The organism is Acinetobacter endophylla, from assembly GCF_053543775.1.
The window spans coordinates 1-57671 of record NZ_JBLVOM010000007.1; the positions used below are offsets into that span (position 1 = coordinate 1).

Annotated in this window: 47 protein-coding genes, 3 pseudogenes and 1 riboswitch (1 of these 51 running past the window's edge); of the genes and pseudogenes, 32 read left to right on the forward strand and 18 right to left on the reverse strand. The window is 45.8% G+C overall.

Annotated elements, in window-relative coordinates:
* Positions 1 to 97: 97 nt before the first annotated feature.
* The gene (locus ACNPNW_RS01055) at positions 98 to 1249 is read left to right on the forward strand and encodes an IS4-like element ISAbe18 family transposase (RefSeq protein WP_004646736.1); all 1152 of its coding nucleotides are present in this window, start codon (positions 98 to 100) and stop codon (positions 1247 to 1249) included.
* 459 nt (positions 1250 to 1708) lie between these two features.
* Here the strand turns inward: ACNPNW_RS01055 and ACNPNW_RS01060 are convergent, their stop codons facing one another.
* Positions 1709 to 1918: a cold-shock protein gene (locus tag ACNPNW_RS01060; protein ID WP_004281299.1), complete on the reverse strand. Its 210-nt coding sequence runs from the start codon at positions 1916 to 1918 to the stop codon at positions 1709 to 1711.
* 540 nt (positions 1919 to 2458) lie between these two features.
* Here ACNPNW_RS01060 and ACNPNW_RS01065 point away from each other — a divergent pair.
* Positions 2459 to 2791: a hypothetical protein gene (locus tag ACNPNW_RS01065; protein ID WP_005105347.1), complete on the forward strand. Its 333-nt coding sequence runs from the start codon at positions 2459 to 2461 to the stop codon at positions 2789 to 2791.
* 171 nt (positions 2792 to 2962) lie between these two features.
* Here ACNPNW_RS01065 and ACNPNW_RS01070 read toward each other — a convergent pair.
* The 5 genes and pseudogenes from ACNPNW_RS01070 to ACNPNW_RS01090 all read right to left on the reverse strand — a co-directional run bounded on the left by ACNPNW_RS01070 (position 2963) and on the right by ACNPNW_RS01090 (position 6450).
* A pseudogene (locus ACNPNW_RS01070) lies at positions 2963 to 3909 on the reverse strand (copper resistance protein B).
* Positions 3896 to 5662 carry a copper resistance system multicopper oxidase gene (locus tag ACNPNW_RS01075; protein ID WP_044111335.1) on the reverse strand — a complete coding sequence of 589 codons (1767 nt, stop codon included), beginning with the start codon at positions 5660 to 5662 and terminating at the stop codon, positions 3896 to 3898. The pseudogene ACNPNW_RS01070 and the gene ACNPNW_RS01075 overlap by 14 nt, the downstream one beginning before the upstream one ends.
* A 41-nt stretch (positions 5663 to 5703) precedes the next feature.
* The gene (locus ACNPNW_RS01080) at positions 5704 to 5985 is read right to left on the reverse strand and encodes a hypothetical protein (protein WP_228284853.1); all 282 of its coding nucleotides are present in this window, start codon (positions 5983 to 5985) and stop codon (positions 5704 to 5706) included.
* Positions 5982 to 6125 carry a hypothetical protein gene (locus ACNPNW_RS01085; protein ID WP_448766401.1) on the reverse strand — a complete coding sequence of 48 codons (144 nt, stop codon included), beginning with the start codon at positions 6123 to 6125 and terminating at the stop codon, positions 5982 to 5984. The genes ACNPNW_RS01080 and ACNPNW_RS01085 overlap by 4 nt, the downstream gene beginning before the upstream one ends.
* Positions 6126 to 6249: 124 nt before the next feature.
* Positions 6250 to 6450: a DUF3565 domain-containing protein gene (locus tag ACNPNW_RS01090; protein ID WP_005245699.1), complete on the reverse strand. Its 201-nt coding sequence runs from the start codon at positions 6448 to 6450 to the stop codon at positions 6250 to 6252.
* Positions 6451 to 6593: 143 nt separating this feature from the next.
* Here ACNPNW_RS01090 and gshB point away from each other — a divergent pair, with 143 nt between their 5' ends.
* Positions 6594 to 7544 (forward strand): glutathione synthase, encoded by a 951-nt coding sequence (gene gshB, locus ACNPNW_RS01095; RefSeq protein WP_044111337.1) that lies wholly within the window; start codon positions 6594 to 6596, stop codon positions 7542 to 7544.
* A 51-nt stretch (positions 7545 to 7595) separates the two neighbouring features.
* Here the strand turns inward: gshB and ACNPNW_RS01100 are convergent, their stop codons facing one another.
* Positions 7596 to 8798 carry an MFS transporter gene (locus ACNPNW_RS01100; RefSeq protein ID WP_191112301.1) on the reverse strand — a complete coding sequence of 401 codons (1203 nt, stop codon included), beginning with the start codon at positions 8796 to 8798 and terminating at the stop codon, positions 7596 to 7598.
* A 423-nt stretch (positions 8799 to 9221) separates the two neighbouring features.
* On the opposite strand from ACNPNW_RS01100, the gene murG reads away from it, so the two are divergent.
* From murG to lpxC, 7 genes are all read left to right on the forward strand, one after another.
* A complete protein-coding gene (gene murG / locus ACNPNW_RS01105; RefSeq protein ID WP_448766402.1) occupies positions 9222 to 10319 on the forward strand; it encodes an undecaprenyldiphospho-muramoylpentapeptide beta-N-acetylglucosaminyltransferase in 1098 nt (365 codons plus the stop codon).
* 12 nt (positions 10320 to 10331) lie between these two features.
* Positions 10332 to 11780: a UDP-N-acetylmuramate--L-alanine ligase gene (gene murC, locus ACNPNW_RS01110; protein WP_005245710.1), complete on the forward strand. Its 1449-nt coding sequence runs from the start codon at positions 10332 to 10334 to the stop codon at positions 11778 to 11780.
* A gap of 57 nt (positions 11781 to 11837) precedes the next feature.
* A complete protein-coding gene (locus ACNPNW_RS01115; protein WP_448766403.1) occupies positions 11838 to 12767 on the forward strand; it encodes a D-alanine--D-alanine ligase in 930 nt (309 codons plus the stop codon).
* Positions 12768 to 12769: 2 nt separating this feature from the next.
* Entirely contained in the window at positions 12770 to 13624 is an 855-nt protein-coding gene (locus ACNPNW_RS01120) for a cell division protein FtsQ/DivIB (RefSeq protein ID WP_312585782.1), read from the forward strand.
* 70 nt (positions 13625 to 13694) lie between these two features.
* A complete protein-coding gene (gene ftsA / locus ACNPNW_RS01125; RefSeq protein ID WP_005245712.1) occupies positions 13695 to 14957 on the forward strand; it encodes a cell division protein FtsA in 1263 nt (420 codons plus the stop codon).
* A gap of 159 nt (positions 14958 to 15116) precedes the next feature.
* Complete coding sequence (gene ftsZ, locus ACNPNW_RS01130; RefSeq protein WP_448766404.1) at positions 15117 to 16310, forward strand: cell division protein FtsZ; 1194 nt, start codon at positions 15117 to 15119, stop codon at positions 16308 to 16310.
* Between the two features lie 126 nt (positions 16311 to 16436).
* The gene (lpxC, locus tag ACNPNW_RS01135) at positions 16437 to 17339 is read left to right on the forward strand and encodes a UDP-3-O-acyl-N-acetylglucosamine deacetylase (protein ID WP_004647241.1); all 903 of its coding nucleotides are present in this window, start codon (positions 16437 to 16439) and stop codon (positions 17337 to 17339) included.
* 99 nt (positions 17340 to 17438) lie between these two features.
* On the opposite strand, the gene ACNPNW_RS01140 is transcribed toward lpxC, so the two are convergent.
* Positions 17439 to 17879: a DciA family protein gene (locus ACNPNW_RS01140; protein WP_004647242.1), complete on the reverse strand. Its 441-nt coding sequence runs from the start codon at positions 17877 to 17879 to the stop codon at positions 17439 to 17441.
* A 107-nt stretch (positions 17880 to 17986) separates the two neighbouring features.
* On the opposite strand from ACNPNW_RS01140, the gene ACNPNW_RS01145 reads away from it, so the two are divergent.
* The 10 genes from ACNPNW_RS01145 to recJ all read left to right on the forward strand — a co-directional run bounded on the left by ACNPNW_RS01145 (position 17987) and on the right by recJ (position 31648).
* Positions 17987 to 18670 carry a M23 family metallopeptidase gene (locus ACNPNW_RS01145; protein ID WP_005245719.1) on the forward strand — a complete coding sequence of 228 codons (684 nt, stop codon included), beginning with the start codon at positions 17987 to 17989 and terminating at the stop codon, positions 18668 to 18670.
* A 328-nt stretch (positions 18671 to 18998) separates the two neighbouring features.
* A complete protein-coding gene (aceE, locus tag ACNPNW_RS01150) occupies positions 18999 to 21701 on the forward strand; it encodes a pyruvate dehydrogenase (acetyl-transferring), homodimeric type (protein ID WP_180087150.1) in 2703 nt (900 codons plus the stop codon).
* 2 nt (positions 21702 to 21703) lie between these two features.
* The gene (locus ACNPNW_RS01155) at positions 21704 to 23734 is read left to right on the forward strand and encodes a 2-oxo acid dehydrogenase subunit E2 (RefSeq protein WP_448766405.1); all 2031 of its coding nucleotides are present in this window, start codon (positions 21704 to 21706) and stop codon (positions 23732 to 23734) included.
* 158 nt (positions 23735 to 23892) lie between these two features.
* A riboswitch (yybP-ykoY riboswitch) is annotated at positions 23893 to 24034 on the forward strand.
* Between the two features lie 72 nt (positions 24035 to 24106).
* Positions 24107 to 24682, forward strand: coding sequence for a TMEM165/GDT1 family protein (locus ACNPNW_RS01160; RefSeq protein WP_004729168.1), 576 nt, complete (start codon positions 24107 to 24109; stop codon positions 24680 to 24682).
* Between the two features lie 184 nt (positions 24683 to 24866).
* Positions 24867 to 25664, forward strand: a complete 798-nt coding sequence (locus tag ACNPNW_RS01165; protein WP_448766406.1) for an oxygen-binding di-iron domain-containing protein — start codon at positions 24867 to 24869, stop codon at positions 25662 to 25664.
* A 97-nt stretch (positions 25665 to 25761) separates the two neighbouring features.
* Entirely contained in the window at positions 25762 to 26127 is a 366-nt protein-coding gene (locus tag ACNPNW_RS01170; RefSeq protein ID WP_448766407.1) for a YkgJ family cysteine cluster protein, read from the forward strand.
* Positions 26128 to 26352: 225 nt separating this feature from the next.
* Entirely contained in the window at positions 26353 to 27819 is a 1467-nt protein-coding gene (gene guaB / locus ACNPNW_RS01175; RefSeq protein ID WP_004281332.1) for an IMP dehydrogenase, read from the forward strand.
* A gap of 123 nt (positions 27820 to 27942) precedes the next feature.
* Entirely contained in the window at positions 27943 to 29274 is a 1332-nt protein-coding gene (gene glmM, locus ACNPNW_RS01180; protein WP_448766408.1) for a phosphoglucosamine mutase, read from the forward strand.
* Between the two features lie 14 nt (positions 29275 to 29288).
* On the forward strand, positions 29289 to 29945 hold the full coding sequence (gene pdxH, locus ACNPNW_RS01185) for a pyridoxamine 5'-phosphate oxidase (RefSeq protein ID WP_004281335.1): 657 nt from the start codon (positions 29289 to 29291) through the stop codon (positions 29943 to 29945).
* 2 nt (positions 29946 to 29947) lie between these two features.
* The gene (gene recJ / locus ACNPNW_RS01190; protein ID WP_448766409.1) at positions 29948 to 31648 is read left to right on the forward strand and encodes a single-stranded-DNA-specific exonuclease RecJ; all 1701 of its coding nucleotides are present in this window, start codon (positions 29948 to 29950) and stop codon (positions 31646 to 31648) included.
* 53 nt (positions 31649 to 31701) lie between these two features.
* Here the strand turns inward: recJ and ACNPNW_RS01195 are convergent, their stop codons facing one another.
* Together ACNPNW_RS01195 and ACNPNW_RS01200 are read right to left on the reverse strand one after the other, a co-directional pair.
* The gene (locus ACNPNW_RS01195; protein ID WP_448766410.1) at positions 31702 to 32439 is read right to left on the reverse strand and encodes a putative porin; all 738 of its coding nucleotides are present in this window, start codon (positions 32437 to 32439) and stop codon (positions 31702 to 31704) included.
* A 175-nt stretch (positions 32440 to 32614) separates the two neighbouring features.
* Entirely contained in the window at positions 32615 to 33394 is a 780-nt protein-coding gene (locus tag ACNPNW_RS01200) for a putative porin (protein ID WP_005245738.1), read from the reverse strand.
* A 500-nt stretch (positions 33395 to 33894) separates the two neighbouring features.
* Here ACNPNW_RS01200 and prfB point away from each other — a divergent pair.
* From prfB to ACNPNW_RS01225, 5 genes are all read left to right on the forward strand, one after another.
* Positions 33895 to 34990 (forward strand): peptide chain release factor 2 gene (gene prfB / locus ACNPNW_RS01205; protein WP_253144869.1). Its coding sequence is split into 2 segments (ribosomal slippage): positions 33895 to 33966 and positions 33968 to 34990, totalling 1095 coding nucleotides; the frame shifts between segments, so codons are not numbered across the junction.
* Between the two features lie 147 nt (positions 34991 to 35137).
* Complete coding sequence (locus ACNPNW_RS01210; RefSeq protein WP_004281346.1) at positions 35138 to 35437, forward strand: ArsR/SmtB family transcription factor; 300 nt, start codon at positions 35138 to 35140, stop codon at positions 35435 to 35437.
* A gap of 15 nt (positions 35438 to 35452) precedes the next feature.
* On the forward strand, positions 35453 to 36538 hold the full coding sequence (locus tag ACNPNW_RS01215) for an alkene reductase (RefSeq protein ID WP_148335088.1): 1086 nt from the start codon (positions 35453 to 35455) through the stop codon (positions 36536 to 36538).
* A gap of 82 nt (positions 36539 to 36620) precedes the next feature.
* Positions 36621 to 37901: a 3-deoxy-D-manno-octulosonic acid transferase gene (locus ACNPNW_RS01220; RefSeq protein WP_148335090.1), complete on the forward strand. Its 1281-nt coding sequence runs from the start codon at positions 36621 to 36623 to the stop codon at positions 37899 to 37901.
* Positions 37902 to 38232: 331 nt separating this feature from the next.
* A complete protein-coding gene (locus ACNPNW_RS01225; protein WP_148335092.1) occupies positions 38233 to 38946 on the forward strand; it encodes a 16S rRNA (uracil(1498)-N(3))-methyltransferase in 714 nt (237 codons plus the stop codon).
* Here the strand turns inward: ACNPNW_RS01225 and ACNPNW_RS01230 are convergent.
* The gene (locus ACNPNW_RS01230) at positions 38920 to 39900 is read right to left on the reverse strand and encodes a mechanosensitive ion channel family protein (RefSeq protein ID WP_448766411.1); all 981 of its coding nucleotides are present in this window, start codon (positions 39898 to 39900) and stop codon (positions 38920 to 38922) included. The genes ACNPNW_RS01225 and ACNPNW_RS01230 overlap by 27 nt on opposite strands.
* 106 nt (positions 39901 to 40006) lie before the next feature.
* Complete coding sequence (locus ACNPNW_RS01235) at positions 40007 to 40585, reverse strand: DUF805 domain-containing protein (RefSeq protein ID WP_448766412.1); 579 nt, start codon at positions 40583 to 40585, stop codon at positions 40007 to 40009.
* Between the two features lie 269 nt (positions 40586 to 40854).
* Here ACNPNW_RS01235 and acs point away from each other — a divergent pair, with 269 nt between their 5' ends.
* The gene (acs, locus tag ACNPNW_RS01240) at positions 40855 to 42801 is read left to right on the forward strand and encodes an acetate--CoA ligase (protein ID WP_448766413.1); all 1947 of its coding nucleotides are present in this window, start codon (positions 40855 to 40857) and stop codon (positions 42799 to 42801) included.
* A gap of 130 nt (positions 42802 to 42931) precedes the next feature.
* On the forward strand, positions 42932 to 44113 hold the full coding sequence (locus ACNPNW_RS01245) for an acyl-CoA dehydrogenase family protein (RefSeq protein WP_448766414.1): 1182 nt from the start codon (positions 42932 to 42934) through the stop codon (positions 44111 to 44113).
* A gap of 61 nt (positions 44114 to 44174) precedes the next feature.
* Here ACNPNW_RS01245 and ACNPNW_RS01250 read toward each other — a convergent pair whose 3' ends face one another.
* The 3 genes from ACNPNW_RS01250 to msuE all read right to left on the reverse strand — a co-directional run bounded on the left by ACNPNW_RS01250 (position 44175) and on the right by msuE (position 47605).
* Positions 44175 to 45584, reverse strand: coding sequence for a cryptochrome/photolyase family protein (locus tag ACNPNW_RS01250; RefSeq protein WP_448766415.1), 1410 nt, complete (start codon positions 45582 to 45584; stop codon positions 44175 to 44177).
* Positions 45585 to 45731: 147 nt separating this feature from the next.
* Positions 45732 to 46844 carry a dimethylsulfone monooxygenase SfnG gene (gene sfnG / locus ACNPNW_RS01255; protein WP_448766416.1) on the reverse strand — a complete coding sequence of 371 codons (1113 nt, stop codon included), beginning with the start codon at positions 46842 to 46844 and terminating at the stop codon, positions 45732 to 45734.
* A gap of 26 nt (positions 46845 to 46870) precedes the next feature.
* On the reverse strand, positions 46871 to 47605 hold the full coding sequence (gene msuE / locus ACNPNW_RS01260) for an FMN reductase (RefSeq protein ID WP_004281368.1): 735 nt from the start codon (positions 47603 to 47605) through the stop codon (positions 46871 to 46873).
* 377 nt (positions 47606 to 47982) lie between these two features.
* On the opposite strand from msuE, the gene emaR reads away from it, so the two are divergent.
* Positions 47983 to 48633, forward strand: coding sequence for a two-component system response regulator EmaR (gene emaR, locus ACNPNW_RS01265; protein ID WP_004281370.1), 651 nt, complete (start codon positions 47983 to 47985; stop codon positions 48631 to 48633).
* Between the two features lie 89 nt (positions 48634 to 48722).
* Here emaR and ACNPNW_RS01270 read toward each other — a convergent pair whose 3' ends face one another.
* Together ACNPNW_RS01270 and emaS are read right to left on the reverse strand one after the other, a co-directional pair.
* Positions 48723 to 49484 carry a hypothetical protein gene (locus ACNPNW_RS01270; protein WP_004281371.1) on the reverse strand — a complete coding sequence of 254 codons (762 nt, stop codon included), beginning with the start codon at positions 49482 to 49484 and terminating at the stop codon, positions 48723 to 48725.
* Between the two features lie 411 nt (positions 49485 to 49895).
* Positions 49896 to 53387: a two-component system sensor kinase EmaS gene (gene emaS, locus ACNPNW_RS01275; protein ID WP_448766417.1), complete on the reverse strand. Its 3492-nt coding sequence runs from the start codon at positions 53385 to 53387 to the stop codon at positions 49896 to 49898.
* A 183-nt stretch (positions 53388 to 53570) separates the two neighbouring features.
* Here emaS and ACNPNW_RS01280 point away from each other — a divergent pair, with 183 nt between their 5' ends.
* The 4 genes and pseudogenes from ACNPNW_RS01280 to ACNPNW_RS01295 all read left to right on the forward strand — a co-directional run.
* Positions 53571 to 53903: a DUF485 domain-containing protein gene (locus ACNPNW_RS01280; protein ID WP_313564261.1), complete on the forward strand. Its 333-nt coding sequence runs from the start codon at positions 53571 to 53573 to the stop codon at positions 53901 to 53903.
* Between the two features lies 1 nt (position 53904).
* On the forward strand, positions 53905 to 55611 hold the full coding sequence (locus tag ACNPNW_RS01285; protein ID WP_448766418.1) for a cation acetate symporter: 1707 nt from the start codon (positions 53905 to 53907) through the stop codon (positions 55609 to 55611).
* Positions 55612 to 55857: 246 nt separating this feature from the next.
* Positions 55858 to 56574: an ion channel gene (locus tag ACNPNW_RS01290; RefSeq protein ID WP_448766419.1), complete on the forward strand. Its 717-nt coding sequence runs from the start codon at positions 55858 to 55860 to the stop codon at positions 56572 to 56574.
* Between the two features lie 172 nt (positions 56575 to 56746).
* A pseudogene (locus tag ACNPNW_RS01295) lies at positions 56747 to 57544 on the forward strand (glycine betaine transporter); the annotation flags it as partial.
* Here ACNPNW_RS01295 and ACNPNW_RS01300 read toward each other — a convergent pair.
* Positions 57543 to 57671, reverse strand: a pseudogene (locus tag ACNPNW_RS01300) (IS5 family transposase) (its annotated part continues 516 nt past the right edge of the window); the annotation flags it as partial. The pseudogenes ACNPNW_RS01295 and ACNPNW_RS01300 overlap by 2 nt on opposite strands.

Here is a 57671-nt window from a genome sequence, read left to right on the forward strand (position 1 = left end):
CACTGCTGTCCCATAGTTTGCTTTAAATAAAAAAACCTGAGTCCTAACAGTTAAAATATGAGTGCAAACAAACACTTTAACGACCAGGATTCAGGTTTTGTCACATCAGAATACCGTATTTCATGAGCTAATTAAACCTGTTGTGCGACAGGATTTTGAACAACTTGCTAAAGTACACCATGTTGGACAGAAATTTAGAGCGGCTTCCCGGTGGGATCAGTTTATTGCCATATTGATGTCTCAATTCTCTTGTAGACAAAGTCTGAGAGATATTCAATCCAATTTGGAGTGCCAACAGGAAAAGCTAAGTCATCTCGGAGCAAAGTCTATTCCCCGAAGCACGCTGGCACGAATCAATGAGCAGCAGCCTGCTGCCTTGTATCAACAGCTATTTTACAAGTTGCTTAAATACTATGAACACTCAAAAGTAGCTCATAAATTTCGCTTTAAGAATCCCTTGTATTCCTTGGATGCCAGTCATATTGACCTGTCGCTTTCCTTATGTGAATGGGCCAAAGTTCACGACTCAAAAGCCAGCATGAAACTCAGCATAGGATTGAATCACAGCAATGATATTCCTGAGTTTGTTGCAGTTGAAAATGGCAAAGAAAATGACATGGTACAAGGCCGCAAATTCCAGTTTCCTGCTGGCAGCATTGTAGTTTTTGATAAAGGCTATGTCGATTACCAATGGTATGCAAATCTGACTGCTCAAAACATTGGATTTGTCACACGTTTTAGGCCTAAATCTGTGTATCAGGTGATCCAGCAACATCCAGTGCTTGAATCCAAAGGTATTCTAAAAGATGAAACCATTCAGCTGAATAGCGCACATGCCCTAAAAAGAAAAGCCCCAGTGTTAAGAAGAATTGAATATAGAGATCAGCAAAGTGGCAAGCACTTTAGCTTTCTCAGCAATAACTTTCATTTAGCCGCCTCCACCATTGCGGCGATTTATAAAGATCGTTGGAAAGTTGAGCTGTTCTTTAAGGCGATTAAGCAGAATCTCAAATTAAAAGCGTTTCTAGGCCGCAGCAGGAACGCAATTCAGACACAAATCTGGATTGCGATGATCGCCTATTTATTGGTGAGTTTCGCTCAACATTTAGGAAAAACAGGTTGGACAGTTCAACGTTTACTCAGAATAATTCAAGTGAATTTGTTTGAAAGAAGAACTTTAAAAGCTTTATTTTCACCCGATAAAATACCCATAAAACAAGAGGAAGCTCAAATGAGCTTCCTCTTGTGAAAAATTGTGGGACAGCAATGAGCTTAAGCTTCCTTTTTTTATAGATGCTCGATTTTCTAAGTATTTGAAATTTATTATCTCTGTCTATTCTTGTAAGCATTCGCTTACATCAATTCCAGCACTTTGCGGCTGTTTTGAATAGTGTAAATTTCCTATGATAGCTTTAACAGGAACAGGACGTTCCGCACAAGAATAACAATAGATAAATACAAGGAAAGTAAGGTAAGACAGGAGTTATACCAAGCGAACCCATACGGAAAACCCCTGGCAGATGCCAGGGTTTTTCATTTCTATTTCTTTATAGAGCAACGCTTACAACAGCAGTGATTCAGAAACATGATTCTTAAAAATTCACTGTTAATGAGCTAAACAGACAAGTAGAAAACCTTTCACCGAAATTATGAATCTTCAGTGCTAAAAAAAGCACCTAAAGGTGCTTTTTCTTATTGCTGGGCTAAATTATAGCGCAACGATATTGATCGCATTTGGACCTTTTTGACCATCAACCACGCTAAAAGAAACGCGTTGACCTTCAAACAAAGTTTTGAAACCAGAACTGCTGATTTCTTTAAAGTGTGCAAAAACGTCAGGACCTGATTCTTGTTGAATAAAACCAAAACCTTTAGTTTCGTTAAACCATTTTACTGTACCGGTAACTGTAGTAGACATAATATAACCTGTTAAATTTTAATAATTTTAGTCATGCAAATGACTATGGATAACTTGGAAAAACAACAAGAATTGAAATAAAGATCTGAAAAAACTGAGGATTATAAATAATACTGCGGCACTTAAAGAAGCTTAACTAAACAACGCTTTTTTCTAGTTAAACACAGCATAGCCTAAATCATAAAATATTCAAGTTTTTTATATTTATTATTTATTTTTCTTATAAAAGTGGCTCCATTCTCTTTTTTAAAAAAATTCAAGCTAGTCTAGTTCTATTGATTACATTTAAGCTTTAGCGAAGCAAAACAATAAATAAACGTTGTGTTTACGTTACTTTATGTTAATCAGAATCGTTCAGTACTCAGCAAGATTTTACTAAGTCAGTGTATTTTATAACTTTGGGTAAATTAATATTTGTAGCTTTAAGATAGTTATCGTCATTGCTCATGTATAAAAATCCACCTATATTAAAACTCAATTGGAAAAATTAACTATAAGAATTTCTTAATTTTAATTTAAAACCAAATACGAGTGAGTCTCATGGATTACTGGAACAGTGTGTTACTTATATCCATCATCACCATGGTTGGATTGGCCATGATCATCCTGTTCGTCGGATGTAAAATGTGGAAGAACTTGGTGGTCACTTTACTGATTGCCACCTTGATTGGTTTTCTGATTGTATGTGCAATCAATTTTGTTTTTGGCGATCGTCTTCAATTTCTATGGGGTGCCCCTGAGACTGGCGATAGCAATTTTATGCTGGAAATGGGGCTGATGAGCCTGTTAATTGGCGGCGTGAGTACCTTTATCATTATGTTAGGCACTTTGGTTGCTAAAAGTAACAGTAGAAATCAAGGCGATGAAGACTAATTTTTCGCAAAATGCCAAGTGTCTTAATGAGCGGGAAAGTGCAGAAAAACATCGCATATGCAGTGCGTAGGCTTAAAAAATCTTTGTCAGCCAAATGTATAGTGCCATAGCGCTACGGGGCATAAATGGAGCTTCATATCCCGTAGCTGCATAATTTTCTGTATCAAAAATTTAGAACATCATTCTTAGACCTGCACCATAGATCCAGCCTTTTTCAGAATCAGAGCTTTGCTGCCAGGCTGTCTGTTTGTTGCCTTTACTATATTCATAACCCACTTCCAGATAAGGCATGAGCTTTTTGCTCAGTTCATAGCGTGTTTCCAGGCCCAAGGTGGCATGACTAAGGCCGGTTTTTCTCGCATTCGCTGCCTGATCATTCAGGATGACATCCAGTTCGACAAAGGGCTGCATAATCAGTTTCTGAGTCAGTAACAGGTCACGCTCTGTTTCCAGTTTTAATCCGACAAAGTCATCTTCACCGACATAGACATGAGCATCCGTTTCGAAAAAGTAGGGGGCCAGGCCATGCAGGCCAAATACTGCATCGAAGCGCTCGTTCTGCTGGTTTGTAGAAGGCTCGGCTAAATTTTCCTGTCGATACGCACCCCGGTCTGCACATCCCAAAAATCGGAAATATTGCGGCTATACAACACTTTGGCATCATATTCGGCCTGATGGGATTCATGTTTGTCGGCTTCTAACTTGAGGAAGATTTTATTTTCATCCGTGCCGACTCTGGCCTGGTTCTTGGACTTGAATGCTCCATTTCTCTCTGAACTATGCTGCCATTTCTGGTCCAGAATAATCTGGCTATAAATCTGTGCACCATGTTCTTTACGATGATCATGTTCGCTGGCAGAACTGACTGAATTTTGTGGCGTGCTCAGCACCTGCTGTTGATGCAATAACTTTGGTGGCGGTTGATAGGATGAGGCATCTGCTGTTCCAGTATGCTGTGCGTGGTTATCAGCCATGTTTTGCATGGCATGATGTCCGCTATGATGCTGATGTTCAGCATGGCTTGTATGATCGCTAGAAGCTGCCGCAAAAATACTCAGACTGCTTAGGGTAAGCGCACTGCTGAGCACTGACTTTACAAAAAGATTAGTGATGTGCATGGCTTTCTCCTTGAGCAGCTGCTGGTTTTGAAGGCATTTTTTGTGAAGAAGGGTGAGATGTTTGATCTTCATCTACATGTGCCACAATCAGCTTGTTCATCATGCCGGCACTCATGTGATAGAGCAGATGGCAGTGAATCGCCCATTCTCCCAGTTCGTCTGCTGTGAGCAAGGTCGTGACCGTTTTCCCGGGCGGCACAATCACGGTGTGTTTATTTGGCATATTTGCAGCAGACTGACCATTTTCCAGCTGCATAAACATGCCATGCAAATGCATCGGATGGGCCATCATGCTGTCATTGATAAATTTCAGCTGGATCCGCTCGCCATATTTCACTTGAAGTGGCTCGGCATCACTGAATTTTTTACCATTCATGGTCCAGATGTAGCGCTCCATGGTTCCACCCAGACGAATCACCAGTTCACGTTCTGCTGCGCGGGTATCAGGTTGTGGTGTCAGGGCTTTGAGGTCTTGATATTGCAAGGCTTTGTGCCCTGCAGGCGTAGACATATTGGCCCAGCCCTCAACCGGCTGATGAGGCTGATTGGTTCCGGACATGGCATTATGACTTGCATGCATGTCGTGCTGGGCATGTTGATCATGTTCACTTGTGGCAGTCTGCATGGTCTGACTGCTGTGTGTGTCATGTGACATGTCATGTTGTTCGCCATGTCCCATATCTTCCATGGTCAATAAGGCACGAGGGCGCGGTGTTGGTAATTGAACCGGAGCCAGGGCTTTACTTGAATCAGTTGCCTGATGCAGACTGCCAATGGCAAAGCCTGAGCGGTCGATCGATTCCGCTTCAATCTGGTAATGCGCTGCAGTGGGTTCCACAATCACATCATAGGTTTCAGCGGTTCCGATACGGAATTCATCTACATTGACCGACTGCACCGGTTGTCCATCGGCACTGACCACGGTCATTTTCAGCTGGGGAATACGCACATCGAAAAACGACATGGCAGAAGCATTGATGAAACGCAGGCGGACTTTTTCATTGGGCTGGAACTGGCCACTCCAGTTTTGTTGCGGCGTTTTTCCATTGACCAGAAAGGTATAACCGGTAACATCAGATAGGTCGGTTTTCAGCATACGCATCTGGTTCCACATCTTGCGGTCTGACCAGGTGGCCTTCAGGCCATCACGTTTCACCTGCTGGAGTACATCGCCCAAGGTTTCACGCTGGTTCTGATAATATTCGGCCGATTTTTTTAAATTGTTCTGAATCTGCTGGCCGCTTTGTTCGTGAAAATCTGACAGCATCACCACATAATCCCGCTCGGTTTGTTCATGTGGAGGTAGTAATGTCTGTGCTTTGGGGCGAATCACCAATGCGCCATAGAGGCCGTCCTGTTCCTGACCTTTGGAATGTGCGTGATACCAGTAGGTGCCGTTTTGACGAACCTTGAAGCGATAAGTAAAAGACTGCTTCGGTTTGATCCCCTGAAAACCGTTAAATCCGGGCACACCATCCATCAGCCCAGGCAGGAGGAGGCCATGCCAGTGCAGCGAGGTATCCTGATTGTTCAGGTTGTTTTGTACATGAATGACTGCATCATCACCTTCTTCAAATTCCAGCAAGGGTGCAGGGAATTTTCCGTTTACAGTGATACGCTTGACCGTCTTTCCGGTGAGATTGATCGGGCTTTCATCAATGACCAGATGATATTCTTTTACGGCTGCAAACAAGGCAGACGACGAGATGAGACCGAAGCCCAGACACAGGCTTTGACTGATTTTAAGCAACATAACTTAATCCTTAATGAATAAAAAAATTTAAAAATTCAGGATCAAGCTTTGGGTGGGCGCAGGATTTCTTGCCAGTAACCGGCAAGGTGCTGGGCATGGTAAGCAGGGAGGAGGGTTTTTTCCGGATAACCGTGATCAGGCACGCTTAACTCGGGCGTTGTAATGGGCAGGCTGGTGACCAAGTTCTGGCAGGCCATAGTGCCACAATCCAGACAATCTGATGACTGCTGGGTGCTGTCACTGACACAGTCCGGCTGAATCAGTTCCTGATCTTGATGATGATCAGTCTTATGCAGCGAGTGAGAAGCAGAGGGTTTTGTCATTTCCAGACAATGAGGATTCGTTTTTCAGACGGCATAACCAGATGCATGGTGTTTGCAGATGCGACAGACACACTGCTCCAGCCTATGGCAAAAACCACAAGCATCACCAACCAGATCTGTTTGACGAGCCGTATGAGCAAAAGTACACCCTGAAAAAATGCGCTGCATGTTTGAGCAATAAAAGCATAAACGCAGTAACTCAAATTAGCAAATTCTGGACAAGATTATTTTTTAGGTCACCTACATACTACTTTTTTCATAGGTTCAGGTTGCAGTTTCGCACTTTTCGCATTTTTTACAGTCTAGCAGCATCCCGAGTTTTTCTTTACGTCCTTGCTCGGTCATCACCCATGGGCGATTTTGCCAGGGCGGGGTATGCCGCACATGCTGGCCATGTCCGCAGGCCAGTTCTGCAACCCAATGCTGTTCCTCATCCAGGTGAAAACCGATAATGGCCTGTTGCATGGCATACCTCCCTTGAGCTCAAATTGCCTGAGCATCTATCTAAAAACCTATACAAAATAAGTCATGCAAAATCACCATAAACAAAAGAATCCACACAAGCTATACTCCTTGCCAAGTCATTTTTTGAAAAAGAGCAGAGACACATGCGCGTACTTGTTGTGATGGATCCCATTGAAAATGTAAACCTGAAGAAAGACTCGACCATGGCCATGCTGTGGGCAGCAGCACGTCGCGGGCATGAACTCGGTTATGCATTGCAGGAAGATTTATATATCGATCAGGGCAAGGCCTTTGGTCTGATCGCGCCGTTACAGGTATTTGAAGACTACGACTATTATTATGAACTTGGCGAAAAACAAAAAGAGTCGATCGCTGCTTATGACGTTGTCTTGATGCGTAAAGATCCGCCTTTTGATATGAACTTCGTCTATACCACTTATATTCTGGAGCAGGCAGAGCGCGAAGGGGCATGGATCATCAACAAACCGCAAAGCCTGCGTGACTGTAATGAAAAACTGTTCGCGACCCAGTTCCCGCATCTGCAAGTTCCGACCTTGGTGACTTCGCAGCAAAGCCTGATCCGTGAATTTCTCAAAGAACAGGTCGATGTGATTGTAAAACCGCTAGATGGTATGGGCGGCACCGGGATTTTCCGCCTGTATCAGGATGGCATCAACATCGGTTCAACCATTGAAATGCTGACCAATAATGGTACCCAGCCGATTATGGCGCAGCGTTATATTCCGGAAATTGTCGAAGGCGATAAACGCATCCTGATGATTAATGGTGAGCCAGTGCCGTATTGTCTGGCCCGTATTCCACAAAATGGTGAAGTGCGCGGTAATCTGGCCGCGGGTGGCCTAGGTGAGGCACGCCCCCTGACTGAAAATGACAAAGCCATTGCAGCAAAAGTAGGGCCGTATCTCAGAGAAAAAGGTCTGGTCTTTGTAGGGCTGGATGTGATCGGAAATTATGTTACTGAAATTAATGTAACCAGTCCAACCTGTATCCGTGAAATTGACACCCAGTTTGGCACCTCGATTGCAGATGATCTGTTTGCCGTGCTGGAAGCGGGGCAGGCCAATCAGGTTTAAAAGCAAAATCAGGTGAAAAAAGAGTCTGCTTGCAGGCTCTTTTTTATTTTTTCATTGGGGATAGCGCTTAAATAAAAATGCCGTCATTACCATACCCAGCATCGAAAGGCAGACGGTGATAATGGCAAGATTGGCCCAGTATTGAGTGGCAGATATCAGCGCAGCGCTCAGGGTCGGTATAAAAAACTGTGCGCAGGCTGAGATTTGTAAAACCAGACCCACACTGGCCGCTGCTGCATAGGCGCGTGGTGCATAGTGCAGGGTAATCGCAAAAACAGTGGTTGGGATCATCCCGCCAATCAGTGAAAACAGCACGGCACTGACAACCTGCAATTCAAATGAGAGCCAGGAATTTGCGGCAAATACCAAGCAACTGCTACAGAGCATTGCCACAAATCCGGTACTCAATAAGGTGTACGGTCTATAACCCTGTTGCAGCAACATGCCTGCGCCAAAAGTGCCCCCCAGATTGGCCAGCACGACCATCGAGACCAGCATCCCTGCACGTTTTAAGTCCAGTCCCTGTTCAACATACAGTGTAGGCAGGAAGCCCGTGACAGTAATCCATTGACTGGTATAACAGGCGAAAATAATCGCCAGACAGATAATGGGAGGATGGGTCAGGGTAATTTTAACAATCTGCCAGAATGAGGTATTTTCCTTAGTTGCCTGGGAAAAGTCGGGCTGTGTTATCAGGACAGGTTCAATATTTAAATATTGTTTGATCATGCCAGCAATGATAAGGCACAGGCAGCCCAAAATGGCCCAGATCGTTTGCCAGTCCAGATATTCAAGCAGGATAGGAATCATCAATACGGCCAGACTGACACCCACACCCATATAGGAACTCCAGAGTCCCATCTTGAAATTCAGTGTTTCAGCGCGGCTGGTACGTTTTAAAATTGCAGGCGCGCACAAGGAGATGGTTAAAAATCCAATTCCTTCCATAAAACGCAATACATATAAAGTGGCAGGTTGCGTAATCCAAAGCCCAGCAAGACTGCTCAGCCCTAAAATGATTAAGGCCATGATCAGGCAGCGCTTTAATCCCATTTTTTCCGAGAAGGCGCCAATGCATAGCGCAAACAGCATTCCGGCGGCCTGCACCAACGCTAATGAAAAACCAGCCTGGGTAAAACTCAGGTTTAAATCCTGCTGCAACACAGGAATCACGGCCGAAAGTTTACCGACATGGATCGCAGCCAGATAACCGGCCAAGATAATCCATACATCACGAAATGATATTTTTGACATCTATCCGAACTGCGTCCATTTAAAGCATCTGCTTGTACATCAAGCATCATTCATATATGGATATGAATAACATGAAAGTTTTATAAATTTATAGGATTTAAGCCTAAGCTCATTAGTCGATGATAGGGCATGGATTGACCGGGAGTGGGCTGTAAATGGTTCTAAATAAAGCCCTGTCCTTGGCAAGATCATTGATAATATAATGAAAAGTGAGTTTAAAATTGGTATGATGCTTCACTTAAGTCTAAGGAAAAGTGCAGACCTTATAAATAAAACGAGTCTAAACTTGAAATTTGCGTGAAAAAAACAATTAAAGCCTTGTTGAAATAAAGTAAATAAACTTTCATGGCCTGAGGTTTGTGATTACAATTGATTACTTAAATCAGATTTCCTGCTCCATTTTTAGTATTGAAGAATTAAACCGTGACCGACGCTCAGCAAAAACAGCCTAAACATGTCATGATGATGGCCGCAGGTACAGGTGGACATGTGTTTCCAGCGTTAGCTGTTGCCAAAGATTTACAACAACAAGGTATACAGGTTTCCTGGCTGGCCACCCCTGCAGGCATGGAAAACCGCCTGTTAAAAAACCAGAATATTCCCATTTATCACATTGATATTCAGGGCGTGCGTGGCAATGGTTTCTTACGTAAAGCCTTGGCGCCTTTTAAAATCATGAAAGCCACCTTCAGTGCCATGAAATTCATGAAACAGCTTCAGGTCGATGCCGTGGCAGGCTTTGGCGGTTATGTGGCAGGCCCGGGTGGTTTGGCCGCACGTATCTTAGGCATTCCGGTGCTGATTCATGAACAGAATGCAGTTGCTGGTTTTACCAATACTCAATTGTCGCGTGTGGCAAAGACCGTGTGTCAGGCGTTCCCGAATACTTTTCCGGCCCAAGAAAAAGTTGTGACTACAGGTAATCCGGTACGACAAGAAATTAGCGAAATTTTAAATCCGTCCTGGCGTTATCAGGAGCGTGACAAGGCAGGACTGCCCTTACGTATTCTGATTGTTGGCGGATCTTTGGGGGCGCAAGCCTTAAATGAACGGGTTCCGGAAGCTTTAAAGCAACTCAATGTGCCATTAAGCGTCTATCATCAGTGTGGGCAAAACCATGCTGAGGCGACACGGGCACGTTATGAAAATGCACCAGCCAGTCTGCAAGTAGAAGTACAGCCTTTTATTGAAGATATGGCCAACGCCTATTCTGATGCCGATCTGGTGATTTGCCGTGCCGGAGCTTTGACTGTAACTGAAATTGCCACTGCCGGCGTAGCTGCGATTTTTGTGCCGCTTCCAAGTGCGGTGGATGATCACCAGACGGCCAATGCCGGTTTCCTGGCCAATATCAATGCGGCAAAGATTTGCCCGCAGGCCACGATGACCCCGGAAAGTTTAACAACATTATTAGAGCCGATGCTGAATCGCCAACTGTTAATGGAAATGGCCGTGAAAGCACGCCGACAGGCTCAACCCGATGCGACTCAACATGTGGTCCGTTTAATTCAAGAATTGTAATCCGAGTAAACTATGTCTCCAACAACCCCAGCTGAACAAGCGAAAAAGTTAATCAAAGTGCCGGAAATGCGTCGTATCAAACACATTCATTTTGTGGGGATCGGTGGTGCAGGCATGTGTGGTATTGCAGAAGTGCTGAAAAACCAGGGCTATAAAGTTTCCGGTTCAGATATCAAGGCATCCAATACCACCGCACAGCTGGAAGCGAATGGCATTAAAGTCTATATCGGACATACTGCAAATAATATTAAGGGCGCCAACGTGATCGTGGTCTCTACCGCGATTGATAAAGAAAATCCGGAAATTAAAACCGCGATTGAAAACCGTATTCCTGTGGTTCGCCGTGCGGAAATGCTGGGTGAACTGATGCGTTACCGTCATGGAATTGCCGTTGCCGGCACGCATGGCAAAACCACGACCACTAGTCTGATCACCTGTATGCTGGCTGAAGAAAACATGGATCCAACCTATGTGATCGGTGGTTTGCTGAACCGTACCGGTATGAACGCAGCCTTGGGCGCCAGCCGCTATATCGTGGCCGAAGCCGATGAGTCAGACGCTTCTTTCCTGCACCTGGAACCGATGGCTGCTGTGGTAACCAATATTGATGCCGATCATATGGATACCTATGGCGGTAGCTTCGATGTCCTGAAAGATACCTTTATCCAGTTCCTGCAAAAACTGCCATTTTACGGCTTGGCTGTAGTCTGTGGTGATGATGCCAATATCCGTGAAATTATGCCGCGGATTGCACGCCCGTTACTGACTTATGGTTTCAATGAAGACAATGACATCCGTGCAGTAGATGTTGATCAAGATGGCATGCAAACCCACTTTACCGTATTGCGTAAAGAGCGTGAGCCATTGCGTGTAACGGTCAATCAACCAGGTTTGCATAATGTGCTGAATGCCTTGGCTGCGATTGGTATAGCAACCGATGAAGGCGTGTCTGACGCTTCAATCTGCCGTGCACTGGAAGGTTTCAGTGGCGTAGGTCGCCGCTTCGAAGTTCAGGGTGAGTTTGCGATTGAGGGCGGTGACGTGAAACTGGTGGATGACTATGGTCATCATCCAAAAGAAGTCGAAGCCACGATTAAAGCTGCGCGTCAGAGTCATCCGGACCGTCGTCTGGTAATGATGTTCCAGCCACACCGTTATAGCCGTACCCGTGACTGTTTTGATGATTTTGTGGAAGTACTTTCTACTGTAGACCAGTTATTGTTGCTGGATGTTTATCCTGCCGGTGAAAAACCGATTGTCGGGGCTGACAGCCGTACTTTGGCTCGTAGCATTCGTCTACGTGGTGAAGTCGAGCCGATTCTGGTCGATGCAGCGGACGGCAACCTGAATCAGATCATGAGAAAAGTATTGCAAGCAAATGACTTGTTATTAACCCAGGGCGCAGGTAATGTTGGAGCAATCTCAGTCGAGCTTGCGCAAAATCACTTATATATAAAATAGTCATCTTGCGTGACTGAATTGAATTGACCAGATTGAAAAAAGTTTAAGGATATAAACGTGTCAAATGCTTCAAAATTCGGAAAAGTTGCCGTGTTGCTTGGTGGTAAATCTGCAGAGCGTGAGGTTTCTCTAGACAGTGGTACGGCGGTACTTGAGGCATTAGTGCGTTCAGGGGTCAATGCGGAAGCGTTTGACCCGCAGGAGCGTAGTGTCACAGAACTGGTAAATTATGATCGTGCTTTTATTGTATTGCATGGACGTGGCGGGGAAGACGGCCAAATTCAGGGCGCACTGGAATGGTTAAACGTGCCGTATACCGGTACCGGTGTACAAGGTTCTGCGATCGGCATGGACAAGGTCAAGACCAAGCAGGTCTGGCAGGGTTCGGAATTGCCGACAGCACCGTATCGCATTGTCACCAAAGATTCTGATGCGACCGAGATTGTTAATGCTTTAGGCTTGCCTTTGATTATCAAGCCGGTGCATGAAGGTTCCAGTATCGGTATGAGCAAGGTCGAAAAAATTGAAGATTTTGCCGAAGCAATTGCCAAGGCAACTGAACATGATGCCGTGGTGATGGCAGAAAAATGGATTACTGGCCGTGAATACACCATTGTGGTTTTAAATGGTCAGGCGCTACCCGTAATTCGTCTTGAACCGCCTCAAGATGTCGCCTTTTACGATTATGAAGCGAAATATCAGCGTAATGATGTGCAATATGGCATTCCATGTGGTTTAACTGAAGCTGAAGAGCAGCAGTTAAAAGCCTTGAGTTTACGCGCATTCCAGGCAGTCGGTGCCAGCGGTTGGGGCCGGATTGATGCCATGCAGGATGAACATGGCAACTTCTGGTTGCTTGAAGTCAATACCGTACCGGGCATGACCAGTCATTCTCTGGTGCCAAAAGCGGCAGCTGCAGTCGGATACAGTTTTGATGAGCTGTGTGTTGCGATTCTGGAACAGACTCTGACTGGTTCGGCACACTAAATATGGCTCAACTTCCTGTTTCCATGCGCCGTAAACGTGCTGCGATTACTTCAATTCACGATAAGCCGCCAACACGCAAAGAAAAGCTGACCAATTTTGGTGGCTGGTTATTGTTGTGTATTGCGCTGCTGGTGCTGGCCTTTGGAATATTGGGCTTATATAAAGTCATGACCAATAGTGACGTGGCAGAGCTGGGCGTGGTAGGTACGCGCTCGGCTGCTGAACAGCGTCAGGTCATGCAATATGTGTCACCGATTGTGACCGAAAACTATTTTACTTCGGATCTGGAAGCGATCCGTGATCGTACCCTGGAATTGTCCTGGGTGGATCGGGTCGTGGTGTCCCGAGCCTGGCCAAATGGCATTCGGGTGCGGGTGATGCCGCATCATGCAATTGCACGTTGGGGAACAGGGCGTTTATTGAGTGACAGTGGTGTTATTTTCACTGAAGTCACACCCAAGAATTATCAGGCATTACCGTTGCTACATGGGCCAGCGAGCCATGCAGAAACCATGATGCGTCGTTATAATGAAATTAATCAGTTATTTTTGCCACAAGGCATTCGTCTAAAAGAATTATATCTCACCGAGCGAATGACCTGGTTTATGCAGTTTGATTCGGGTTTAAGAATAATTGTGGATAAAGATCAGACCATGAGCAAATTACAGCGCCTGAGTCATCTGTCTCAGAGCGATTTAAAGCCAGTCTGGTCTAAAATTTCGGCCATCGATCTGCGTTATCGCAATGGATTGTCGATCCAGTGGAAAAATTCAATTCCGCCTAAAATTGTAAATGGACATTTTATTGTAACCATTGATGACACGGGCGTTGAGAATAATGTAACAGTAAAGCCATAATGACCGGCTTTAAAAAATAGAGGCATTTAAAGCCATAAATCTAACAAACACGTAATGGTAGTAGTGAATAATGAGTGAAGCTGTTCCCTCGGTTGTAGCGATTGACATTGGGACACACAAAGTTTCAGTTTTGATTGGCAAGGTACACGCGCCAGACAATATCCAAGTGATTGGTATGGCCACCGCTCGTAACCGAGGCATGAGTAAAGGGAAAATTGTCAGTCTCGATAAAGTTATTACTGCAATTAAAAATGCCGTTCAAGAAGCAGAAGATATGGCGGAATGTCGTGTACATTCTGCCTGGGTCTCTATTCCAAGTGCCGAATTAAAAAGCTTTTATGCTTCAGGTCGCACCTCGATCGACAATAGCGAACATGCGATTACCACCAGTGAAGTGGTGCGTGCACTGGAATTGGCCAAAGCCAGTCATTTGACTTCAGATCATTATCTGGTCAGTGCTGTGCCTCTAGGTTTTGAGCTGGATGATTCACCGGAATGGGTGCTAAACCCGATTCGTATGTCGGCACATAGCATGACCGGGCATTATCATCTGATGATGCTGCCGATCAGTACCATGCAGAATATTGATCGCGCCCTGAAAGGTGCCAATATTGGCGTGGAAAAAATGGTGGTGTCGAGTCTGGCGACTGCTGAAGCCAGCCTGCTTAAAGATGAAAAAGAATATGGCGTGTGCTTAGTAGATATCGGTGCTGGTACGACCAATGTTGCAGTGTATGTGGATGGCCGTCTAGCCTTAACCCATACCTTCCAGCGTGGCGGTGAACATGTGACCCGAGATATTGCAGCAGTATTGCAAACCACGACTGAAGAAGCTGAACGTCTGAAATTATTGTATGGCTGTGTCGACCTGAAAGTGGTCAAGCCGGATCATATGATTCAGTTCCAGGGGATTGATGGACCACAAACCATCAGCCGGATTGAACTGACCGAAATCATCATGGCGCGTTATGAAGAAATTCTGGGTCTGGTGCGTGATGAACTGGTAAAAAATGGTGCCCTCCAGGGCTTGTATCATGGTGTGGTATTGACCGGCGATGCTAGTCATATCGAAGGAATGGTGAGCTTTGTTCGCCGTACCATGGGGGTCTCGGCGCATTTAGGTAATCCGCCGACTCAGGTGTATGCAGACGAACAACATCAGGCTGCTTTACGCCGCTCGCAATATAGTACTGTGGCGGGCTTGCTGATGTTTAGTCAGAGTGATACCCAGGACACAATTGTGGAACAGGATGATGTAGAACGGTTGTCATTGGCTAAGCGGGTCAAAAGAGCCTTGTTTGGCTTTAATGACACCTTGAAATCAATCTTTTAAGTCGATTTTTATTGTGAATATTGTTGGGAAGATGTAGTTAATCGGGCTTGTACTTGACAAGTGAACGCATGAGCAGCATTCTTAAAAACAATTTTATTAAGATTAAGGCAGTATACGGGCTTAGTGACTGCCAATTATGAATTAGGAATTTTATAGGTCATGGCCTCATTTGAATTTTTCGAAGACGATCATAGCGATAGCAATGGTCAAGCCCGTTTCACTGTGTTTGGTGTAGGTGGTGCGGGTGGTAATGCTGTACAACATATGTTGCAGTCCGATATCCAGGGCGTAAAGTTTGTTTGTGCCAATACGGACAAGCAGGCATTGGATCGCATGGAAGCCGAATTTAAAATTCAGCTGGGCGAGCAAAGTACCCGTGGTCTGGGTGCAGGTGCAAATCCGCAAGTCGGCCAGACCGCAGCAGAAGAAAGCCGTGAACTGATCCGCCAGCAGCTTGAAGGGACCGATATGGTCTTTGTTACTGCAGGTATGGGTGGTGGTACCGGTACCGGTGCAGCGCCAGTCGTGGCTGAAATTGCGAAAGAAATGGGTATCTTGACCGTTGGTGTCGTGACCACGCCATTTAACTTTGAAGGCAAACGCCGTCTACAGTCTGCTGAAAAAGGCATCGAAGCTCTTGAGCAGCATGTAGACTCATTAATCATCATTCCAAACCAGCGTCTATTGAAAGTCTTCCGTGATATTTCAATGAAAGATGCATATAAAAAAGCAGATGATGTGTTACTGAATGCAGTACGCAGTATTTTTGATTTAGTCGTCCGTCCTGGTCATATCAACCTTGACTTTGCTGACTTGAAAACAGCCATGAGCACACGTGGTTATGCCATGATGGGTGTCGGTCTGGGTCGTGGTGAGAACCGTGCACGTCAGGCTGCTGAACAGGCAATCCGTAGTCCATTACTCGACAACGTGACTATCATGAATGCTAAAGGTATTCTGATCAACGTGACTGGTGGCGATGATGTGACTTTCGGCGAAATTGAAGAAATTACCGATGTCGTGAACCAGATTGTCGATTTAGATGAGGGTCAGGTGTTCTACGGTACCGTTTTTGATCCGGATGCGCGTGATGAAATCAGCGTGACTGTGATTGCAACAGGTTTAACCCGTCATGCAGCGGATTCAGTTGAACCGACCAAACGTACTAATGTACAGGCAACTCGTCCAGCAGCAGTTGCACAGGCTGTGGTGGAAGATGATGATGTACCGGCAATTCAGCGTCAGCAGCATGAAACAGGGGCAGCAGCGAATCCAGTGGCGGCTTCGGTTTCTAGCTCGCGCCCAACGCCAATGAGCATTCAGGATTATCTTAAGAATCAACAGCGTAAATAACATGTAACATCATGTGTTTAGATGGATTAGACAGGAAAGGTGGCTTTTAAGCCACCTTTTTGTTTTTTATCAATGGCCAAATATGCTAACGTATAGCGGTTTTATAGATGAACAGATGATAAAAGCATGTTGAAACAACGTACCCTGAAACGTGTCGTGAAAGCGAGCGGAATCGGTCTTCACAGTGGGCAAAAAGTCATGATTAACTTTGTGCCGCACCATGCCGATGGGGGAATTGTGTTTCGTCGTATAGACCTGAACCCACCAGTGGACATTCCAGCTGATGCCATGCTGATTCAGGAAGCCTTTATGTGCTCGAACCTCGTTCAGGAAAATGCCAAAGTAGGCACCATTGAACATGTCATGAGTGCGATCGCTGGTCTGGGCATTGATAACCTGATTATTGAAGTATCGGCTTCTGAAGTCCCGATTATGGACGGCAGTGCAGGTCCGTTTATTTACCTGTTGATGCAGGGCGGTTTGCAAGAGCTGGATGCTGCTAAAAAATTCGTCAAGATTATTAAACCGGTTGAAGCACTGATTGATGACAAACGTGCCATTTTTAGCCCACATGAGGGCTTTCAGCTGAACTTCACCATTGATTTTGATCATCCTGCCTTTAAAAAAGAACATCAGTCTGCCAGTATCGATTTTTCTACTGAAACCTTCGTTTATGAAGTCAGTGAAGCGCGTACCTTTGGTTTTATGAAAGATCTGGATTATCTCAAAGCCAATAACCTGGCGCTGGGTGCCAGTCTGGAAAATGCCATTGGTGTGGATGAAACTGGGGTCGTTAATGAAGAAGGTTTACGTTTCTCGGACGAATTTGTACGTCATAAAATTCTGGATGCCGTGGGTGATTTATACCTGCTCGGACATCAGATTATTGCCAAATTTGATGGTTACAAATCTGGACATGCCTTGAATAATCAACTTTTACGCAATGTGAAAAGTGATCCAAGCTGCTATGAAATTGTAACATTTGATGACGAAGCCAATTGTCCAATCATGTATGTGAATGTGACATAAGTCATTGTGTTTGTGTCTTTATGTTTTTGTTATTGCTTTAATACTGTGACACACATCACATAATGTTTGCTTTTTAATTTATTACATTTGATTGCGATGTTACTTTTTATTGCTTGCCAAACGTAGTAAAGCTTGGCTAAGCTTAGGGTCGCTTATAAAGTCAGCAGCACTACGAAGTAATTCCTGTGTTTCTGCATTTAAGGCTCTTTCAGGTGTTGCTGAAACAGGTGATGTTTGCGAAGGATTCCGCAAGCAAACTTGAAGTTTAGTGAGATCTGTTAATTCATTTATTTGAGAGAGTTGTGAAATGTATTGCTTTTGAAGATAGGCCAATTGACTGATCATGGCCTGGTTTTCACCGGTAATCGTTAACACACCATTTTGATAGCAGACAACTTGCCAGCGTTCCGGTTGGGGCAATAGCGGTTGTACGAGTTTCGTAAGTTTCTGCCAGGCAGCGACTTGTGATGAGAGAAACGAAAAGTTTCCTGTTTTTATCTGTTTTCTTGTTTGTTGAAAAACGTTGACAGGTTCCGACATACATAATTCCTACATATTTATGTCTTAATCTTATGCGCTTCTTTTAGTGGATATCAAGGATAGAGATCTTCAAGGAACTCGATTAAAGCAGTTTAGAGAGGTTTTTTATGCATATGCGACGTATTTTGTTGGCATTTTCTTTATCAGTTTCAGCGGCTTCGGTTGCGTTCGCAGATTTAGTCAATCTAAATCAAGAAAATGGTTCAACAGATCGTATCGAGCAATTGACGCGTACTCTGGCACAGGGTGCATATACTCATCCAGATGATATCGATATTCCAGCACAGACTAAATTGAATGTTCAACTTCGTGAGAAACCAGTTGAACTGAACAATCGAACGCTTGCTCAGAAGTATGCCAATACTTCATCCAATAAAGCGGCAGCAAACAGTGCTTATTCTTGGCTAATTTCTCATCCTTTACCTAATTCTCGCGTAAGTTCAAATTACGGTGGCCGCACCATGGGTGGCCGTGCTGAAAATCATTCAGGCCTTGATCTTGCAGCGCCAAGTGGTACACCAATCTATGCAACAGGTCCAGGGATTGTGACCAAATCAGGTTGGGGTACAGGTTATGGTCAATACGTTGAAATCAATCATGGCAATGGCTATTTAACGCGCTATGCTCATGCTTCACGTCTTATTGCACGTGTGGGAGAGCAGGTGCAAGCGGGTGACCATATTGCCAATGTAGGCTGTACTGGTCGCTGTACCGGTCCACACTTACATTATGAAGTAGTAAAAGACGGTCAACGTAAAAATCCATCGACTTATTTGGCCATGTTACCTTAAGTATAGACCTGAATAACAAGATGCATCTCTATACATAAAAAATCTCCAATAAGCATTTTAAAGCGTTTAAACTGAAGGCTCTTCAAGTCAACTTGAAGGGCTTTTTGTTTTATCACTTTTAAGTCTCATATTATCACCAACTATTATAATGATTGTATAATAAATCGCCTTTATTGACTATTTTTTGTTATGTTGTGTAATTATACGTCACCCATCATTTAGTTCCTAAATAGTACTGCTAAATCGCATTCAGCTAAGGCCATACCTGCTAAGGTCTCAAATATGGTACATATAAGACATTAGATTAGGCTTTTAGGAACTGTAGATTATGGCGTTTTATGGCGATACAGACGCGCAAGAAACCCAAGAATGGCAAGATGCATTTGACTCTGTTTTGCAGCACATGGGCACTGAGCGTGCAGCATTTTTGTTAGAAAAACTTTATCAACGCGCAATTGCAAAGCATGTTCCTATTCAGCGTTTAAATACTCCCTACTTAAATACGATTTCTGTTGAAGAACAACCTGCCATGCCGGGCGACCAGGACATGGAGCGTCGTATTCGCGCGCTGATCCGTTGGAATGCCTTGGCAATGGTCTTACGCGCGAATAAAACCGGTGATGATCTCGGTGGTCACCTGGCGAGTTTTGCTTCTTCCGCAACCCTTTATGATGTGGGCTTTAACCACTTCTTCCGCGCCAATAGCGATAGCTTCGGCGGCGACATGATCTATTACCAGGGTCACTGTGCACCTGGTATTTACGCGCGTTCATTTTTAGAAGGTCGTTTGACAGAAGAGCATTTGAATAATTTCCGTCGTGAAGTGGGCGGTAAAGGTTTGCCATCTTATCCGCACCCTTATTTGATGCCGGACTACTGGCAGTTCCCAACCGTATCGATGGGTCTTGGACCAATCATGTCGATTTATCAGGCACATATTCAAAAGTACCTGATGAACCGTGGCCTGATCAAAGAAGAAGATCGTAAGGTTTGGGCGTATTTGGGCGATGGCGAGATGGACGAGCCGGAAAGCCTGGGTGCAATTTCTCTGGCAGGTCGCGAAAAGCTCGATAACCTGATCTGGGTGGTGAACTGTAACTTGCAACGTCTGGATGGTCCGGTACGTGGTAATGGCAAGATCATTCAGGAACTTGAGTCACTATTCCGCGGCGCAGGCTGGCGTGTGATTAAAGTTGTGTGGGGCCGTCATTGGGATCCACTACTGGATAAAGATAAATCCGGTGCACTGAAAGCAGTGATGGAAGAAGCAGTCGATGGCGATTTCCAGCGTTACCAGGTAAAAGGTGGTGCTTATGCGCGTGAAAAGTTCTTCGGTAAATATCCAGAAGCCAAAGAGCTGGTGAAAGATTTAAGCGATGAAGATATTGATAATCTGAACCGCGGTGGTCATGACCCGTACAAAGTTTTTGCTGCTTATGCCGAAGCATGTACGGCCAAAGGTCAGCCGACCGTGATTCTGGCGAAAACCGTGAAAGGTTATGGTTTGTCCGAGGAAATCGAAGCAGTCAACAAAACTCACCAAATCAAGAAGATGCAAATCAATTCTTTGAAATATGTGCGTGACCGATTCAATCTTCCTTTCACCGATGAACAGCTTGAAGAAGTACCATTCTACCGTCCAAGCGAAAATTCACCTGAATTGAAATATATGAAGGCACGTCGTGAAGCGCTAGGTGGCTACCTGCCTGCACGTCGTAAAGAAAGCGAACAGCTGGCGATTCCTGGACTTTCAGTATTTGATTCGGTCTTGGCTGGTTCAAATGGTAAAGAACAATCGACCACGATGGTGATGGTACGTTTAATCTCTGCACTTCTTAAAGAGAAAGCGATTAAAGACCGCGTTGTTCCAATCGTGCCAGATGAAGCACGTACTTTCGGTCTGGAAGGGATGTTCCGTCAGCTCGGTATTTATGCCGCGCATGGCCAGAAATATACCCCGGAAGACCAAGAACAGCTGATGCATTACCGTGAAGCCAAAGACGGTCACATGTTGCAGGAAGGGATTAACGAAGCCGGTGCGATGAGTGCATGGGCAGCGTTGGCGACCAGTTATTCAACCAATAACCTGCCAATGATTCCGATGTACATGTACTACTCGATGTTTGGTTTCCAGCGTATTGGTGATATTGCATGGGCAGCAGGCGATGCACAGGCACAAGGCTTCTTGCTGGGTGCAACTGCGGGTCGTACTACACTGAACGGTGAAGGCTTGCAGCATCAGGATGGTCATTCACACATCTTGGCCAATACCATTCCAAACTGTGTCTCTTATGACCCATGTTTCGGTTATGAATTGGCAGTGATCGTGCATGACGGTTTGCAACGTATGTATGTGAACCAGGAACGTGTGTTCTATTACTTAACTGTGATGAACGAAAACTACGAGCATCCGGAAATGCCAAAAGGTGTTGAAGAAGGCATCAAGCGTGGTATGTACTTACTGGAAGAAGATGAAAAAGCCACTGTTCAGTTACTGGGCTCAGGTGTGATCCTGCGTGAAGTGATCAAGGCAGCGAAGATTCTTCGTGAGGAATATCAAATTCATTCAAATGTCTACAGTGTGACCAGCTTCAATGAACTGGCACGTGACGGTATGGCATGTGAAGAATACAACCGCTTGCATCCGCTGGCTGAAGACGTAAAAGAAGCATGGGTATCGAAACAGCTTCGCGGTACTGAAGGTATCGTCGTGTCTGCAACCGATCATATGCGTGCTTATAGCGAACAGATTCGTGCTTATCTTCCAGATGGCCGTCCATTCGTAGCATTGGGTACTGACGGTTATGGCCGTTCAGATACACGTGCCAACTTGCGTAGTTACTTCGGTGTTGATGCTGCCCATATTGTGGTGGCAACTTTGAAAAAACTGGCAGATGAAGGTGAAGTTGATGCGCGCCTGGTAAAAGATGCGATCTCGACTTTCGAGCTTGATACAGATCGTCCAGTGGCTTGGGCACCGCAAGAAACCCCATGTGTACATGCTGTTGCTGACTACAAAGAGGAGAACTAAGCATGCAAATTACGACTCCTGATATTGGTGTAGATAAGGCAACAGTGGCCGAAATTCTGGTCAAAGTCGGTGATACGATCGCGATCGATGACAGCATTGTGTTACTTGAATCTGATAAAGCCTCTGTTGAAGTGCCTAGCACTTCAGCAGGCGTGATAAAAAGCATTCTGGTGAGCCAGGGTGATGAAGTCGCTGAAGGCGCGGTACTGATTGAGCTACAAGCTGAAGACGGTAGCGCTGATGTGGTCGAGCCACAGCAAGCAGATGCCTCACAAAAAACTTCAGAAAATACTCCGACTTCATTGCCGGATCAGGAAATCATGCAGGAACTGGCTTCGCATCAGCCTAAAGCTTCTGCTGCTCCTGAGGCACAAGCGAGCTCACAGGTGGTTGATGTTCAAATCCCCGATATTGGTGTAGAAAAAGCCACTGTCGGTGAAATTCTGGTTTCTGTCGGTGATGAAATCGAAGTGGATCAAAGCATCGTGGTGGTGGAATCAGACAAGGCGACTGTTGAAGTGCCAAGTACGGTTGCGGGCACGGTGGAATCTATCGAGATTAAAGAAGGCGATACCATTAAAGAAGGTGTGGTCATTCTGAAAGTGAAAACGGCTGTTTCGACAGCATCAGCACCGACAGAAGCACCTCAAGCACCAGTTGCTCAAGCGGCGGCCCAAGAGAAAGCAGTCGAAGCACCAGAAACGCCAGCAACACCTGCGGGTGATGTTGAAGTGATGGTGCCTGATTTGGGTGTAGACAAGGCGGCTGTAGCTGAAATTCTGGTTCAGGTCGGTGATACGGTTGAAAAAGACCAAAGCATCATCGTGGTGGAATCAGACAAGGCGACTGTTGAAGTGCCAAGCACTACAGCCGGCGTGATTAAAGCCATTCATGTTGAACTGGGTCAAAATGTCTCTCAAGGCATTGCCCTGGTGACAATTGAAGCTGAAGCTGAAGCGCAAGCTGCTGCTGCACCTGTTGCCGCCAAAGCAGAAGCACCGAAAGCAGCAGAAGAACCAAAAGTGCCTGCTGCAAAAGCAACACCGGCACCTGCTGCATCTTCTACTCAAACAGTCGCGACGTCGGATAATGCCGACAAGCTGACCAAAGAGCAGAATGCCGCTAACTCTAAAGTCTATGCCGGTCCTGCAGTGCGTAAACTGGCACGTGAACTGGGCGTCGTGTTGGCAGATGTCAAAGCATCTGGCCCACATGCACGCGTCATGAAAGAAGATCTGAAAGCGTATGTCAAAATGCGTCTTACTACGCCACAGGCGACTCCTGTAGCCGCTGCCGCTCAAGTCGCAGGTCTGCCAAAACTGCCAGACTTTAGCGCTTTTGGTGGTGTGGAAGAGAAAGCCTTGACGCGTTTGCAACAAGTGTCTATTCCACAGTTGTCGCTGAATAATTTCATTCCGCAAGTGACCCAGTTTGATGCAGCAGATATTACTGAACTGGAAGCATGGCGTAATGAGCTGAAAGGCAATTTCAAGAAAGAAGGTCTTAGCCTGACCATTATGGCGTTCATCATCAAAGCAGTTGCGCACTTGTTAAAAGAAGAGCGTGAATTTGCTGGTCACTTGGCCGATGATGGTAAGTCAGTATTGCTACGTAACGAGATCCATATGGGTATCGCGGTCGCAACGCCAGATGGTTTGACCGTGCCTGTGCTGCGTCATCCAGATCAGAAGTCAATTAAACAGATTGCCACTGAGCTAGGAACCTTGGGTCAAAAAGCGCGTGACAAGAAATTGTCGCCGAAAGATCTGCAAGGTGCGAACTTCACTATCACTAGCCTGGGTTCAATCGGCGGTACGGCATTTACGCCATTGGTGAACTGGCCGCAAGTGGCAATTCTGGGTATTTCACCTGCAACCATGCAGCCGGTCTGGAATGGTGAAGGCTTTGATCCACGCTTGATGCTGCCGTTGTCTCTGTCTTATGACCACCGTGTGATCAATGGTGCAGATGCTGCACGTTTCACTAACAAGCTGACCAAGCTCCTTAAAGATATTCGTACGCTGTTAATCTAAATTGAATTCGATTCACTCTCTTTTCTCTTGCGCTTCATTGAAAAATATTTCAATTGAAGCTCAGGGAGAAATATAAAGAGGGTGTACAGAGAAAAACCCTGCTTCGGCAGGGTTTTTTGCTGCTGCATTGAAAAATAATCTATTTGATTCTATACTTGGCACACTTCATTGGGGAGTAGCCGCCTTTTGCGCAAAGCAGAAGGGTGATGGTCAACATATTTGCTCAACCGGGCATGGTCATCATAGCAAAGAACCAAGTCAGCTTTCCCAAGCTTTCTTTTGTTGGCAAGACCTTTGATTTACCACTCTGCAGATTTTGGCTAGCAGGAGCGGTGAGTCATTGGTATTGGATGCTAGCCAGAGAAAGACCTCATGTATGAATTCCTACTGTCGACTGCAATCGTAGCACTGGCTGAAATGGGTGATAAAACCCAACTGCTGGCTTTGCTGCTTGCTGCACGTTTTCGCAAACCTGTTCCTATTTTAGTTGCTATTTTATTGGCGACGCTGATTAATCACGGCCTTTCTGCGGTATTGGGACAATGGGTGACCACGGTGATCGGGCCAGAGGTGCTGTTGTGGATCGTCTCGATTGGCTTTATCGCAATGGCTGTCTGGATGCTGATTCCGGATGAACTCGGGGATGAAAATGCCAGTATCAATAAATGGCAAAAATTCGGGGTATTTGGTGCGACCTTTATTCTGTTCTTTCTGGCAGAAATTGGTGACAAAACCCAAATTGCCACAGTTGCACTGGCAGCACGTTTCGATAGCGTCTTTTGGGTCATGCTCGGTACCACTTTGGGCATGATGCTGGCCAATGCACCTGCAGTATTTTTGGGAGATAAACTGGCGAACAGACTTCCGATCAGCCTGATTCATAAAATTGGTGCGGCGATTTTCCTGGTGATTGGTGTCGCAACACTGGCTCAACATTATTTCTTTTAAATCATAAAATAATAAATTACATGAATCCTGAGTTAAAGACTCAGGATTTTTTATGGTTAAAATTCTCTCAAAACCTTGATAAATAGTGTGATATAGCTAGTTTTATTGATTGTAAGTTTGATTAATTCCTTATATTTTATACGGGTATAAAAACGTTATTTTTATTATAAATTGGGGGATTTACATGGCTTTTGAACGCACCACATCGCAGGTTCTGTTTGATAACGGGACACATAAATGCATCAGTTTTACCAGTCTGGTCAAAGGTGAAGGCGTTCAGGCAAACCAGTTTCTGATCATTGATCATGAGCGCGCGGCGGTACTTGATCCGGGTGGTGATTTAACCTATGTGCCGCTGACCATGGAACTGAATAAATACACCCGTTTGACCAATCTGGATTATGTCATGGCCTCGCACCAGGACCCGGATATCATCACCTCGATGCCACGCTGGCTGGTCTATACGGACGCCAAAGTCGTCGCATCCAAGCTGTGGGCGCGCTTCTTGCCACACTTAAACTCGGCCTTTATGAGTGACCGGATGAAAGGCAACTGGTTGGATCGATTGGTGGAGCTTCCGGATCATGGTCAAATCATTCCGCTTGGCCAATCACATATTGTGGCGGTGCCGGCGCATTTTCTGCATTCGGTGGGGAATTTCCAGTTTTATGATCCGATTGCCAAGATTTTATTTTCAGGTGATATGGGCGCGTCTATGGTAGAAGATGCAGCCAAACCACTGGAAAATTTTGCTGCGCATATTCCGAAAATGAAAAGCTTTCATCAACGCTATATGTGCAATAACAAGGTCATTCGTCTTTGGGTGCAAATGGTGCGCGGTATGGAGATCGAGATGATTGTGCCGCAGCATGGCACGCCATTTGTCGGCAAAGAGCAGATTAACCAGTTTCTGGACTGGATTGAAACGTTGCAATGCGGCACTGACCTGATGGATGAAACGGTTTTTACCTGTCCTGAATAGTTCACACAAAAAATAATTTTTTTCTTGTGTGGAAAAACAACATTTTTTATATTTCTTCTCCAAAAAACTTTTTTTTGATGACGAGAACTTATAAGAAATGTTGTCTCAAGTTCCAAAACCGGATGCATGTTTAAGCTGCGGGGCGTGCTGCGCCTATTTCCGGGTTTCGTTCTATTGGGCTGAAGGTATTCATATGCCTGAGCACTATACCGAACCTGTGACAGCAGTCTATTCATGTATGGCTGGAACCAATCAAAAAAATCCACGCTGTATCGCACTTGATGGCACCATCGGCCAGCAGGTGAGCTGCGGCATGTATGAGCAGCGTAGTTCATCCTGCAAAGAAGTGCAGATTACCGATGAGCAATGCAATAAGGCACGTATTGCACACAATATGTTGCCCTTTGTCCAGATTGAAACTGATGAAGCCGACAATGATGACAGTTTTGAATATGTCAGCTAAATCCATCCAAAGCAGAGCTTAGGCTCTGCTTTTCACTTCATTAAAATGATCGGGGTATATTTTAAAATAGGGAACTTCATGATCGGACGTATTATTGATACTGTTTTAGCACCCACATAGATCTGCGTGTACGAAGCTTGAATAAAAAAATAATTTTGCAATTGCAATGAAATTTAAGCCGATATTTGTTTATAATAGTGCACGGAAATTACCAGTGAGACTGTTATGTTGACCATCGTTCAAGACGCGTTAACCTTCGATGATGTCCTATTACTCCCTGCCTATTCTACTGTTCTTCCAAAAGATGTCTCCCTAAAGACACGTTTAACTCGTGGCATTAACCTGAATATTCCTCTTGTGTCTGCAGCAATGGATACGGTGACTGAGTCCCGTATGGCAATTGCAATGGCGCAAAATGGTGGTATCGGTATTTTGCACAAGAACATGGATATCGCGGTTCAGGCTGCAGAAGTGCGCCGTGTGAAAAAATTCGAAGCGGGTATGGTCAAAGACCCGATTACAGTCACTCCTGAAACCACAGTACGTGAACTGATTGCGTTGACTCAAGCCAACAATATCAGTGGTGTACCCGTTGTGAAAGATGGCAAAGTGGTGGGTATCGTGACCGGTCGTGATACACGCTTTGAAACCAATCTTGAGCAGCCAGTCAGCAATATCATGACTGGTCAGGATCGCCTGGTGACAGTTCGTGAAGGCGAATCGAAAGAAAATATCCAAGCTTTATTGCAACAGCACCGTATTGAAAAAGTATTGGTGGTCAACGATCAGCAAGAGCTGAAAGGCTTAATTACGGTAACCGATTTCCGTAAAGCTGAATTGTATCCAAATAGCTGTAAAGATGACCTGGGTCGTCTGCGTGTTGGTGCTGCTGTCGGTACTGGTGCAGAAACGCCAAGCCGCGTAGAAGCCTTGGTTGATGCAGGTGTGGACGTGATTGTAGTCGATACTGCACATGGCCATTCTGCAGGTGTAATCGAGCGTGTACGTTGGGTTAAGGCCAATTATCCACAAGTTCAGGTGATTGGCGGTAACATCGCGACAGGTGATGCTGCGCTGGCGTTACTTGATGCAGGTGCGGATGCCGTTAAAGTTGGTATTGGTCCTGGTTCAATCTGTACCACGCGTATTGTGGCGGGTATTGGTATGCCACAGATCTCTGCGATTGATTCTGTTGCCAATGCGCTGAAAGATCAGATTCCTTTGATCGCAGATGGCGGTATTCGTTTCTCTGGCGATATGGCCAAAGCGATTGGTGCGGGCGCAAGCACGATTATGGTTGGTTCATTGATGGCCGGTACTGAAGAAGCACCAGGCGAAGTTGAATTCTTCCAGGGCCGTTACTACAAGGCTTATCGCGGTATGGGTTCATTGGGCGCGATGGCGGGTGCGACAGGTTCTGCTGACCGTTACTTCCAGGACTCCAAGGCCGGTGCCGAGAAGCTGGTTCCTGAAGGTATTGAAGGTCGTGTACCGTACAAAGGCCCAATGGGTAATATCGTACATCAGATGATGGGCGGCCTACGTTCTTCAATGGGTTATACCGGTTCTGCGACGATTGAAGACCTGCGTCAAAATGCCAAGTTTGTGAAAATCACTTCTGCCGGTATGTCGGAGTCGCATGTACATGATGTGACCATTACCAAAGAAGCGCCAAACTATCGCGTAGGTTAATTTCCTGTGATTTAAAATTTTAAAAAGCCGTCATGCAAATGACGGCTTTTTTATTTTGGTGTAAAGTGTGACTCAAGGAAAAAAATGGGTGATATCAATCATCCGCTAAGAAGTGAGATAAAGATGAGTTATTTTGGTACGGATGGTATTCGTGGAAAATTTGGCGAATTGCCGATTACCCCTGAGTTTGCCCTGAAACTGGGATTTGCGGCTGGTAAAGTTTTAAAACGTCATAGTAAAAAATCCAAACCATTGGTGGTTCTGGGTAAAGATACCCGTTTGTCTGGTTATATCTTGGAAGCTGCCTTACAGGCAGGTTTAAATGCCGCTGGCGTTTATGTTCACCTTTTAGGTCCACTACCGACACCGGCGATTGCTCACTTGACCCGTGCCTTACATGCCAGCTTGGGTATTGTCATTTCCGCTTCGCATAACCCGTATTTTGATAATGGCATTAAGTTCTTCTCTGCGGAAGGTAAAAAATTGCCAGATGCTTTACAAGACGAAATTAATCAGGAACTTAAAAAAGATTTTGTGATTGAAGATACGGCGAATCTGGGTAAAAGTATCCGGGTTAAAGATGCCAACGGTCGCTATATTGAATTCTGTAAATCGACGTTCCCGTATCATCTGGATCTGAATGAACTCACCATTGTGGTGGATTGTGCCAATGGTGCAGCCTATAACGTGGGACCTGCAGTGTTCCGTGAACTGGGCGCACGTGTAATTGCGATTCACAATGAGCCGAGCGGTTTAAATATTAATGAGGGCTGTGGTTCAACCCATCCGGAAAGCTTGCAACAAGCCGTGATTCAACATCAAGCGGATTTGGGTATTGCCTTTGATGGGGATGCTGACCGTGTGGTTCTCGTAGATAAAGCCGGTAATCTGATTGATGGCGACCATATTCTTTATATTCTTGCGACTCAAAGCTCGAAAAAACCGGCAGGTATCGTCGGTACCTTAATGAGCAATATGGCGCTGGAACTGGCGCTGGAAAAAGCACAAGTGCCGTTATTACGTGCCAAAGTCGGCGACCGTTATGTATTGCAAGGTCTGGAAGAAAATGGCTGGGTAATTGGCGGTGAGCCTTCTGGTCATATTCTGACTTTAGACAAGAGCACCACAGGCGACGCCATTATTGCAGCCCTGCAAGTTTTAACCGTGATGGTTGAGCAGAAAAAAGCTCTGCATGAACTTGTGGCTGACTTTAAACTGTTGCCCAATGTCTTGGTCAATGTACGTTTAAATGCCATGTTTGATCCTTATTCAGTGCCTGCACTGGCAGCTGAATTTGAAAAAGCCGAACAGCAGCTTAAAGGTCGTGGCCGTTTATTGATTCGTAAATCTGGCACAGAACCTGTCATTCGTGTGATGGTCGAAGGCGATGATCTGGCTGAAGTCACCACACTTGCAAACAGCCTGGCAGATGCTGTGCGTGCCAATGCAGCTTAACGGGAACATAGATAATGAGTGATCTGATCAAGGATCTGAGTGAACTACGCCTGAATTATGAAAAAGGCGAGTTACAGGAACAGCAAGTCAATCCGAATCCGCATATGCAGTTCTTGCAATGGTTTAACCATGCACTGGAAGCAAAATTGCACGAGCCCTATGCCATGTCGTTGGCAACAGCCAATGCACAAGGCCGTCCGCATGTGCGTACGGTATTGCTGCGTGGAGCGACTGACGCAGGGTATGATTTTTATACCAACTATGATAGTCAAAAAGGTCTGGATCTGGCTAAAAATCCTTATGCCGAACTGTTGTTCTACTGGCAGGATCAGGAGCGCCAGATTCGTATTTCAGGTCGTGTAAAGAAAATATCGGAAGAAGAATCGACCGACTATTATCATAAACGTCCACGCGAAAGCCAGATTGCCGCGCATATCAGTACCCCGCAAAGTGGCATCGTGGCTAGTCGTGAGGAATTGCAGCAACGTTTTTGGGATTTGCATACCCAGGTTGCCAATCAGCAACAGCTGGACAAGCCGGTATTCTGGGGCGGTTATCGTCTCGAACCCGATTATTATGAATTCTGGCAGGGTCGTCCGAACCGTTTGCATGACCGTTTAAGTTATCGCAAAACCGATGCCGGCTGGACTTTAGAGCGCTTAATGCCATAACCATGCAAAAACTGGAAATCAAACAACGTCCATTGCTGACACGCCCTGAAAATTTACCGGGCGTCCCTGCATTTGTGGCCGAGATTCTGGCTCGTCGTGGGGTGGAATCCGAGCAGGAACTTGAGCTCAAGCTGAAGCATTTGCTGGCACCGACCATGAAAGGCTTGCCTGAAGCCATTCAATTGATGGATCAGGCGATTGATCATGGCCAGAAAATCGTGATTGTCGGCGATTATGATGCCGATGGCGCGACCAGTACTGCACTCATGGTGCTGGCACTGCGTGATATGGGCGCCAATGTTGAATATCTGGTACCAGACCGTTTTAAATATGGTTATGGATTGACGCCCGTAATTGCAGATCTAGCCTTTGTCAGTTTCACACCTGATTTACTGCTTACCGTGGACAATGGCATTTCCAGCCATGACGGAGTCAAACAGGCACAAGATCATGGCATGCAGGTGATCATTACTGATCACCATCTGACGACCAAGCCGACACCAAAAGCCGAAGCCGTGGTCAATCCCAATCAGCTCGGTTGCGACTTTCCAAGCAAAGCACTGGCTGGGGTCGGGGTGGCTTTTTATATACTGGCCAATCTGTCTACCCATCGCAAGAAACTTGGAAAATCCTCTACGGTAATTACCAATTATCTTGATCTGGTGGCACTCGGTACTTATGCCGATGTCGCGAGTCTGGACTATAACAACCGGATTCTGGTCGATGCAGGGTTGAAACGGATCCAGCAAGGGTTATGCCGAGCAGGAATCAGTGCGCTACTTGATATTGCAAAGCGTGATCCTGCTGGTCTGAAAGCTCAAGATTTGGGCTTTGTTTTAGGCCCACGGATTAACGCGGCTGGACGCATGGAAACTATGGATATCGGGATCGAATGTTTGCTGGCTTCTGATCTGACAACTGCTTATCCACTGGCTGAACAGCTGAATCAGCTCAATGTCGAACGCCGTCAGGTGGAAGGTAAAATCAAGCAGGAAGCCTTGCTTGAGCTGGATAAAATCCAGTGGGATGCCACTGAACTACCTGCTGCGTTGATCATGTTTGAACAGCATTGGCATCAGGGAGTGATCGGGATTGTAGCAGGGCGTTTAAAAGAGCAGTTCCATCGTCCGAGTATTGTTTTTGCCGCGGATCAGGATGGGATTCATATCAAAGGTTCGGCGCGTTCGATTGAAGGTATTCATATTCGTGATGCGATTGAACAGGTGGCAGAGCAATATCCTCATTTAGTCAGTCATTTTGGTGGCCATGCAGCAGCAGCCGGTTTAACCCTGAAAAAAGAAAATTTCGCCGAGTTTAAGCAGGTCTTTGAAGTACTGATTGGTGCGATGGATGAGGATTTATTCACTGCGACTTTATGGACGGATGGAGAGCTGCCAGCTTCTGCTTTTCACATTGAAACAGTCGATTTATTACAGAATTTAAGTCCATGGGGGCAAAAATTCCCCCAACCGATTTTTGATGGTGTGTTCAAAATCATGGACTATCGTTGGCTCAAAGATGTGCATCTTAAATTACGTGTGGCATTGGAGAATGGGCAGGTCGTGGATGCAATCGCCTTCAATGCAGCGGATAAATATGACTTTGATCCGATGAAAGATACGCGTTTAGTCTATGAACTGGATAGAAATGTCTTTAATGGCAATGTCAGTTTTCAAATGCGGATTATCCATTTGGAACAATAGGCCATAAAAAAAACCGCTCGGGTGAGCGGTTTTTTTGCTTTTAATCGGAGAGATTAGAAGCGGTATGCACCACGTACGCCAAAGATATCAGCATTATCAGCGAAATTAATCGAACCTTCTAAGCTAACTTGTTGGTTAAAGAATTTTTTGGCACGAATAGTAAAAACATCATTACCTTCTAGGTCTGAGTCAGAGAATCCTAAGCCAACACTGAAAGTTTTGTCTAGATATAAATCTGCACCTAGGTTATAAGCATCGATATCACCGAAACTTGCACCACCTTCGAAGTTCATATCGTATTGACCGACTTGTGTTACATATTTGGCACGTAAAGTTGGATCAATTTCATCGTCTGCATTTTCTTCAGAAATACCTACAAGACCAAGTGCTACTAATAAGCCAGGAACAGGTAAATAACCCGCTTCAGCAGCGTAACCAGTTATGTCACCAGCATCATTATCAAAATGAGCAATGTTACCACTTAAATAAAAGTCTGAATTTGGAACAAAATACTCAATACCAGCACCAATGCCAAACGTGTCTGAATCATCTTGATAGCTTAATACACCATTCACATTGCTGGCACGGTTTAAGAATGCAGCTTCATTCAAAGGTGAATTTTTGACTTGGACCGAGTTGAAGTAGTAAGTCCCATCGATAGCAAAACCTACATCCGAACCACCTTGGTCATGATCAAGAAGATCAATAGAAGCCCCAACTTCAGTTTGATAAGCGTGTGCAGTTCCCAGGCCAGCAAGAAGCGCTGTAGCAAGAGCAAGTTTCTTAAGCATTTAGATTTCTCTCTTTGTTATAAAAATATGACTGTTTGATGAACAGTTGTAACAAATTGTACAGTTTATATTCGCCCCGTCAATGTGCAAAAATACCTAAATGCTTGTTAAGAGTGCAATAAAAAAACCCATCCGAGGATGGGTTTTCTATGAATGACTAATTTTTGGTTTTAGATTAGAAGCGGTACTTCGCTGCTACACCAAAGGTATTGTAGTCATTGTTAAACTGTTCACCAAAGCCGACACGGCCTTCTAAGCTCACTTGCTGGTTAATGAACTTACGTGCATTGATACCAAATTCGCTCTTGTCGGTAATATCATTGTTGTGATAATCAGCACCGACACTCAAGGTTTTGTCGATGAAATAATCTGCTGCCAGATTGTATTCATCTAGATCACCAAACGCTGCACCTGCTTCCAGGTTGATATCTTTACCGTTGCTTAAGGTAGTCACGTATTTAGCACGTAATGTTGGATCTACACCATCATCCTCGTCGTTATCCCAACCTTTCACACCCGCCGCAATCAATAGGCCTGGCGCTGGTAGATAACCGACTTCTGCAGCATAAGTAGTTAAGTCATTATCTACCTCATTGTTATCTTGCAGATCATGACCATTGACGTTACCGCTTAGGTAGAAGTCAGAATTTGGTACGAAGTACTCTGCACCTACGCCATAACGATGCGCTTCAGAATCACCAATTTCATTATATTGATATTGCGCACTGACGTTACTTGCACGATCAAGGAATGCTGCTTCTGCTAATGGAGCATTACGTGTTTGAACTGGATTGAAGTAATATGTACCATCAACGCCGAAAGAACCGCTAGTTCCACCGTTGTCAGGATCAACCACTCCTGCTGATGCACCAATTTCTGCTTGGTAAGCATGTGCTGCTGTACCAGTCATTGCTATTGCTGAAAGTAGTGCCGAAGCAATCGCTAATTTTTTCATGGTTACTACCCCTCAAATCGTGAGTTAAAAACATTACACTTTTTGTTACAACTTTCAGTCTAGAGCAATTCCAAAGATCGTCAATCAAAGGAAAGTTACAGTAATGTGAATAGCGTAATCTTGTGTAATTTTTGCTGAACAAGTGACTGAATAATAAAATTAAATTTATAATGTAGTGTTTTATTAAAAGTGTGTAGATATTGTGGAATCTATTGAATTCGCTGATTTTTTATACAGACCAATAAGAAATCCTAAATTATAAAATCAATTGCAAAATTATATTTCGGTCATAAAACGGGGCTAAAAAGCCGATAAAAATTTCGGATAAAAAGACGCAAAAGAGTCTATGAGATGTTGAAAATTGGATGAGGGAAATACAGGTCTAAATGCTCAAGACATTCGAGCCTTAGACTGAATGGATCGTTAAAATAGCGGAAATAGACTGTGCTATAATATCGGGCTAAGAATTTTGTGCCTAATTTTGATTGAGAGTAATTCACGTGGAAATTAATCCGTATCTAAACCAATTAAAAGACTTAAACGAACGTGGTCAAACACTACGGGGGTATCTTTGACTACGATCTGAAAAAAGAGCGTTTAGAAGAAGTCCTGCGTGAATTAGAAGATCCAACCATCTGGAATGACCAGAGTCGTGCTCAAGCAATGGCCAAAGAAAAAGGCGAGCTTGAAAACGTATTAAATGTGCTGGATGGCTTAAGTACCCAGCTTGAAGATGCACAGGCTTTGCTTGATCTGGCGGTTGAAGCGGATGATGAAAGCTTGCTAGAAGACGTACAGGCTGAACTGAGCACGGCTGAAGAAGAACTGGCCAAGCTTGAATTTCGCCGTATGTTCAATAATCCGATGGATCCAAATCCTTGCTATCTGGAAATTCAAGCTGGTTCAGGCGGTACAGAAGCACAGGACTGGGCGTCTATGTTGCTACGTATGTATCTACGCTGGATTGAACGTCATGGCTTTAAAGCAGAAGTGATGGAAGAGTCTGATGGCGATGTGGCCGGCCTTAAATCTGCGACGATTCGTGTGGAAGGTGAGTACGCCTATGGCTGGTTGCGTACCGAATCAGGCGTACACCGTTTAGTGCGTAAGTCACCATTTGACTCAGGTAACCGTCGTCATACCTCGTTCTCTGCCGTGTTTGTGTCACCGGAAGTTGATGACAATATCGAAATTGAAATCAATCCGTCCGATGTTCGTACCGATACCTATCGTGCATCAGGGGCGGGTGGTCAGCATATTAACAAAACAGATTCTGCCGTGCGTTTAACCCATGCACCGACCGGAATTGTGGTGGCCTGTCAGAACCAGCGTTCACAACATGCCAACCGTGACCATGCCTGGAAGCAGTTACGTGCCAAACTTTATGAGCTCGAGATGAGCAAACGTAACGAAGCGGCACAAGCACTGGAAGATTCCAAGTCTGACATTGGGTGGGGTAGTCAGATCCGTTCTTATGTCCTGGATGATTCACGTATTAAGGATTTGCGTACAGGTGTGGAAAATTCCAATACTGGCGCAGTTCTGGACGGTGATCTGGACAAATTTATCGAAGCAAGCCTGAAACAGGGCTTGTAAGAAGTTGTTTAAATAGCTGGCGTAACCAAGCTTGTACAGATTGTGACTCTTATATCTAAATTATTCGATATATAAATCGTAAAAATACGATATAATGGTCGCAGATGCTGAATAAAGTTTCGTTGCGCCACTGATTGTGATGTGCCTATGGACCTTGATCTAATTTTTAAAGCCTTAGCCAATCCGACCCGTCGACAAATTCTGGAGTGGTTAAAATCTCCGGAGCAATATCTGTCTGCGGAAGAGTGTGGTGGCTTTCAACGTGGGGTCTGTGCAGGTCAAATTGAACGTTTGGGCCAGGTTTCCCAGTCCACCATGTCCAATCACCTGTCGGTGTTACAGCAGACTGGCCTGATCACTGCGACCAAGCATGGACAGTGGTCATATTTCTCCCGCAATGAAACTTTGATTCAACAATTTATCGAACACCTACAACAACACCTTTAACAGGTGGGAGTAACGATGGCTGAATTAAATTCTCCTTTAACGCTCGGTGCGTTAGAGCTTAAAAACCGTGTCATCATGGCGCCGCTGACCCGTAACCGCGCAACTGCTGATCGCGTTCCAACCCCAATGATGGTTGAGTACTATGCGCAACGTGCAAGTGCTGGCCTGATTATTTCTGAAGCCACAGTGATTTCTGAAGAAGCCAATGGCTATTTAAATACTCCAGGATTGTTTACCGATGCTCAGGTCGAAGGCTGGAAAAAGGTTACTCAAGCGGTTCATGAGAAGGGCGGTCTGATTGTTGCCCAGCTTTGGCATGTTGGTCGTGTATCGCATCCGGATCTGTTAAATGGTGAAACACCAGTCTCTGCAAGTGCAGTACAACAGGCGGGTCATGTCAGCTTGTTACGTCCAAAACGTCCTTATGTGTTGCCGCGTCCGCTGGAAATTTCGGAAATTCATGCCATTACCGAGCAATATAAGCAAGCCGCGATTCGTGCTAAAGAAGCCGGTTTTGATGGTGTTGAATTACATGCTGCCAATGGTTATCTGATTGACCAGTTCTTGCAAAGCAAAACCAATCAGCGTGAAGATGAATACGGCGGTTCAGTGGAAAATCGTACACGTTTCCTGCTAGAAGCAACTGATGCACTGATTGAAGTATGGGGCGCAGATCGTGTAGGGGTGCATTTTGCGCCGCGTTGTGATGATCATGACATGGGCGACAATGATCCACGTGAAACATTTGGCTATGCCATGGAGCAGCTGGGTAAGCGCAAGATTGCCTTCTTCTTTACCCGTGAATATCTGGCAGAAGACAGTATTTCTGAATATATGAAACAGCGCTCAAATGGAGTGCCTTATATTGCCAATATGCGCCTCAGCCGTGAAGATGCCATTGAATTACTGGCTTCAGGCAAGGCTGATGCGGTGGCTTTTGGTAAGGCGTATATTGCCAATCCGGATCTATACGAACGTCTGCTCGAAGATGCGCCGCTGAATGAACTGAAGCTGGAAAATATGATCGGAACCAATGTCGCGGAAGGCTATATTGATTATCCGACATTGGCTGAAGCAGAAGCTTTAACTACAGTAGAATAATCTAAAAATGAGCCACATTGATTAACATGTTGATGTGGCTCTGCTATATTCTGCCCATTGAATCTTTGGACAGGGGCGCAATGTGGCCACTCCATTTTGGTATAACGCAGCCTTGGCGCTGGTTAAACCCTTATATCAATCGCGTATCCGTAAACGTGCGACCGATCCTGAACAATTACAACAAGAACTGACAGAACGTTTCGGCCCGTTTCAGCCACCCAAAAACCTGCATGCCATCTGGTTTCATGTGGTGTCGGTGGGTGAAACCAATGCTGCCCAACCGTTAATTGAACATTATTTAAAACTTGGCCATCCGGTGCTGGTCACCAATACCACCAAAACCGGTCAGGCACGCGCTAAATCACTTTTTTTAAAAGCGCCTTATCTTGATTTGTTTCAAGCTGTCTATTTACCCGCTGACCAGAAAACTTTAATTCGTGAGTTTTATCAAAAATATCAGCCGAAACTTTTATTGCTGATGGAAACCGAGCTTTGGCCTAATCTGCTGGATCAGGCACCTCAGTTCAATGTACCAAGTGTATTGTTGAATGCGCGTCTGTCTGAAAAATCTGCCAAAGGCTATGCCAAGGTCAAAGGTCTGACCCGTGGCATGCTCAAGAATTTAACTAGTCTTTTGGCACAGGATACTGCCACCCAGCAGCGTTATATCCAGTTAGGAATCGCAACCGAAAAAACAAAGGTTTTGGGTAATATCAAGTTTGATATTACTGCACCTGAGCGCTTTATTCATCAGGCAGATCAGTTGAAACAGGAGTGGCAGCTAGCGGGTCGCAAAGTCATCACATTAGCCAGTACTCATGCACCTGAAGAAAAAGAAATTCTAAGTGCTTTAAAAGCTGCTTTAGAGACTGATCCAAATTTAGTCTGTATTGTGGTGCCACGTCATCCGGAACGTTTTGATGAGGTATTTCAGGCCGCACAGTCTTTGGGGTTAAAAATCCAGCGTCGTAGTCTAGGGCAACGTATTGAAGTAGATACCCAAGTGTATTTGGCTGATTCGATGGGGGAAATGTGGCTTTGGTATGCTTTAAGTCAGGCCTGTTATGTTGGTGGTTCTTTAAATGAGCCAGGTGGTGGACATAATATTCTGGAGCCGATTACGCTGAATGTGCCGACTGTTTTAGGCAAAAACTATTTTAACTTTCAGACCATCGTGGATGAGTTTGTTCAAGCGGATGCAGTCGCAGTAGTGCAGGATGCACAGCAGGCTACAGATGTCTTACTGGAGCTTTTGCAAGATCAGGTCAAGGCGGAAAATTTGAATGCGGCAGCGCAGCAAATTATGCAGTTAAATACGGGATCGCTTGCCAAGCATATTCAGGTGATTGATCAGTATCTTTAATTTATATTGATAAGTAACGGATATTAGATTTACCAAGATGGCAGGAGAAGCCTACACGATGGCAAGTTTATCTGTGCAGGTAAATGAGGCCGTTGTTAGCTAGATTCGTTCATAGAACTAATGAGCTAATTAGGAACTTTACTTTTGAAGGGTCAAAAGTAACAAGATCCTTTGCGGTACTGAAGGTACTTCCCGTACCTCAGTACCGCGGGCGGCATCCTTGCCGCCGGTCTAAATAGTGGATGTCGTCGGAGATTCTAATAAAGTTCTTTTAGTATCTGCAGTTTTGGTCGTAATCCTATTTTAAATTTTTTTGGTTTCTTTTAATTCTATGAATATCGTCCTGCTTGATCCACGTCAAACCGAAACTGAACTTTGGTCCATTACCTCAACTCGGCAACTGGAACATTTACAGCAGCATGTGCAGATTCAAGTGGGAGATACTTTAAAAGTCGGAATTCGAGAAAGTCAGCGCTACCTAACTGAAATTATTGAAATCTCTGAAAAAGCTGTGTGGCTAAAACCACTACAAGAAGAAGCTGTTCCAGAAAAATTGCCAGTGACTTTAATTGTTGCTTTGCCACGTCCGAAAGTGCTGCGCCGTCTGATCATGGACAGTGTCACCTTGGGTGTTGAAAAAATCATTTTACTGCATAGCTACCGCGTCGATAAAAGTTATTGGCAAACTCCATTTTTACAGCAGTTAAATCATTATATCGAATTGGGGCTAGAACAGGCAGGGGATACGGTTGCTCCAAAAATCGAGCTGTATAAACGTTTTAAACCCTTTGTTGAAGATATCTTGCCGGGTTTGATTAGTACAGATTGCCCGGCTTATGTGGCACATCCTTATGCAGAGCAGGCGATGCCATTTGCGATTGAGCATCCCTGTACGATTGTTATTGGTCCGGAAGGCGGATTTATTCCATATGAAGTCGATTTACTCATAAAAAACGGCTGTCAGGCTGTGAGTCTGGGCAACCGTATTATTCGTACAGAAACTGTGATTCCCTATGTTTTAGGTCGTCTGTTTAGCGCGGGCTGAGGCATCATCATTGCCTTCGCCGTGGTAGACTTTGACTTCCTGTACCGGATACGGAATCGAAATATTATGCTCGGCAAAAGCCTGAATCACCCGTTCCTGCACCGCACTGATTGAAGTTCCGGTGCCGGTTTCAGTGGTATCGACCCACCAGAAGGCTTTTAGGGTAATAGAAAAGTCAGCCAGCGCCGTGACGTTGACACTAAAGCCAGGCTGGCTCAGGATGGTTGGATCTTTATCTAAAATAGCGGTGATTAGGTCCTTGGCTTTCTGGATGTCATCTTCATAGCCGATACCAACCACGAATTCGCAGCGGCGACGGGTATAGGCAGTATTCACCGTGACCGCACTGGTGTAGACCGTTGCATTCGGAATGACGATACGACGGCCATCCGGTGAGCGTAAAAAGGTCGCACGAATTTGGATATCTTCAACCGTCCCTTCCATGCCATTCACGATAATATCGTCGCCAATCTTGAACGGTTCACTGAGCAGAATTAACACGCCAGAAAGCAGGTTCTGGAAAATATCCTTGAAGGCAAAACCGATCGCGACCGAACCAATTCCGAGGGCACTCATCAGCTGACCCGGGGTAAAGCCAGGAACCGCAATCACCAGTCCAATCAGAATACCAAAGAAAATAATAAAGGTACTGCCGACACGGTTGAGTACCAACACCAGATTCTGGCGGGTATAAGAGCGGTTTTCCAAAGTTTTACGTACGAAAAACTTGAAGACTTTGGAGAGTAACCAGAAAATCGTAATCACGATCAGTGCGATACAGAAATAAGGCACACGTTCCCAGAAACCTTCCATGATTTTGTCAATGGTGCTGTAGGCATCATTATACTTGGCGGTATGTTCAATCACGGTCTTGGTCGTTTTTTCAGTTGCCTGATGTAACAACTCCGTGGTGCCCTCAGTTACCTGGCTTAAGGTATTATTTTGCTCTGCCACAAAAATTCCACAATTCAAATTTTGCCTATTTTGCCTGATGTTCAGCAAAAAATTAATAAGGGCTCGAAGTCACCAGTGGATAATTTTAAAAATAACGGCACTGTTGTTAAAAGTATTTGGTGGTTTTTTGCATCATTTCCGTGGGGGTAGGTGACTGTTCTTCACCGCTCATATAACTGAATAAAGCGATAGATCCCAACAGGCTAAGCAGGGTCAGGATAATCATCAGCCAGGCCAGAATTTTTTCCCAGAGCAAAGTCATCCGTGCCGGACCATACTGATTACTGCCTCGATCGCCCGAACCAAAAACGATATAAAGCCATACAAAAATGTTTACTAACGGCAGCAAAAATAATAGCGCCCACCAGCCACTGCGGTTCATATCATGCAAACGGCGAACAGTCACCACTAAAGCGAAATACACATAGACCAGAACCATGACCAGTACACCGATACTGGCCAAGCCTTGCAGTGAAATCAGCCAGTTGGGATCCATGGAATGGGTAGAAATATTCACAATATCAATGCTGAGACCCAGTGCGATACTGCCAAATAAAAAGATGAAATACAGAAATGCCGACCAGGCAATAAAGCTCAAGCGTCCGAAGCGGCCTTTCATCGACAAGGGATGATCCGATGCAGGCAGCGCAGGCGGGTTAAAGTAGGGAGATTCAGGCGATTTCATAAAGCGTATCCTGCTAAATCAGATGAAATAACCACAAGCGGTCAATTTTATTTTTAAGGGCTGTGCTACAGATCATACACAGTTGCGCAGAAGATTCTGTACTGTAAGTTGTGGTTTATTTTGATTGAATTTGTATAAATAATCTACGACGAAAGCATGATTGCCGGATTTGAAATAAGCAGGCCATACTGCCATTATGCATAAAAAACAATCAACAACGCAGCATTAACCTCTCGTGATGAGATAGAACAAAATCAAGGAAGTGACCTATGCAAGAGATCTATCCAGTACCCGAAGAATTTAAAAAAACAGCACGTACGCTTGAAGATCAGTACTTCGAACGTTATCAGTATTCTATAGAACAGCCAGATAAATTTTGGGCAGAACAGGCGCAACGTCTGGACTGGATCAAGCCCTTTACCCAAGTCAAAAATACCAGTTTTAATAAAGACGATTTTAAAATCGAATGGTTTGCCGATGGTCAGCTCAATGTCAGTGCCAACTGTCTGGATCGGCACCTGAAAGAACATCCCTATAAACCGGCGATCATCTGGGAAGGGGATCATCCTTCGCGGCACAAGATTATTTCCTTTGCCGAACTGCATGATGAAACCTGCCGTTTTGCCAATGTGTTGAAGAAAAATGGCATCCAGAAAGGCGACCGGGTCATGCTGTATATGCCGATGGTCTCTGAAGCCGCGATTGCCATGCTGGCCTGTGCCCGGATCGGGGCGGTGCATTGCGTGGTATTTGGTGGTTTCTCGCCGGACTCCTTAGCCAGCCGGATTGAAGACTGTCAAGCGAAAATGGTGATTACAGCCGATTCCGGCATGCGCGGAGGTAAGGCCATTCCACTGAAAGCCAATGTCGATGAGGCACTAAAACTGGCGGGTACAGGCTCGATTCAAAATGTAATGGTGGTGCACCGCACCGGTAACCCGATCGAAATGCAGGACGGGCGTGATCTGTGGTATCACACGGAAATTATGTCAGTGAATGACATCTGTCCACCCGAACCGATGAATGCCGAAGATCCGCTGTTTATCCTGTATACCTCAGGTTCCACCGGCAAGCCCAAGGGCGTGATGCATACCACTGGCGGTTATCTGACCTATGTGAATTGCACCTTCCGTGAAGCATTTGATATCAAGCAGGATGATGTATTCTGGTGTACCGCAGATGTGGGCTGGATCACCGGGCATTCCTATGTACTGTATGGGCCACTTTCGAATGGTACCACCACCGTGATGTTTGAAGGTGTGCCGCAATATCCAAGCTGGGCGCGTACTGGACATATTGTTGATAAGCATAACGTGACCATTCTCTATACTGCACCGACCGCGATCCGCGCCATGATGCGTGAGGGCGATGCTTTTGTACGGGAAAGTGACCGTAGCAGCCTGAGAATTTTAGGATCGGTCGGTGAGCCAATTAATCCGGAAGCCTGGAACTGGTACTACACCGTGGTCGGTGAAAGCCGCTGTCCCGTCATCGATACCTGGTGGCAAACCGAAACTGGCGGTTTTATGATTACGCCATTGCCGGGTGCGACTGATTTAAAACCAGGTTCTGCGACACGGCCTTTCTTCGGGGTACAACCGGCTATTGTCGATGCCGATGGCAAGGAACTGGAGGGTGAAGCTGAGGGAAATCTGGTGATTAAGGATTCCTGGCCGGGTCAGATGCGTACCATTTGGGGAGACCCGGAGCGTTTTATTGAAGCTTATTTCTCTACCTATCCCGGTACTTATTTTACCGGAGATGGGGCGCGTCGCGATAAAGATGGTTATTACTGGATTACCGGCCGGGTGGATGATGTCCTGAATGTATCCGGACACCGTTTAGGTACTGCAGAAATTGAAAGTGCACTGGTGGCGCATGAATCGGTAGCAGAGGCCGCTGTAGTCGGTATGCCGCATGATATTAAAGGTCAGGGCATTTGTGCCTTTGTGACCTTACAGGCTGATGTTGCCAGTTCAGATCAATTACGTGGAGAACTGGTCAGCTGGGTACGCAAGATTCTTGGTCCAGTGGCTACACCAGACGCCTTGCACTGGGCACCGGCATTGCCAAAAACCCGTTCCGGGAAAATCATGCGCCGGATCTTACGAAAAATTGCAGCCGATGAGCTGGACAGTCTCGGAGATACTTCGACCCTGGCTGAACCGCAAGTGGTGGATCATCTGATCGCAGAGGTACAGCGTAATAACGCTTAAATTTAAACTTTTTAAATGCCGGCGTCCTGCCGGTATTTTTATATCGGGAATAAGCTCTGCATGCTTTCGGATATAGTGACAGGCTGCAATCTGCTAAGCTCAAGCCATGCTGAATATAGGTCCAAAAACAATGAATATACGACAATCATATCTCGATCAGTCGCCCTTAGAGATTGCCCAGAAACTGGCTGAAACTTTTGCCCAAACTGCCGCAGAGCGGGATCGGCAAGGTGGGAATCCCAAAGCTGAACGTGAATTGATTCGTCAGAGTAGCTTGCTTGGCCTGTCTATTCCGAAGCAGTATGGCGGTCAGGGTGCCGACTGGCAGACCATTTTTAGCACCATTCAGAGCATTGCCCAAGTGGACAGTTCATTGGCGCATGTCTATGGCTTTCATCATTTGCTGATTGCGACCGTGCAATTATTTTCCCAATCGGAACAATTTGGCCCGTGGTTTGAACAGACTGCCCAAAATAATCTATTCTGGGGTAATACTCTAAATCCGCTGGACCATCGCACCACAGTTACAAAAGTTTCAGAAAACGAATATATTTTCCATGGTGATAAAAGCTTCTGCTCAGGTTCGATTGATTCGGATATGTTGCTGTGTTCAGGTTATGACGAAGCAGGAAAATTACTGATAGGAGTGATTCCTACTTGGCGAGAGGGCGTGAGCTTTCTGGGCGACTGGAACAATATGGGCCAACGCCAGACCGACAGTGGTACCAGCCATTTTGAGCAGGTCAAAATTCATGAAGATGAATTGCTGTTAAATCCCGGTCCACTGAGTACGCCATATTCCAGTCTACGGCCTTTGATTGCCCAGCTGATTTTTGTGCATCTGTTTTTGGGCGTGGCAGAAGGGGCATTTGACGTCGCCAAGCAGACCGTACAAACCCAAAAAGCCTGGTCCAAATCACTGGCAGACGATGCAGTGAATGATCCTTTTACCCAGAAGCATTTTGCCGAGTTCTATGTACAGCTAGAAGGTGTACGCTTACTCGCAGATAAAGCAGTTCAGGGTTTACAGGCAGCCTGGGAGCTTGGGAATGATTTAAGTGCCGAACAGCGCGGTGAAGTCTCGGTTGCCATTGCCACAGCTAAAATTGCCGCAACCAATACCTCTCTCTATATTACCCAGAATATTTTCCAGGTGATGGGTGCGCGGGCCACCACGGCCAAGCTCAATCTGGACCGCTTCTGGCGCAATGTCCGCACCCAGACCTTGCATGATCCGATCGATTATAAGTATCAGGAAGTGGGGGAATGGGTGCTGACTGGAAAAGTGCCTGATCCAAGCTTTTATTCCTGATCTGAAAATAAAACAGCCTCTTTATCAGAGGCTGTTTTATTCTGGATGAAAAAGTTTGGTTTTAAATTTGCTTGAAAGCTTCAATCGCTCTTACACGAGAGGCTTTTAAATCCACGATGGGTTTTGGATAATCCAGTTCAAGATCCAGATTTTTGGCATAGGGGTCATGAATGCTTTCGGCATCCAGATGCGCCAGTTCTGGCACCCATTGACGGATGTAATCTCCATTCGGATCAAACTTCTGTGACTGGCTGACCGGGTTAAAAATCCGGAAATAGGGTACGGCATCCATGCCGGTCGAAGCACACCATTGCCAGCCGCCATTGTTCGCTGCCAGATCACCATCAATCAGCTGCTGCATGAACCAGCGTTCTCCCAAGCGCCAGTCTATTAGCAGGTTTTTACACAGGAACATTGCAGTAATCATGCGCACCCGGTTATGCATCCAGCCAGTAGCCTGCATTTGCCGCATACCGGCATCGACAATCGGAATCCCGGTGTGTCCTTGTTGCCAGGCAGCCAGATCTTCAGGTGCATTACGCCACTGGATATTATCGGTATTTTCCTTAAAAGGCTGATGCCTAGATACACGGGGAAAATCAAACAGGGTATGCAGATAAAACTCGCGCCAGAGCAGTTCATCCAGCCAGGTCTGCTGACCGATATCATCAATCTGGAAATATCCGTTCTTAAACAGGGTCTGCATACATTGACGGATCGAGAGAATACCGATATTCAGATACGGTGACAGGCGGCTGGTACCATCGACTGCAGGTAGATCTCGCTCGGTTTTATAGTGAACCATTTTATCCAAGATAAAATCATCGAGCAGCTCAAAGGCAGCTTGATCTTTTGTAGACCAGAGCTGGGCAGTATGATCGACAGAATAATCAGCCGCAAATTTTTGCAGATCAAATCTGGTCAGCTGGTCTGGTAATTCAAGCGGATCTTGAGGCTGAATGGCAGGATAGCAGCCCGGTATATTCTGAATCAGTCGCTCATAGCACTTTTTCTTGAATGCGCTATAGACCTGATAGGGTTGATTGGACTGGTTGCGGATACTGGTCAGTGGAAACAGGCTGCGATCATGATACAGCTCGACCCGGATCTGCTGCTGTTCCAGCATCTGCTGTACCTGTGCATCACGTTGCAGTTCATTCACGCCCACTTCAATATTGGCATGTAGCGTATCAATCTGCAGTTTTTGGCACAGGCTTAGCATTTCGGCCGGCAGGTCTTGCCATAAGGGAACATTTAAAATGATTAATGGAATATTCAGCTGCGCTAACTGCTGCTTTAAAACGTCGAGGCGGCGCAGATAAAAATCGATTTTAATCCGGGCATCCTGATGCAGCTTCCATTGTTCGGGAGAGAGAACCACCAGTGCTATACAGGTGCCTTGCTGGGTGGCATGCCACAGCGCGGCATGATCATGAATGCGGAGGTCTTGACGAAACCAGATCAGTTGCATTGTTAAAATTCTTGGAAAGTCGTTAGTGCAGAATTTTAAGGAATTGATGGTCTTAAACCTAGCCAGACAACAATTTTATCACATAAAAAAATCCCCCAAGCCGAGCCTCGAGGGAGGGAGTGAATCTGCTGAGATTTATTAGAATGATTATACGGGCTCAGCTTCTTCTTGCTGCACAGGCGTTACCTGTTGTGCTTCAAGCTCACGAACCAAAGGCAGTACCTTCTGGCCAAAATATTCAACCTCTTCAATAAAGTGCAAGAAGCCTGACAGAATCAAATCAACGCCAACTTTTTTCAGTTCGATAATCCGTTCAGCAATCTGCTGCGGTGTCCCGATCAGATTGGTGCGGAACCCGTCATTGTATTGCACCAGATCTTTAAAGGTGGATTTGGCCCAGTTGCCTTCACCTTCCTGACTTGCTGCGCCGGCTTCACGGGTGGCCTCACCAAAAGATTTTACCGCCTGCACATTGGCCTTGCTGATAATTTCCTGCAAGACGGCCTGGGCTTCTTCTTCGCTATCGCGTGCAATCACAAAGGCATTTACACCAATTTTCACCGAGTGATGATTTGCCTTGGCTTTTTCACGAATATCATCGATCTGTTTTTTCAGCTCTTCCGGGGTATTGCCATTGGTGAAGTACCAGTCAGATACGCGAGAAGCCATATCACGTGCTGCCCGGGAACTGCCGCCCTGAAAGATTTCAATATGCGGTTTTTGTAGCGGTTTCGGACTCAGGGTATAGTCTTTGAATTGATAATATTTACCTTCAAAATTAAAGTTGTTTTGGGTCCAGACCCCTTTCAGGCTACGGATAAACTCTTCCGAACGGGCATAACGCTCATTATGTTCCGGCCATTCTTCCCCAATGGCATCAAACTCACCGCGGAACCAGCCACTGACCACATTGATCGCAATCCGGCCATTGCTCAGATGGTCAATCGTCGCCAGTTGTTTGGCAGCCAGTGCCGGCTTCCAAGGACCCGGCAGAATCGCGGCAATGACTTTCAGGCGTTCAGTTTTGGCCAGAATGCCATGACTGAAGCTGACCGATTCATGCTGGTTTTCTGCGTTATAGCCGGCAGTAAAACGGATCTGGGTCAGGGCATAATCAAAGCCTGCCTGTTCAGCGGTTTGTGCCAGACGCACGTTATAGTCATAGCTCCAGTCGGTGCGCTGCTCGATGTTACTAACCACCAGGCCACCACTGACATTCGGCACCCAATAGGCAAATACGATATTTTTATCATTCGACATATTCATCACCCTCTGCAATGCTGTGTTCAAGCCACTTGAGTCTTTGGTGCTTTCTTGCTGTGCAAGCGCGATTCTGCGGCATCCAGGCTCGGCACGGCTGCTGAAGGCAGCACTTCTTCCTGTTCGATCTGCTTGTTGATGCCCAGATTTTGACTCGCTTGAATGGTTTTTTCTTTGATGACTTCAGCACGTTGTCCCTTGGCTGGTGCCCATTCAAGAATCGGCAATGCACGCGCCACAGCCAGGGTAATCCGGTCGCGGAGCAATTCACTGTGAATAGTATATTCAGGGGTGAAATCGCGGTCGGTGGCATAGACCCCAATCGGTAAAGTCTGTGCCTGAAAGAAGCTGAATAAGGGACGCAGTTGATGTTCAAGCACCAGCGCATGACGGTCACTGCCACCAGAGGCCGCCAGTAATACCGGAACATCGACCAGCGCCGTTTGCTCGACAAAGTCAAAGAAATGCTTGAACAGGCCGGTAAATGAAGCGCGGTACACAGGAGTGCCCACAATCAGCGCATCTGCGGCTTCTACTGCTGCCAGGTCATCCTGAACGCGTTGTGGCAACTGATTGCGGTAAATTGCACCGCCCAAGAGCGAACCAATTTCGCTAAATTTAATGAAATGCACATTGATCGGTGTCGCTTCACCCAGCTCATCCAGAATGGCCTGAACCAAGGCTTCGGTTTTTGAGGGATGATTTAAACCGCCAGATACGGCAACAATATTTAAGGGTTTTTGCGCATTAAAATTAGACATATTTAGAACCTGAAAAATAGGGATAATCTCGGAATGACCCTATTAATCCCGATTCAGCGCAGGACTGTAAAATAACGAAAAGCTGAAAAGTTATCTGATTTTGCGATATACGACAAAGGCTCGATTCTTAAGGAGGTTTTTATATGTAAGTAAATGATATTTATATTTATATTGAATAAAGATAAGCTTTTTCAGTGAGGAATAAGTGATATATAAAAAAGTGATGAGAATTAAACAATTATTGCAATAGTGCAAAAATGGGCAATTTTAAAGAAAAACTGCATATTATTTTAAAAATTGTAGTGTCTTGCATATCCTTAACCGGGTTGTGTGGTTAGAATAGGGGCTACCGTGCCAAGATCTCTCTCACGTTGCCTATGAATATTTTAATCGTTGATGATCATCCACTATTTCGTCATGCTTTGATTCAAGCTGTACGTTATAGCCTGCCACAAGCCCAGATTCATGAAACTGCGGCAGTCAATGAATTTTATGAACGTCTAGAAAATGGCCCTGAGCCTGATCTTGTGCTGCTGGATTTAAACCTGCCGGGCGCTTCCGGCTTTTCTGCCCTCGTGCATGTCCGCGCACAATATCCGTCTTTACCGATTATTGTAGTGTCTGCACATGAAGAAGTCAGCATTATCCAGCGTGCGATCGCGCATGGTGCAATGGGCTATATTCCTAAATCTGCCCACCCAAGCCATATCGGTGAAGCGATTCGTGAAGTGCTGGAAGGTGAAATCTGGTTACCACCAAATCTGCCAGCCAATATGAATTTTGATCCGCGTGCTGCCGATGAAACGGCTTTGGCAGAACGGATCCAGTCTTTGACGCCGCAACAGTTCCGGGTATTGATGATGGTGGCTGAAGGTTTATTAAACAAGCAGATTGCTTATGAACTGGATGTGTCAGAAGCGACGATTAAAGCGCATGTGACGGCAATCTTCCGTAAACTCGGAGTACAAAACCGGACACAAGCGGTATTGGCCATTAATGCACTGAATATTGAAGACCGCAAAATGTAAGTTCTGCATAGCCGAATTGAAAAAGACCTCCTTGGAGGTCTTTTTTTATGGGTGAAATCTGAAAAATTGAGTGCAAAGGCCTGAGTCAGCTAGGCGATATAATCCTGCTTGCGGGTGAAATCATCACAAAACAATGGATTTAAGGCACATTGCAATTCGTCAATCTGCTCTTCAGTGACATAACCTTTCGATTTCAGATATTCCGCCACGCGATCATCACGCAGACTCAGGAAAGTCGCATCATATACACCCAGATCCACAAACAGTGCCGCAGTTTCCAGACTGTTAAAACGATCCAGATAAACTTCATTGTCATACATCAGGAAGACATGTTCGTCGCGCGTATTCGGATCGACATGTAAACGCTGCGCCAGCTCATGTGGGCAGGTTTTGATAAATAACAGATCAGACAGCTCATCAAATTGGCTGGTGTCCAGACAATCTTCTTCATTTTTGACTTTACCCAGCCAGGCCTTAAAGACCAGTACCGCGCCACCACGCAGCAACATGCTCCAGATCTGATGACGGGTTTTTGCTGGAAGGTCCTCTGTTTCAGCTTCTAAAGACTGAATCAGCTTGTCTTCCTGTTCAGCAATCTTTTCAAATAGTCCCAGACCTTGCGGCTTGTAGGCATAAGGTTCAAAGACATCAAAATGTAATTCATCAAAGACTTGCAGTGCCAGGGGTACTGCACTCTGATACAGCGTTTCCAGTGCCTGATACTGGGCATCATTCAGCTTGCTGTATTTAAAGATCTGTGCCCAGTCAATGCTTGGCAATAAGGCGTTGGCGCCATATTGACGGTGAAACTGCTGGGTCTGATTCAGGCCCTGGTTTTGATCTATGTTCATGTGAAGAACTCCGATATGCAGAAATAGATCAGCGACCAAAAAAATTAAGGCTGCATGAGATGGGAACTGATCGTTTCTTATTCCTCTATTTTTAGAGCCAAGTGCAAGGGATAAAAAATACGACTAAAGTTATAGTAGTGGAAAATTACTCTTTAATTTTTATTAAAAACAATAAGATAACTAATTGTAACTAAGTGTACACATGTACATTAATACATTCGTCAGTTTTTGCCATAGTGAATTAAAAAATGAGCATTTTGGTCAATTTATTCAGCTGTATTTTCGGCATATTTGCTGCTTTTAGCACATTAGAATAAATTTTATGCAAGCTAGGTAAGTTTATGTGGCAGTTGAGTATAAAAAATGCCCATTTCAGGGTGTGAAATGGGCATTGATCAGATCGTTATCTACTTAGGAGTCGGAAATTTTCAGTCCAGATAACCATGAACGTAATGAGGCCGGTTTCAGCGGTTTTTTCAGCAGAACAATGTTTAGCTCTTTTAGACGTTGCGGCAATTCCGGATCGGAATCGGCGGTAATCAACGCGACCGGAATATCCTTCGAACGATGTTCCAGAATGAAATCCAGACCGATCTTGTCCTGATTCAGATGTTGATCCACCAGCCAGACCTGAATATTTTCCTGCTGAATCAGCATGGCTGCTTGTTCAGGTTCAGTGGCTTTAAACACCTGATAACCCCATTTGGTCAATAAGGTCGACATGCCTTCCAGAATGGTTTCATCATTATCCAGACATAGAATCTTAAAGGCTTTGCTCTTTAAAGGTACGGCCTGAACCGGTGCTGCGACCACTTTCGGTGCTTCGATCACAGGCACTTCAATCATAAAGCAGGAACCTTTACCCAGCGCAGAAGACACATGTACCGGATAGTCCAGCATGCTGGTCATGCGTTGTACGATCGCCAAACCTAGGCCCAGACCCTGTTCACCCCAAGGCGAGGTGTGGCCGCAACGTTCAAACTCCTGAAACAGTTTGATGCGCTGTTCTTCGGCAATGCCCGGGCCAGTATCCCAGACGCCAATGCGGATATGATTCGTTCTGCTGCTCGAACGTAATACACCGACCACCACTTTACCTTTGGCGGTATAACGCAGCGCATTGCTGACAAAGTTCTGGATAATCCGGCGAATCCATTGCGGATCGGTATCAATCCAGAACTGCGCATCATGTACACTGAACTTGATGCCACGCTGTGCAGCGATGGATTTGAACTGGAGTTCCAGATCGCTGAGCAGGTCATGCAGCGGATAAGCCTGACGTTTAGGCTGAATGGTGCCGCCTTCCAGTCGGGCAATGTCCAGCAGGGCAGACAGCATGCTTTCTGCACCATGCAGAGCACGATCCAGTTGCTGTAAGGTCTTGCGGTCTTCGTCATTTTGCACGCTTTGTTCGAGTGCGGTACTGAACAGACGCGCAGCATGCATCGGCTGCAACAGGTCATGACTGGCCGCTGCAATAAAGCGGCTTTTTGACATATTGGCTTTATCGGCCTGTTCACGGGCCAGTTGCTGCTCGGACAGGGCATCGGCGAGCTGCTGGGTACGGTCTTGCACCCGGGCTTCAAGTACGGCTTCATTTTCACGGAAGGCAGTAATATCGGCGAAGGTCGTTACGAAACCACCGCCTTCAATCGGATTACCGCGCATCTGAATCACCCGGCCATCTTTACGAATGCGTTCAAATTCATGGGCACTGCCAACCTGCATCCAGTGAATCCGTTTCCGGACATGTTCTTCGACCGAACCCGGACCACATTCACCACGTTCAGCGTTATAACGGATCAGGTCGGCGATCGGACAACCGACATAGACAATATCGGTCGGATAATCAAACAGTTTCAGATACTGATTGTTCCAGGCCACCAGACACATATTTTCATCAACCACGCTGACCCCTTGGGTCATGTGATCAATCATGGTCATGATCAGGTTCTGATTGAAGCGCTGCCATTGCGAGGCCTGATCGAGAATATTGGCGACCTGACCCAAGGCCAGACCATTGTTGACCATGGCTGTGGTCAACAGGGTACGTGCCGAGGCGGCCCCGATAGTCCCCGCCAGATACTGTTCAGTGAAACGCCACCACATGCCATTGGCACTGCTGTTTTCATTCAGTTCAACACTGTTTTGGGTACAGAACTGCTGGAAAGCGCGTGTGGTTGGGCCTTCGCCGGTAATGCGTTTGGCCAGGGTAATCAGATCGCCGACTTTTAAACGGGCGACATCCTGATGCGAATAGCTGACCTCGGTAGAAGGACTCTGCGAGGGTAGTGGCTTGGTTTCATAATAGAAGAAACTTTCGGCCTGAATCTGTTCGGCAATACTCGGCCGGAAAATACGGGAAATCCAGATATACAGCAGGGTATTTAAACCCAGTGCCCAAACTACTCCATGGGTCAGCGGATCAAAAGACTCGAAACCGATCAGGGCTTCCGGTCTTAACCAGTTCCAGCCAAAAGGCCCTTGATTCAGCAAGCTTTGGCTAAAGCTGCTATAGGCTTCGGGCAGGCTGCGCAAAATGGTTGGAAACAGCAAGGTATAAGCCCACAAGGCAAAACCGGTCAACAGTCCGGCATAGACACCCTGTTTACTGCCGCCACGCCAGTACAGGCCGCCGATCAGAGCAGGGGCGAATTGTGCTACCGCACTAAACGCCAGCAGGCCAAAGACCGAGAGCTGATCAATATCATTAAAGAAATTGAAGAACAGGAAGCCCATCAACATTACACCCAGGATGCAGACCCGGCGAGTAAATTTCAGTACCAATGGTAAGCGTTTGTCATGCCGTGAAATCAGTTTTAAGCGCCATAATGCCGGCATAATCAGGTCATTGCTGAGCATGATTGACAGTGCCACGGAAGACACCAGCAGCATCCCGGTAGAGGCAGAAAAACCGCCTAAGAAGGCTAATAAAGTGAGCCAGTCCTGGTTATAGCTGAGTGGCAAGGACAGGACCGCCACATCCGGAATCGCCAGGTATTGCGGTGCAGCATGTAGTGCCCAGCTGGCAATTGGAATAATCGCCAAGGTAGTCAGAATCAAATAGACCGCAAACCAGCGCCGTGCACCGCGGATATGTTTTTCATCTCGCAGCTCAACCACCGCCACATGGAACTGGCGCGGCAGGCAGATAATCGCCAGTGCCGCCAGCAGGGTCTGAATCCAGAAACTTTGTGGTACGCCAAACAGTTGCACATCATGAAAAGTAGTACTGATATCGCTACTGATCTGTGCAAGATTTTCTGGTGCTTCAAACATAAAGAAACAGGCAACTGCCAACAGGGCGAAGAGTTTGACAAAAGACTCGAATGCCACGGCCAGCATCAGGCCGCCATGCTGTTCAGTATTGGCAATCTGCCGGGTACCAAACATCATCGCCAGTATTGCCAGAACCCCAGTCAGAAACAGCACGCCATTGGTGGTGCCGGTTACACCTGCGGAAGGTTCCAGGATGACGGCGGCACTTAAGGCAATCGCACGTAACTGCAAGGCCAGATAAGGCACAATCGCTACCACTGCCAGAATGGTTACCAGCGAGGCGAGGGGACCACTTTTACCATAGCGTGCTGCGACAAAGTCAGCGATCGAGGAAATGGCATGATGCTGTCTCACCCGCCCCAGACGGCGCCAGATATCATAGCCCACGGCAACGAAGAGCAGCGGACCCAGATAGATCGGCAGGAAAATAATGCCTTCACGTACCGCAGCACCCGTGGCGCCATAAAAGGTCCAGGAGGAACAGTAGACGCCTAAAGTTAAACTAAACAATAGCATGCGCCCACGGGTACTCAGCCGGCTGGCATGTTTTTCCCCGTAGAAAGCGCAGATAAAGAGTAATGCGATATAGAGGGCGAGTACCCCTATGATGAGCCAACTGTTCATATAGCCTGATGTGTACTGAGCATGCCGCTATGATAACGCATCGTGAACGCTACAGTTTAAATTGATCATTTTTTAACGACCAAAGTCTAAATTACAAGCACCTACGATTATTGTTAACTTGCAACAGTGATAATTCGAATTAAAAAATAGGCAGCCCAAGGTTGGGCTACAGGAGTAGTAATTATGGATGAGGTACAAGTAGATCGTATTCTACAAAATCCAAAATTCAAGGAAATGGTCCGCAAGAAAAGTATGCTCAGCTGGACGTTGACCGGCATTATGCTATTTATCTATGTGGGCTTCATGTTGCTGGTTGGTTATAACAAAGAATTTCTATTGTCTTCAATTTCAGGTGGTGTGACTACGTGGGGTATTCCACTCGGTCTGGGTATCATTGTCCTGTCGTTTATCTTGTGTGGTGTGTATTCCTACATTGCCAATAACAAACTTGATCAATTGACTGAAGAAGCAATCCGTGAAGTCGAAGCGATTGCTCATGAAAAAGGACACCACTAAGATGAAATGGAATTCTCTTATTGCTCTTGCTGCAACTGCAATGGCCTCAGGTATGGCTTTCGCTGGTCCTGATCTGGGTGCAGCAGAACAGCAGGCGACCAACTGGCACGCGATTATCATGTTTGTGATTTTCGTCGGTGCAACACTGTTCATTACCAAATGGGCAGCGAAACAAACCACCAGCACCACAGATTTCTATACGGCCGGTGGCGGTATTTCTGGTTTCCAGAATGGCCTGGCGATTGCCGGTGACTATATGTCAGCAGCATCATTCCTGGGTATTTCCGCGATGGTGTTCCTGTCAGGCTTTGATGGCTTGCTGTATTCACTGGGCTTTATGGTCGGTTGGCCGATCGTATTGTTCCTGGTGGCAGAACGTCTGCGTAACCTGGGTAAATACAACCTGTCAGACGTAGTATCTTTCCGCTTGCAGGAAAAACCGGTACGTACCTTGGCCGCTTTAAGCTCGCTGGTTGTGGTTGCGTTTTACCTGATTGCACAGATGGTGGGTGCAGGTCAGCTGATCAAACTTCTATTCGGTCTGAACTATAACATTGCAGTCGTGATTGTTGGCTTGTTGATGATGGCTTATGTCATCTTCGGTGGTATGTTGGCGACCACTTGGGTACAGATCATCAAGGCGGTAATGTTGCTGTCTGGTGCGACCTTTATGGCATTCATGGTCATGAAAGGTGTGGGCTTCAGCTTTACCAACATGTTTGAACAGGCGATTGGTGTCTACTCAAAAGTACATGACTTGAGCCTGACAGATGCGACCAAAATCATGGGTCCGGGTAGTCTGGCGTCTAATCCGATTGATGCGATTTCTTTAGGTCTGGCATTGATGTTTGGTACAGCAGGTCTTCCACATATCCTGATGCGTTTCTTCACGGTAAAAGATGCTAAAGAAGCGCGTAAATCAGTCGTAGTTGCGACAGGTTTTATTGGTTATTTCTACCTGCTCACCTTCATCATTGGTTTCGGTGCGATTCTGTATGTATCGAACAACCCGCAATTCCTTGATGTTGCGAAAATGGCAGTAACTGGCAAGCTGGAACTGGTGGGTGGTAACAACATGGCGGCGGTGCACCTGTCTGATGCAGTGGGCGGCGACCTGTTCATGGGCTTTATTTCTGCAGTCGCATTTGCCACGATTCTTGCAGTCGTTGCTGGTTTGACCCTGTCAGGTGCTTCAGCAATTTCGCATGACTTGTATGCCAACGTTTTGAAGAAAGGCCAAACCACGCCTGAATCTGAACTACGTATGTCTAAGATTGCGACTTTAGGTCTTGCGATCTTCGCGATGATTCTCGGGATTCTGTTCGAGAAACAAAACGTAGCCTTCATGGTCGGTCTGGCGTTCTCGGTTGCAGCATGTGCCAACTTCCCGGTACTGGTATTGTCTATGTTCTGGAAAGGCTTGACGACACGTGGTGCAGTGATTGGTGGTGTTGCAGGTCTGGTAACCGCAGTAACCTTGATTGTGCTGTCTAAAGCAGTATGGGTCGATACTTTGGGTATTTCTGATACACCAGTGAACCCGTTCAATGGTCCTGCAATCTTCGCGATGCCATTGTCATTCTTCTGCTGCTGGTTGTTCTCTGTGACGGATAATTCGGCACAGGCTCAGGCAGAACGCAAAGCCTTTGATGCGCAGTTTGTACGCTCACAAACTGGTATTGGTATCTCAGGCGCATCGGATCACTAAGATCCGCGCTACGCTAAAAAAGCCCCATCAGGGGCTTTTTTTTATGGAGATATCATCAAGTTTTTTCTTTAGTATAAACGCCGTATTGAATTGAGCTGGCTGGATTTGTGCAGTGTTATTTCAGTAATTTTCATACAAATCGCATATCTGCAAGCTGCTTTGAGCATGCTATGTTAAAAGCGGCTAACCATAACAATGTGTTCCCTACATGAAGATAGTGACAAGAAGAGCAACAAGAAGGGCATTATGAAGCAATCTCTGCAGCAGTTCTGGAACAGCTTTACCCATTTGCCTTCGGCATGGCTGTTGTGCCTGCAATTGCTGATCTTGCTCTTGTCGGTATTGAGTTATGGAAGCGTGTCTTATCGGGCGGGAACCTGGGTACTGGGTGTTCTGGTTTTACTGGTGATTGCCAGAGTCATTCGCCAGACTCCGATGTTTACTATTTTAGGACTCAGCTTTGTCGCCGGCGCGATTTTCTTCTCCTCCCTGATTGTGCTGGGGCTGCATTATACCTGGATCCATGTCACCGCCAACCTGTTTGAAGCCGGTGCCTATTTCAGTGCAGCTTATGGCCTGCTACGTTATATGTTCCATGACCGTTATCTGACCAAGGATGAACTCTTTGCCGCTGGCGCAGTATTTACCTTACTGGCCTGGGGCTTTGCTTTTCTCTACAGTATCTGCCAGCTGCTGGTGCCGCACAGCTTTTCGGACCCCGATCTGCAAGCCTATCAGCCCTGGCTGGATCTGATTTTTCTCAGTTTCAGTGTACAGTCTGCAACAGGACTGTCCGATATAATGCCGGTCAGTCCGGTCGCACGGATGCTGGCCATTATCCAGATGTTTGTCGGGGTGATGTATCTGGCACTGATTGTATCCCGCTTAATTGCCTTGCAATATATCGCACGTCTACCGCATAAAAAGAACGTGAAAAATAGAAAAAAACCGCCTGAGCAATGAAGCTCATCCTTTTATTGTATTTGTTACAGTAACTTAACGGCTTTATTTTGTGTCACATCCTAAAATAGCAGTAGATCTAGCTCCCATAGATTGAATCTGTCTGATCATTTTGACCTTACCAATAATTATTTGACGCTGTTTGTCGATCCAATTTTTAAAAAATGGAGGAGGTATGCCTTCCACAAAACCATCCTGGTTTGCCAATATCAATCCAAATGTTTTTATTAGTACTGTCGCCATTATTGCGATATTTTTAGCGTTGGTCGTATTTGCACCCGATGCTTTTTCAGTTTTCACCCAGCAACTGAACCAGTGGATTACTACGTCCTTTAGCTGGTTCTATGTATTGTCGGTGGCGATATTTCTCATCCTTCTGGTTTATATTGCCCTGTCGGATATGGGCAAAATCAAACTGGGACCCGACCATAGCCAGCCGAAATATAGCAGCGCCTCTTGGTTTGCGATGCTATTCACCGCAGGGATGGGGATTGGCCTGATGTTCTTTGGTGTGGCCGAACCGGTGATGCATTATGTCACGCCACCTGCCGGTGAACCGGAAACCGTACTGGCTGCACAACAATCTATGCGGGTCACCTTTTTCCACTGGGGCTTACATGCCTGGGCCATTTATACGCTTGTTGGCCTATCGTTAGCTTATTTTGCTTATCGGCATCAATTGCCTTTAAAAATCCGTTCGGCCTTGTATCCGCTGATTGGTCAAAAGATCTATGGACCGATTGGAGATGGCGTCGATACCTTTGCCACCATTGGTACGGTATTTGGTGTCGCTACTACGCTTGGTTTCGGGGTGACCCAAATCAATTCAGGTTTGAACTATTTGTTTGGCATTGAACAGGCACCCAGTACTCAGGTCATTTTGATTATTGTGGTCAGTGCCATGGCGGCGACTTCCGTATTTTTTGGATTAGACAAAGGAATTAAACGTTTATCTGAACTAGGGCGTGTCATCAATTAATGGAGATGATTGTTGATGCTAAGTAGATCGCTGATAAGAAGTTTTGAGCCAATTTATCATAGCGTGTGGCAATAGCACGATACTGCTTGAGCTTGGCAAAAAAGTTCTCGATCAGATGTCT

Excerpts from the sequence above, each read along its gene's own strand:
- ACNPNW_RS01235 (WP_448766412.1), bottom strand. The coding sequence starts at position 40,585 with ATGAAATCGCCTGAATCTCCCTACTTTAACCCGCCTGCGCTGCCTGCA.
- pdxH (WP_004281335.1), top strand. The coding sequence starts at position 29,289 with ATGAGTGATCTGATCAAGGATCTGAGTGAACTACGCCTGAATTATGAA.
- ACNPNW_RS01075 (WP_044111335.1), bottom strand. The coding sequence starts at position 5,662 with ATGTTGCTTAAAATCAGTCAAAGCCTGTGTCTGGGCTTCGGTCTCATC.
- sfnG (WP_448766416.1), bottom strand. The coding sequence starts at position 46,844 with ATGTCGAATGATAAAAATATCGTATTTGCCTATTGGGTGCCGAATGTC.
- ACNPNW_RS01290 (WP_448766419.1), top strand. The coding sequence starts at position 55,858 with ATGAAGCAATCTCTGCAGCAGTTCTGGAACAGCTTTACCCATTTGCCT.
- ACNPNW_RS01120 (WP_312585782.1), top strand. The coding sequence starts at position 12,770 with ATGGCTCAACTTCCTGTTTCCATGCGCCGTAAACGTGCTGCGATTACT.
- ACNPNW_RS01250 (WP_448766415.1), bottom strand. The coding sequence starts at position 45,584 with ATGCAACTGATCTGGTTTCGTCAAGACCTCCGCATTCATGATCATGCC.
- acs (WP_448766413.1), top strand. The coding sequence starts at position 40,855 with ATGCAAGAGATCTATCCAGTACCCGAAGAATTTAAAAAAACAGCACGT.
- glmM (WP_448766408.1), top strand. The coding sequence starts at position 27,943 with ATGAGTTATTTTGGTACGGATGGTATTCGTGGAAAATTTGGCGAATTG.
- recJ (WP_448766409.1), top strand. The coding sequence starts at position 29,948 with ATGCAAAAACTGGAAATCAAACAACGTCCATTGCTGACACGCCCTGAA.
- ftsZ (WP_448766404.1), top strand. The coding sequence starts at position 15,117 with ATGGCCTCATTTGAATTTTTCGAAGACGATCATAGCGATAGCAATGGT.
- emaS (WP_448766417.1), bottom strand. The coding sequence starts at position 53,387 with ATGAACAGTTGGCTCATCATAGGGGTACTCGCCCTCTATATCGCATTA.
- ACNPNW_RS01170 (WP_448766407.1), top strand. The coding sequence starts at position 25,762 with ATGTTGTCTCAAGTTCCAAAACCGGATGCATGTTTAAGCTGCGGGGCG.
- ACNPNW_RS01225 (WP_148335092.1), top strand. The coding sequence starts at position 38,233 with ATGAATATCGTCCTGCTTGATCCACGTCAAACCGAAACTGAACTTTGG.
- lpxC (WP_004647241.1), top strand. The coding sequence starts at position 16,437 with ATGTTGAAACAACGTACCCTGAAACGTGTCGTGAAAGCGAGCGGAATC.
- ACNPNW_RS01195 (WP_448766410.1), bottom strand. The coding sequence starts at position 32,439 with ATGCTTAAGAAACTTGCTCTTGCTACAGCGCTTCTTGCTGGCCTGGGA.
- guaB (WP_004281332.1), top strand. The coding sequence starts at position 26,353 with ATGTTGACCATCGTTCAAGACGCGTTAACCTTCGATGATGTCCTATTA.
- gshB (WP_044111337.1), top strand. The coding sequence starts at position 6,594 with ATGCGCGTACTTGTTGTGATGGATCCCATTGAAAATGTAAACCTGAAG.
- ACNPNW_RS01100 (WP_191112301.1), bottom strand. The coding sequence starts at position 8,798 with ATGTCAAAAATATCATTTCGTGATGTATGGATTATCTTGGCCGGTTAT.
- ACNPNW_RS01160 (WP_004729168.1), top strand. The coding sequence starts at position 24,107 with ATGTATGAATTCCTACTGTCGACTGCAATCGTAGCACTGGCTGAAATG.
- emaR (WP_004281370.1), top strand. The coding sequence starts at position 47,983 with ATGAATATTTTAATCGTTGATGATCATCCACTATTTCGTCATGCTTTG.
- murC (WP_005245710.1), top strand. The coding sequence starts at position 10,332 with ATGTCTCCAACAACCCCAGCTGAACAAGCGAAAAAGTTAATCAAAGTG.
- ACNPNW_RS01145 (WP_005245719.1), top strand. The coding sequence starts at position 17,987 with ATGCATATGCGACGTATTTTGTTGGCATTTTCTTTATCAGTTTCAGCG.
- ACNPNW_RS01140 (WP_004647242.1), bottom strand. The coding sequence starts at position 17,879 with ATGTCGGAACCTGTCAACGTTTTTCAACAAACAAGAAAACAGATAAAA.
- ACNPNW_RS01245 (WP_448766414.1), top strand. The coding sequence starts at position 42,932 with ATGAATATACGACAATCATATCTCGATCAGTCGCCCTTAGAGATTGCC.
- msuE (WP_004281368.1), bottom strand. The coding sequence starts at position 47,605 with ATGTCTAATTTTAATGCGCAAAAACCCTTAAATATTGTTGCCGTATCT.
- ACNPNW_RS01215 (WP_148335088.1), top strand. The coding sequence starts at position 35,453 with ATGGCTGAATTAAATTCTCCTTTAACGCTCGGTGCGTTAGAGCTTAAA.
- ACNPNW_RS01090 (WP_005245699.1), bottom strand. The coding sequence starts at position 6,450 with ATGCAACAGGCCATTATCGGTTTTCACCTGGATGAGGAACAGCATTGG.
- ACNPNW_RS01155 (WP_448766405.1), top strand. The coding sequence starts at position 21,704 with ATGCAAATTACGACTCCTGATATTGGTGTAGATAAGGCAACAGTGGCC.
- ACNPNW_RS01210 (WP_004281346.1), top strand. The coding sequence starts at position 35,138 with ATGGACCTTGATCTAATTTTTAAAGCCTTAGCCAATCCGACCCGTCGA.
- ftsA (WP_005245712.1), top strand. The coding sequence starts at position 13,695 with ATGAGTGAAGCTGTTCCCTCGGTTGTAGCGATTGACATTGGGACACAC.
- ACNPNW_RS01200 (WP_005245738.1), bottom strand. The coding sequence starts at position 33,394 with ATGAAAAAATTAGCGATTGCTTCGGCACTACTTTCAGCAATAGCAATG.
- aceE (WP_180087150.1), top strand. The coding sequence starts at position 18,999 with ATGGCGTTTTATGGCGATACAGACGCGCAAGAAACCCAAGAATGGCAA.
- ACNPNW_RS01280 (WP_313564261.1), top strand. The coding sequence starts at position 53,571 with ATGGATGAGGTACAAGTAGATCGTATTCTACAAAATCCAAAATTCAAG.
- ACNPNW_RS01270 (WP_004281371.1), bottom strand. The coding sequence starts at position 49,484 with ATGAACATAGATCAAAACCAGGGCCTGAATCAGACCCAGCAGTTTCAC.
- ACNPNW_RS01165 (WP_448766406.1), top strand. The coding sequence starts at position 24,867 with ATGGCTTTTGAACGCACCACATCGCAGGTTCTGTTTGATAACGGGACA.
- ACNPNW_RS01080 (WP_228284853.1), bottom strand. The coding sequence starts at position 5,985 with ATGACAAAACCCTCTGCTTCTCACTCGCTGCATAAGACTGATCATCAT.
- ACNPNW_RS01285 (WP_448766418.1), top strand. The coding sequence starts at position 53,905 with ATGAAATGGAATTCTCTTATTGCTCTTGCTGCAACTGCAATGGCCTCA.
- ACNPNW_RS01065 (WP_005105347.1), top strand. The coding sequence starts at position 2,459 with ATGGATTACTGGAACAGTGTGTTACTTATATCCATCATCACCATGGTT.
- ACNPNW_RS01060 (WP_004281299.1), bottom strand. The coding sequence starts at position 1,918 with ATGTCTACTACAGTTACCGGTACAGTAAAATGGTTTAACGAAACTAAA.